70 protein-coding genes, 2 pseudogenes and 1 riboswitch (1 of these 73 running past the window's edge) are annotated in these 56,048 nt (G+C 36.8%); of the genes and pseudogenes, 60 read left to right on the forward strand and 12 right to left on the reverse strand.

Annotation, left to right across the window (positions count from 1 at the left end; all coding sequences use genetic code 11):
• Positions 1-55: 55 nt before the first annotated feature.
• The 5 genes from QNJ52_RS07755 (at position 56) to QNJ52_RS07775 (ending at position 4,591) form a co-directional block, all read left to right on the forward strand.
• Positions 56-754 (forward strand): FadR/GntR family transcriptional regulator, encoded by a 699-nt coding sequence (locus QNJ52_RS07755; protein WP_219521763.1) that lies wholly within the window; start codon positions 56-58, stop codon positions 752-754.
• A 119-nt stretch (positions 755-873) separates the two neighbouring features.
• Positions 874-1,611, forward strand: a complete 738-nt coding sequence (locus tag QNJ52_RS07760; protein ID WP_012656083.1) for a (Fe-S)-binding protein — start codon at positions 874-876, stop codon at positions 1,609-1,611.
• Complete coding sequence (locus QNJ52_RS07765; protein ID WP_219493627.1) at positions 1,608-3,041, forward strand: LutB/LldF family L-lactate oxidation iron-sulfur protein; 1,434 nt, start codon at positions 1,608-1,610, stop codon at positions 3,039-3,041. Before QNJ52_RS07760 ends, QNJ52_RS07765 begins: the two co-directional genes overlap by 4 nt.
• Positions 3,041-3,736: a LutC/YkgG family protein gene (locus tag QNJ52_RS07770; RefSeq protein ID WP_219493629.1), complete on the forward strand. Its 696-nt coding sequence runs from the start codon at positions 3,041-3,043 to the stop codon at positions 3,734-3,736. The genes QNJ52_RS07765 and QNJ52_RS07770 overlap by 1 nt, the downstream gene beginning before the upstream one ends.
• Positions 3,737-3,856: 120 nt before the next feature.
• Entirely contained in the window at positions 3,857-4,591 is a 735-nt protein-coding gene (locus QNJ52_RS07775) for a VOC family protein (RefSeq protein ID WP_219493630.1), read from the forward strand.
• Here the strand turns inward: QNJ52_RS07775 and QNJ52_RS07780 are convergent.
• A complete protein-coding gene (locus QNJ52_RS07780) occupies positions 4,584-4,838 on the reverse strand; it encodes a hypothetical protein (RefSeq protein ID WP_283722242.1) in 255 nt (84 codons plus the stop codon). The two genes, QNJ52_RS07775 and QNJ52_RS07780, sit on opposite strands and share 8 nt — an antisense overlap.
• Positions 4,839-4,923: 85 nt before the next feature.
• Here QNJ52_RS07780 and QNJ52_RS07785 point away from each other — a divergent pair, with 85 nt between their 5' ends.
• Positions 4,924-6,165: a lipid II:glycine glycyltransferase FemX gene (locus tag QNJ52_RS07785; RefSeq protein WP_283722318.1), complete on the forward strand. Its 1,242-nt coding sequence runs from the start codon at positions 4,924-4,926 to the stop codon at positions 6,163-6,165.
• A gap of 89 nt (positions 6,166-6,254) precedes the next feature.
• Here the strand turns inward: QNJ52_RS07785 and QNJ52_RS07790 are convergent, their stop codons facing one another.
• Complete coding sequence (locus QNJ52_RS07790) at positions 6,255-6,569, reverse strand: hypothetical protein (protein WP_099483363.1); 315 nt, start codon at positions 6,567-6,569, stop codon at positions 6,255-6,257.
• A 77-nt stretch (positions 6,570-6,646) separates the two neighbouring features.
• Here QNJ52_RS07790 and QNJ52_RS07795 point away from each other — a divergent pair, with 77 nt between their 5' ends.
• The 3 genes from QNJ52_RS07795 to QNJ52_RS07805 all read left to right on the forward strand — a co-directional run bounded on the left by QNJ52_RS07795 (position 6,647) and on the right by QNJ52_RS07805 (position 12,143).
• Positions 6,647-7,504, forward strand: coding sequence for an NAD(P)-dependent oxidoreductase (locus QNJ52_RS07795; protein ID WP_219493633.1), 858 nt, complete (start codon positions 6,647-6,649; stop codon positions 7,502-7,504).
• A gap of 70 nt (positions 7,505-7,574) precedes the next feature.
• On the forward strand, positions 7,575-10,757 hold the full coding sequence (locus QNJ52_RS07800; RefSeq protein ID WP_219493635.1) for an efflux RND transporter permease subunit: 3,183 nt from the start codon (positions 7,575-7,577) through the stop codon (positions 10,755-10,757).
• A 64-nt stretch (positions 10,758-10,821) separates the two neighbouring features.
• A riboswitch (SAM riboswitch) is annotated at positions 10,822-10,922 on the forward strand.
• Positions 10,923-10,979: 57 nt separating this feature from the next.
• Positions 10,980-12,143 carry an aminotransferase class I/II-fold pyridoxal phosphate-dependent enzyme gene (locus QNJ52_RS07805; RefSeq protein WP_283722243.1) on the forward strand — a complete coding sequence of 388 codons (1,164 nt, stop codon included), beginning with the start codon at positions 10,980-10,982 and terminating at the stop codon, positions 12,141-12,143.
• 34 nt (positions 12,144-12,177) lie between these two features.
• On the opposite strand, the gene QNJ52_RS07810 is transcribed toward QNJ52_RS07805, so the two are convergent.
• The 3 genes from QNJ52_RS07810 to QNJ52_RS07820 form a co-directional block, all read right to left on the reverse strand.
• Positions 12,178-12,495, reverse strand: a complete 318-nt coding sequence (locus QNJ52_RS07810; protein WP_219493638.1) for a hypothetical protein — start codon at positions 12,493-12,495, stop codon at positions 12,178-12,180.
• Positions 12,492-13,637 (reverse strand): MFS transporter, encoded by a 1,146-nt coding sequence (locus tag QNJ52_RS07815; protein WP_283722244.1) that lies wholly within the window; start codon positions 13,635-13,637, stop codon positions 12,492-12,494. The genes QNJ52_RS07810 and QNJ52_RS07815 overlap by 4 nt, the downstream gene beginning before the upstream one ends.
• Positions 13,638-13,718: 81 nt before the next feature.
• Positions 13,719-13,877, reverse strand: a complete 159-nt coding sequence (locus tag QNJ52_RS07820; RefSeq protein WP_099483369.1) for an SE1832 family protein — start codon at positions 13,875-13,877, stop codon at positions 13,719-13,721.
• Between the two features lie 87 nt (positions 13,878-13,964).
• Here QNJ52_RS07820 and ybaK point away from each other — a divergent pair, with 87 nt between their 5' ends.
• Genes ybaK through QNJ52_RS07835 form a run of 3 tightly spaced genes read left to right on the forward strand, consistent with a single transcriptional unit; the run spans position 13,965 to position 16,434 of the window.
• Complete coding sequence (gene ybaK, locus QNJ52_RS07825) at positions 13,965-14,444, forward strand: Cys-tRNA(Pro) deacylase (protein ID WP_283722245.1); 480 nt, start codon at positions 13,965-13,967, stop codon at positions 14,442-14,444.
• Positions 14,434-15,495: a metallophosphoesterase gene (locus QNJ52_RS07830; RefSeq protein ID WP_283722246.1), complete on the forward strand. Its 1,062-nt coding sequence runs from the start codon at positions 14,434-14,436 to the stop codon at positions 15,493-15,495. The genes ybaK and QNJ52_RS07830 overlap by 11 nt, the downstream gene beginning before the upstream one ends.
• A 33-nt stretch (positions 15,496-15,528) precedes the next feature.
• Positions 15,529-16,434, forward strand: coding sequence for an AEC family transporter (locus QNJ52_RS07835; protein ID WP_219493645.1), 906 nt, complete (start codon positions 15,529-15,531; stop codon positions 16,432-16,434).
• Positions 16,435-16,472: 38 nt separating this feature from the next.
• On the opposite strand, the gene QNJ52_RS07840 is transcribed toward QNJ52_RS07835, so the two are convergent.
• From QNJ52_RS07840 to QNJ52_RS07850, 3 genes are all read right to left on the reverse strand, one after another.
• Positions 16,473-17,258: a glucose 1-dehydrogenase gene (locus tag QNJ52_RS07840; RefSeq protein ID WP_283722247.1), complete on the reverse strand. Its 786-nt coding sequence runs from the start codon at positions 17,256-17,258 to the stop codon at positions 16,473-16,475.
• Between the two features lie 13 nt (positions 17,259-17,271).
• Positions 17,272-18,123 carry a GRP family sugar transporter gene (locus QNJ52_RS07845; RefSeq protein ID WP_283722248.1) on the reverse strand — a complete coding sequence of 284 codons (852 nt, stop codon included), beginning with the start codon at positions 18,121-18,123 and terminating at the stop codon, positions 17,272-17,274.
• A 133-nt stretch (positions 18,124-18,256) separates the two neighbouring features.
• Entirely contained in the window at positions 18,257-19,108 is an 852-nt protein-coding gene (locus QNJ52_RS07850) for a GNAT family N-acetyltransferase (RefSeq protein ID WP_283722249.1), read from the reverse strand.
• 236 nt (positions 19,109-19,344) lie between these two features.
• On the opposite strand from QNJ52_RS07850, the gene QNJ52_RS07855 reads away from it, so the two are divergent.
• Positions 19,345-21,471, forward strand: coding sequence for a DNA topoisomerase III (locus tag QNJ52_RS07855; protein ID WP_283722250.1), 2,127 nt, complete (start codon positions 19,345-19,347; stop codon positions 21,469-21,471).
• Between the two features lie 73 nt (positions 21,472-21,544).
• Entirely contained in the window at positions 21,545-23,062 is a 1,518-nt protein-coding gene (locus QNJ52_RS07860; protein ID WP_283722251.1) for an SLC13 family permease, read from the forward strand.
• A gap of 44 nt (positions 23,063-23,106) precedes the next feature.
• On the opposite strand, the gene QNJ52_RS07865 is transcribed toward QNJ52_RS07860, so the two are convergent.
• On the reverse strand, positions 23,107-23,823 hold the full coding sequence (locus QNJ52_RS07865; protein ID WP_219493650.1) for a PepSY domain-containing protein: 717 nt from the start codon (positions 23,821-23,823) through the stop codon (positions 23,107-23,109).
• A gap of 255 nt (positions 23,824-24,078) precedes the next feature.
• Here QNJ52_RS07865 and QNJ52_RS07870 point away from each other — a divergent pair, with 255 nt between their 5' ends.
• Positions 24,079-25,413 (forward strand): NCS2 family permease, encoded by a 1,335-nt coding sequence (locus QNJ52_RS07870; protein ID WP_283722252.1) that lies wholly within the window; start codon positions 24,079-24,081, stop codon positions 25,411-25,413.
• 38 nt (positions 25,414-25,451) lie between these two features.
• Here QNJ52_RS07870 and QNJ52_RS07875 read toward each other — a convergent pair whose 3' ends face one another.
• Positions 25,452-25,856 (reverse strand): hypothetical protein, encoded by a 405-nt coding sequence (locus tag QNJ52_RS07875; RefSeq protein WP_219493652.1) that lies wholly within the window; start codon positions 25,854-25,856, stop codon positions 25,452-25,454.
• A gap of 400 nt (positions 25,857-26,256) precedes the next feature.
• Here QNJ52_RS07875 and rpsJ point away from each other — a divergent pair, with 400 nt between their 5' ends.
• The 36 genes from rpsJ to rpsI all read left to right on the forward strand — a co-directional run bounded on the left by rpsJ (position 26,257) and on the right by rpsI (position 44,947).
• A complete protein-coding gene (rpsJ, locus tag QNJ52_RS07880; RefSeq protein WP_012656105.1) occupies positions 26,257-26,565 on the forward strand; it encodes a 30S ribosomal protein S10 in 309 nt (102 codons plus the stop codon).
• Between the two features lie 25 nt (positions 26,566-26,590).
• Positions 26,591-27,253 carry a 50S ribosomal protein L3 gene (rplC, locus tag QNJ52_RS07885; protein WP_219493653.1) on the forward strand — a complete coding sequence of 221 codons (663 nt, stop codon included), beginning with the start codon at positions 26,591-26,593 and terminating at the stop codon, positions 27,251-27,253.
• A gap of 26 nt (positions 27,254-27,279) precedes the next feature.
• Complete coding sequence (gene rplD, locus QNJ52_RS07890) at positions 27,280-27,903, forward strand: 50S ribosomal protein L4 (protein WP_012656107.1); 624 nt, start codon at positions 27,280-27,282, stop codon at positions 27,901-27,903.
• On the forward strand, positions 27,903-28,178 hold the full coding sequence (gene rplW / locus QNJ52_RS07895) for a 50S ribosomal protein L23 (RefSeq protein WP_012656108.1): 276 nt from the start codon (positions 27,903-27,905) through the stop codon (positions 28,176-28,178). Before rplD ends, rplW begins: the two co-directional genes overlap by 1 nt.
• Positions 28,179-28,212: 34 nt before the next feature.
• Complete coding sequence (rplB, locus tag QNJ52_RS07900; protein WP_219493655.1) at positions 28,213-29,043, forward strand: 50S ribosomal protein L2; 831 nt, start codon at positions 28,213-28,215, stop codon at positions 29,041-29,043.
• A 65-nt stretch (positions 29,044-29,108) separates the two neighbouring features.
• Positions 29,109-29,387: a 30S ribosomal protein S19 gene (gene rpsS / locus QNJ52_RS07905; RefSeq protein WP_012656110.1), complete on the forward strand. Its 279-nt coding sequence runs from the start codon at positions 29,109-29,111 to the stop codon at positions 29,385-29,387.
• Positions 29,388-29,409: 22 nt separating this feature from the next.
• Positions 29,410-29,784, forward strand: coding sequence for a 50S ribosomal protein L22 (rplV, locus tag QNJ52_RS07910; RefSeq protein WP_133419693.1), 375 nt, complete (start codon positions 29,410-29,412; stop codon positions 29,782-29,784).
• 25 nt (positions 29,785-29,809) lie between these two features.
• On the forward strand, positions 29,810-30,463 hold the full coding sequence (rpsC, locus tag QNJ52_RS07915; RefSeq protein ID WP_012656112.1) for a 30S ribosomal protein S3: 654 nt from the start codon (positions 29,810-29,812) through the stop codon (positions 30,461-30,463).
• A 2-nt stretch (positions 30,464-30,465) separates the two neighbouring features.
• Positions 30,466-30,900 (forward strand): 50S ribosomal protein L16, encoded by a 435-nt coding sequence (gene rplP, locus QNJ52_RS07920; protein ID WP_012656113.1) that lies wholly within the window; start codon positions 30,466-30,468, stop codon positions 30,898-30,900.
• Positions 30,890-31,102, forward strand: a complete 213-nt coding sequence (rpmC, locus tag QNJ52_RS07925; RefSeq protein ID WP_041635771.1) for a 50S ribosomal protein L29 — start codon at positions 30,890-30,892, stop codon at positions 31,100-31,102. Before rplP ends, rpmC begins: the two co-directional genes overlap by 11 nt.
• Before the next feature lie 22 nt (positions 31,103-31,124).
• Positions 31,125-31,388, forward strand: coding sequence for a 30S ribosomal protein S17 (gene rpsQ, locus QNJ52_RS07930; RefSeq protein ID WP_012656115.1), 264 nt, complete (start codon positions 31,125-31,127; stop codon positions 31,386-31,388).
• A gap of 29 nt (positions 31,389-31,417) precedes the next feature.
• Positions 31,418-31,786, forward strand: a complete 369-nt coding sequence (rplN, locus tag QNJ52_RS07935; RefSeq protein WP_086041702.1) for a 50S ribosomal protein L14 — start codon at positions 31,418-31,420, stop codon at positions 31,784-31,786.
• Between the two features lie 31 nt (positions 31,787-31,817).
• Positions 31,818-32,126 (forward strand): 50S ribosomal protein L24, encoded by a 309-nt coding sequence (gene rplX, locus QNJ52_RS07940; protein WP_012656117.1) that lies wholly within the window; start codon positions 31,818-31,820, stop codon positions 32,124-32,126.
• 23 nt (positions 32,127-32,149) lie between these two features.
• Positions 32,150-32,689 carry a 50S ribosomal protein L5 gene (gene rplE, locus QNJ52_RS07945; protein WP_012656118.1) on the forward strand — a complete coding sequence of 180 codons (540 nt, stop codon included), beginning with the start codon at positions 32,150-32,152 and terminating at the stop codon, positions 32,687-32,689.
• 28 nt (positions 32,690-32,717) lie between these two features.
• Positions 32,718-32,903: a 30S ribosomal protein S14 gene (gene rpsN / locus QNJ52_RS07950; protein ID WP_008356542.1), complete on the forward strand. Its 186-nt coding sequence runs from the start codon at positions 32,718-32,720 to the stop codon at positions 32,901-32,903.
• Between the two features lie 29 nt (positions 32,904-32,932).
• On the forward strand, positions 32,933-33,331 hold the full coding sequence (gene rpsH, locus QNJ52_RS07955; RefSeq protein WP_012656119.1) for a 30S ribosomal protein S8: 399 nt from the start codon (positions 32,933-32,935) through the stop codon (positions 33,329-33,331).
• 29 nt (positions 33,332-33,360) lie between these two features.
• On the forward strand, positions 33,361-33,897 hold the full coding sequence (rplF, locus tag QNJ52_RS07960) for a 50S ribosomal protein L6 (protein WP_219493657.1): 537 nt from the start codon (positions 33,361-33,363) through the stop codon (positions 33,895-33,897).
• Positions 33,898-33,924: 27 nt separating this feature from the next.
• Positions 33,925-34,287 carry a 50S ribosomal protein L18 gene (rplR, locus tag QNJ52_RS07965; RefSeq protein ID WP_086041704.1) on the forward strand — a complete coding sequence of 121 codons (363 nt, stop codon included), beginning with the start codon at positions 33,925-33,927 and terminating at the stop codon, positions 34,285-34,287.
• An 18-nt stretch (positions 34,288-34,305) separates the two neighbouring features.
• Positions 34,306-34,803: a 30S ribosomal protein S5 gene (gene rpsE / locus QNJ52_RS07970; RefSeq protein ID WP_012656122.1), complete on the forward strand. Its 498-nt coding sequence runs from the start codon at positions 34,306-34,308 to the stop codon at positions 34,801-34,803.
• A gap of 14 nt (positions 34,804-34,817) precedes the next feature.
• Positions 34,818-34,997 (forward strand): 50S ribosomal protein L30, encoded by a 180-nt coding sequence (rpmD, locus tag QNJ52_RS07975; protein ID WP_012656123.1) that lies wholly within the window; start codon positions 34,818-34,820, stop codon positions 34,995-34,997.
• 29 nt (positions 34,998-35,026) lie between these two features.
• Entirely contained in the window at positions 35,027-35,467 is a 441-nt protein-coding gene (rplO, locus tag QNJ52_RS07980) for a 50S ribosomal protein L15 (protein WP_086037937.1), read from the forward strand.
• Positions 35,467-36,756, forward strand: a complete 1,290-nt coding sequence (secY, locus tag QNJ52_RS07985) for a preprotein translocase subunit SecY (protein WP_219493660.1) — start codon at positions 35,467-35,469, stop codon at positions 36,754-36,756. Before rplO ends, secY begins: the two co-directional genes overlap by 1 nt.
• Before the next feature lie 17 nt (positions 36,757-36,773).
• The gene (locus QNJ52_RS07990) at positions 36,774-37,421 is read left to right on the forward strand and encodes an adenylate kinase (RefSeq protein WP_219493662.1); all 648 of its coding nucleotides are present in this window, start codon (positions 36,774-36,776) and stop codon (positions 37,419-37,421) included.
• A gap of 54 nt (positions 37,422-37,475) precedes the next feature.
• Complete coding sequence (locus QNJ52_RS07995) at positions 37,476-37,757, forward strand: KOW domain-containing RNA-binding protein (protein ID WP_241427469.1); 282 nt, start codon at positions 37,476-37,478, stop codon at positions 37,755-37,757.
• Between the two features lie 20 nt (positions 37,758-37,777).
• Positions 37,778-37,996: a translation initiation factor IF-1 gene (infA, locus tag QNJ52_RS08000; RefSeq protein ID WP_001118443.1), complete on the forward strand. Its 219-nt coding sequence runs from the start codon at positions 37,778-37,780 to the stop codon at positions 37,994-37,996.
• Positions 37,997-38,031: 35 nt separating this feature from the next.
• On the forward strand, positions 38,032-38,145 hold the full coding sequence (rpmJ, locus tag QNJ52_RS08005) for a 50S ribosomal protein L36 (RefSeq protein ID WP_003156543.1): 114 nt from the start codon (positions 38,032-38,034) through the stop codon (positions 38,143-38,145).
• 19 nt (positions 38,146-38,164) lie between these two features.
• Positions 38,165-38,530: a 30S ribosomal protein S13 gene (gene rpsM / locus QNJ52_RS08010; RefSeq protein ID WP_219493663.1), complete on the forward strand. Its 366-nt coding sequence runs from the start codon at positions 38,165-38,167 to the stop codon at positions 38,528-38,530.
• Between the two features lie 20 nt (positions 38,531-38,550).
• Positions 38,551-38,940 carry a 30S ribosomal protein S11 gene (gene rpsK / locus QNJ52_RS08015; RefSeq protein WP_012656128.1) on the forward strand — a complete coding sequence of 130 codons (390 nt, stop codon included), beginning with the start codon at positions 38,551-38,553 and terminating at the stop codon, positions 38,938-38,940.
• A gap of 80 nt (positions 38,941-39,020) precedes the next feature.
• The gene (locus QNJ52_RS08020) at positions 39,021-39,965 is read left to right on the forward strand and encodes a DNA-directed RNA polymerase subunit alpha (protein WP_219493664.1); all 945 of its coding nucleotides are present in this window, start codon (positions 39,021-39,023) and stop codon (positions 39,963-39,965) included.
• 18 nt (positions 39,966-39,983) lie between these two features.
• On the forward strand, positions 39,984-40,352 hold the full coding sequence (gene rplQ / locus QNJ52_RS08025; protein ID WP_012656130.1) for a 50S ribosomal protein L17: 369 nt from the start codon (positions 39,984-39,986) through the stop codon (positions 40,350-40,352).
• A gap of 267 nt (positions 40,353-40,619) precedes the next feature.
• Positions 40,620-41,441, forward strand: a complete 822-nt coding sequence (locus tag QNJ52_RS08030) for an energy-coupling factor transporter ATPase (protein WP_283722253.1) — start codon at positions 40,620-40,622, stop codon at positions 41,439-41,441.
• Complete coding sequence (locus QNJ52_RS08035; protein WP_283722254.1) at positions 41,438-42,292, forward strand: energy-coupling factor transporter ATPase; 855 nt, start codon at positions 41,438-41,440, stop codon at positions 42,290-42,292. The genes QNJ52_RS08030 and QNJ52_RS08035 overlap by 4 nt, the downstream gene beginning before the upstream one ends.
• On the forward strand, positions 42,285-43,082 hold the full coding sequence (locus QNJ52_RS08040) for an energy-coupling factor transporter transmembrane component T family protein (protein ID WP_283722255.1): 798 nt from the start codon (positions 42,285-42,287) through the stop codon (positions 43,080-43,082). Before QNJ52_RS08035 ends, QNJ52_RS08040 begins: the two co-directional genes overlap by 8 nt.
• Positions 43,083-43,091: 9 nt before the next feature.
• Positions 43,092-43,913, forward strand: coding sequence for a tRNA pseudouridine(38-40) synthase TruA (gene truA, locus QNJ52_RS08045; RefSeq protein ID WP_283722256.1), 822 nt, complete (start codon positions 43,092-43,094; stop codon positions 43,911-43,913).
• 184 nt (positions 43,914-44,097) lie between these two features.
• Positions 44,098-44,535, forward strand: a complete 438-nt coding sequence (rplM, locus tag QNJ52_RS08050; protein WP_219493668.1) for a 50S ribosomal protein L13 — start codon at positions 44,098-44,100, stop codon at positions 44,533-44,535.
• A gap of 19 nt (positions 44,536-44,554) precedes the next feature.
• A complete protein-coding gene (gene rpsI / locus QNJ52_RS08055) occupies positions 44,555-44,947 on the forward strand; it encodes a 30S ribosomal protein S9 (protein WP_012656136.1) in 393 nt (130 codons plus the stop codon).
• Positions 44,948-45,078: 131 nt separating this feature from the next.
• Here rpsI and QNJ52_RS08060 read toward each other — a convergent pair.
• A pseudogene (locus QNJ52_RS08060) lies at positions 45,079-45,480 on the reverse strand (IS30 family transposase); the annotation flags it as partial.
• A gap of 244 nt (positions 45,481-45,724) precedes the next feature.
• Between QNJ52_RS08060 and copB the strand changes: the two are divergent.
• The 3 genes and pseudogenes from copB to QNJ52_RS08075 all read left to right on the forward strand — a co-directional run bounded on the left by copB (position 45,725) and on the right by QNJ52_RS08075 (position 49,065).
• Positions 45,725-47,770: a copper-translocating P-type ATPase CopB gene (gene copB, locus QNJ52_RS08065; RefSeq protein WP_283722257.1), complete on the forward strand. Its 2,046-nt coding sequence runs from the start codon at positions 45,725-45,727 to the stop codon at positions 47,768-47,770.
• 25 nt (positions 47,771-47,795) lie between these two features.
• Positions 47,796-48,468, forward strand: a pseudogene (locus QNJ52_RS08070) (multicopper oxidase domain-containing protein); the annotation flags it as partial.
• Between the two features lie 54 nt (positions 48,469-48,522).
• Positions 48,523-49,065 carry a YdhK family protein gene (locus QNJ52_RS08075; RefSeq protein ID WP_133445374.1) on the forward strand — a complete coding sequence of 181 codons (543 nt, stop codon included), beginning with the start codon at positions 48,523-48,525 and terminating at the stop codon, positions 49,063-49,065.
• A 391-nt stretch (positions 49,066-49,456) separates the two neighbouring features.
• Here the strand turns inward: QNJ52_RS08075 and QNJ52_RS08080 are convergent, their stop codons facing one another.
• On the reverse strand, positions 49,457-49,798 hold the full coding sequence (locus tag QNJ52_RS08080; RefSeq protein ID WP_283722258.1) for a hypothetical protein: 342 nt from the start codon (positions 49,796-49,798) through the stop codon (positions 49,457-49,459).
• Positions 49,799-49,924: 126 nt separating this feature from the next.
• On the opposite strand from QNJ52_RS08080, the gene QNJ52_RS08085 reads away from it, so the two are divergent.
• From QNJ52_RS08085 to QNJ52_RS08110, 6 genes are all read left to right on the forward strand, one after another.
• The gene (locus QNJ52_RS08085) at positions 49,925-50,932 is read left to right on the forward strand and encodes a S66 family peptidase (RefSeq protein ID WP_283722259.1); all 1,008 of its coding nucleotides are present in this window, start codon (positions 49,925-49,927) and stop codon (positions 50,930-50,932) included.
• A 264-nt stretch (positions 50,933-51,196) separates the two neighbouring features.
• Positions 51,197-51,682 carry a GNAT family N-acetyltransferase gene (locus tag QNJ52_RS08090; protein WP_283722260.1) on the forward strand — a complete coding sequence of 162 codons (486 nt, stop codon included), beginning with the start codon at positions 51,197-51,199 and terminating at the stop codon, positions 51,680-51,682.
• 230 nt (positions 51,683-51,912) lie between these two features.
• Positions 51,913-52,263 carry a DoxX family protein gene (locus QNJ52_RS08095; RefSeq protein ID WP_099483801.1) on the forward strand — a complete coding sequence of 117 codons (351 nt, stop codon included), beginning with the start codon at positions 51,913-51,915 and terminating at the stop codon, positions 52,261-52,263.
• 117 nt (positions 52,264-52,380) lie between these two features.
• On the forward strand, positions 52,381-53,592 hold the full coding sequence (locus tag QNJ52_RS08100) for an NADH:flavin oxidoreductase/NADH oxidase family protein (RefSeq protein ID WP_283722262.1): 1,212 nt from the start codon (positions 52,381-52,383) through the stop codon (positions 53,590-53,592).
• Between the two features lie 83 nt (positions 53,593-53,675).
• Positions 53,676-55,109, forward strand: a complete 1,434-nt coding sequence (locus tag QNJ52_RS08105) for an NAD(P)H-binding protein (RefSeq protein WP_283722263.1) — start codon at positions 53,676-53,678, stop codon at positions 55,107-55,109.
• A 104-nt stretch (positions 55,110-55,213) separates the two neighbouring features.
• A protein-coding gene (locus QNJ52_RS08110; RefSeq protein ID WP_283722264.1) for an NAD(P)/FAD-dependent oxidoreductase crosses the window boundary here: on the forward strand, positions 55,214-56,048 show its 5' portion. The gene runs 344 nt beyond the window's last position; the window shows 835 of its 1,179 coding nt (coding positions 1-835); the start codon lies at positions 55,214-55,216; the stop codon falls past the right edge of the window.

Here is a 56,048-nt window from a genome sequence, read left to right on the forward strand (position 1 = left end):
TTTATATTCTATAGTTTGGTATAATTAAGATATTAAATTAGCGAGGGATATATACATGGTGAAATTAGAACGAAAGAAACTATATGAAGAGATTGCTGAAATAATTACTGAGAAGATAAAGAACGGAGAATACAGTAGGGGAGACAAACTGCCCTCAATTCAAGCTTTATCTAAAGAATACGGTGTGGGACAGGCCTCTATTCGTGAAGCGCTAAATGCATTACGTGTGATTGGTCTGCTGGAAATAAAGCATGGCGAGGGGACATTTGTTAAAGCGATTGAAAGCTCTGCATTTACACCTGAAATGGCACTATACGATAAGGAAGATATCAAGGATCTCCTTGAAGTGCGTAAAGTGCTTGAAGTCGGATCTGTCAGAGCAGCTGCGATGCATAGATCTGAACAGCAATTGGAAGCGATACACCATGCATTAAAACAAATGGAACAGGCAATGTATGACAAGGAAATAGGTGAAGAAAGTGATTTAAACTTTCATCTTTCTATTGCGGAAGCTTCTAATAACAAATTGTTAAAACATATGTTAATAGAAGTATCAGATAAAATTAAAACAGTGATGAAAGAAACAAGACAAATTTGGTTATTTAATGAAGAAAAATCTATTGAAAAACTTTTTAATGAGCATACCGAAATTTTTCTGGCTATAAAAAATGGAAATATGAAACTTTCTGAGAAAAAAATGCTTAAACACCTAGAAGAGGTGGAAGAAGTATTAATAGAGCATTATAAAATATAATTTTGTCACTTGCTTTTAGAAAAACGTTGCAATAGAATAGAACTATTGGTCACCGAGTCATATGATGACTGTTTAATTTTCAGCTGTGGGCACACTGAAAAAAATTGGGGGGTATAACTATGAAAGTAAGCTTATTCAGTACGTGTTTAGTAGATGTATTCGAAAAACGTGTGGGTATTGCAACAGTGGAATTGTTAGAGAAACTAGGATGTGAAGTAGATTTCCCGGCAGCACAAGTATGTTGCGGACAACCTGCTTATAACTCAGGGTATCACGAGGAAACGAAGAAAGCTGCGAAGAATATGATTAAAGCTTTCGAGCAATCAGAGGTTGTCGTTGCACCTTCAGGATCATGTGTAACGATGTTTAAACATTATCCGGATCTATTCAAAAACGATGCAAAGTGGCAAGCACGTGCACAAGAACTTGCAGATAAAACGTATGAAGTTACGCAGTTCATTGTAGAAGTGTTAGGTATTACAAATGTAGGAGCAAAGCTTGATGGTGTAGCTACAATTCATCCATCTTGTCATATGACACGTCTGTTAGGTAATGTGACTGCACCTGCTAAACTTCTGAACGAAGTAGAAGGACTAGAAGTTGTTGAATTACCTAAATACTACAATTGTTGTGGTTTCGGTGGGACATTTGCTGTTAAAATGAGCGATGTTTCAGGTGAAATGGTAGATGAAAAAGTAGATTGCATCGTTGAAAGTGGTGCAGACTATTTAGTTGGCGGAGACTGCAGTTGTTTAATGAATATTGATGGTAGATTAAGACGTCGTGGTGTTGATGTGAAAGCTGTACATATCATTGAAATCTTAAATAACCAAGTTGAGGCGGTGACTACACGATGAGTATGAGAATAGGTAACGAAACGTTTAAGCAAGCAGTTAAAACTGAACTTAAAGATGAATTTATGCGTGGTGCTGTCAGTAGTGCGCAAGATAGATTAAGAGAACGCAAGCTTAAAACACAAGAGGACCTTGGAAACTGGGAAGAGTGGAGAGACCATTCTGAAGAGATTCGTCAACATACGCTTGCAAACCTTGACTATTACTTAAACATGCTTTCTGAGAATGTCGCTGCTAAAGGTGGTCATGTATTCTTCGCTGAAACAGCAGAAGAAGCCAATCAATATGTTCAAAAAGTACTACGTGACAAAAATGCTAAAAAAGTAGCAAAATCAAAATCAATGGTAACTGAAGAAATTGGTCTGAATGAAGCGATGGAAGCGGTAGGATGTGAAGTCATCGAGACAGACTTAGGAGAATATATTCTTCAAGTCGATGATCATAATCCACCTTCACATATCGTTGTACCTGCACTTCATCTTAATAAAGAGCAAATCGAAAAGGTCTTCAAAGAAAAACTTGGATATGATAAATCAAGTCAGCCGGAAGAACTTGCGTTATTTGCGCGTCAAAAGTTACGTGAAGAGTTTCTTTCTGCTGATGTCGGGATTACAGGATGTAACTTCGGTGTTGCAGAAAGTGGTTCATTCAGCCTAGTTACAAATGAAGGTAACGCACGTATGGTAACAACATTACCTAAAACTCAGATTACAGTTATGGGTATGGAACGTTTAGTTCCTACACATGAAGAACTGGAAGTATTAGTATCAATGCTTACGCGTTCGGCTGTAGGACAAAAATTAACAAGTTATGTGACAACTTTAACAGGCCCACGTGCGGAAGATGAAATTGATGGTCCGGAAGAGTTCCATTTAATTATTGTTGATAATGGACGCTCTAAAATTTTAGGAACGCAATTCCAATCTATTCTACAATGTATTCGTTGTGCTGCTTGTGTAAATGTTTGTCCTGTTTATCGTCAAACAGGTGGTCATTCATATGGTTCGATTTATCCAGGACCAGTTGGAGCGGTATTATCGCCATTACTTGGTGGATATGACACGTACAAAGAATTACCATATGCTTCTACATTATGTGGTGCTTGTACTGAAGCATGTCCTGTTAAGATCCCGTTACATGACTTATTGCTTGAACACAGACGTGTTATTGTTGAGGAAGAACATATGTCACCAGTTGCAGAACGTCTTGTCATGAAAGGTTTTGCACAAGGAGCTAGTCATTCAACTTTATTTAAATACGGTACTAAAGCAGCACCAGCATTAATGTCTCCGTTTGAAAACAAAGATAAAGGTATGATTACTAAAGGTCCTAAGCCTTTACAAGCATGGACAAATTCTCGTGATTTCCCAATGCCGGATGATGAAAACTTCCGCGATTGGATGCAAAAAAGATTGAAAAGAGGTGCGAAATAATGGAAAGAGGCACAATTCATAATAAAGGTTCATTCTTAAGTAACATCTCTAAAAATCTACAGCGTGAAATGCCGCAGCATGTAGAACGTCCAGAATGGCAATATCGTCCTCAAGATAAGACGCTTACAGGTCTTACGCAAGACGAACTATTAGAAGTTTTAAGACAGCAATGTAACTTCATTCATACTGATCTCGTTGAAACGACGACAGATAATATTAATGAAACATTGAAACAAGTTATTGATAAATACGGCAACGGGGAAGTTATTGCATGGAACGACAAACGTTTCGCTGATTTTGGAATCGATTTAGAAGCGCATGATGCCTTTATCTGGGATGAAGCAAAAGGTGCTGAGAACTTACAAGTCGCAGAACGTGCGAATGTCGGGATTACTTTTAGTGATGCAACACTTGCAGAGAGTGGAACGGTTGTATTATATGCGGATAAAGGTAAAGGGCGTAGTGTAAGTTTACTTCCTGCGACTTATATAGCCATTGTCCCTAAATCTACAATTGTGCCAAGGTTTACACAAGCTGCGCAACAGATGAATGCTATGATGGAAGACCAAGAAAACTTCCCTACATGCATTAATTTGATCACGGGACCATCAAATTCAGCAGATATCGAAATGAAACTTGTTGTTGGTGTTCACGGACCTATTAAAGCAACGTATATCGTTGTAGATGATAAATAGTTTAACAAAAACCAGCTATTGTATAACACAATGGCTGGTTTTTATTTATTAAATTAATAAATGATGATTGCTTTAGTTTTTATAGTATTTAACTTAAAATAGTATCAAGAGGTGAGGACAGTGGAATTAAAGTTTGATCATATTATTCATCATGTGCAGAATTTAAATGATGCTAAAATTGATTTTTTAAAGGTGATTAATGGTGGAAAGCATGAGCAGTTAGGGACATACAATAAATTATCTTATACTGATTTATCATATATTGAATTTATCGATGCGTATGATCGTGCACTCGTTCATAAAGCAGCACAAAGTGCAGAAGAGCGTTTAAGTTTTGCAGCATCACTTGAACGTACAGATTATGTTGAAGGATTTAAGCGATTATGTTTTAGAACGGATGATATCGATGCACTTAAGCAGCACTTTAATCAATTAGGTGTAAAGACGGTTGGGCCGTCATGTATGCAGCGCGTGACACCAGAAGGGCAAGTTATTGAATGGCAGTTGCTCTATATTGATGAAGAGAGAAATTATGAATTACCATTCTTTATACAGTGGGGAGCGTCAGATGACGAACGCATGCAGTCACTCTCTCCATATTTCCAGGGAAATCTCAGGATTGAAGGAATCGATATAGAAACGACAGATTTTAATGAGATGGCAGAGGTATATGTAGAATGGTTAGGTTACGAAGTCACAAGTGGTGTGATCAATAGTTATTTTAAACTAGAGAAACTAGGGTGTCCTGCGATCTACTTAATTCCTGGCAATACAGATACAATTAGAAGTTTAAAAATAAAAAGTGATGCACCTGCAGTACATCACTTTAGAAATGCGATTTATCAATTTAACTAGCATAAACGTTATTATAAACTGTCATAATGATAAGATAAATATGGTATGCAGCAACAATCAGCGAAATCAATGCTATATACATTGTTGATTTTGATACTCTTGTAATCAAATAGAGTAGTGAAATGATTGTAGTAAAACTTGCTACAATAATATGTAAGCTTAACATATCGATAGAATCCTGCTGGAATAATGAAACGAGTATACTATTAATAATGATTAAGATAATAAGCAGTAAATTTTTAAACATATGCCACCTCTTTACTTTAATAATAAAAGTATAACAATAATAATTAAATATTTGTTGTAAAACGAAAGGAAAGAATAAAATGACAGTGATGAGAAAGAATGTATCCAATGAAGTACACGATAACTTTGTAAAAACACATGCAAATGGTGATATGCTGCAGCTATCAACGTGGGCAGATACAAAACGATTGACAGGATGGTATAGTAGACGTATCGCTGTAGGAAGAGATGACGAACTCGCTGGGGTGGGACAGCTGCTATTTAAGAAAGTACCGAAGACGCCATTCACCATGTGCTACGTATCGCGAGGCTTTGTGTGTGACTATCATGACAAAGAAGTCGTGACAGCACTTGTTGATGCGGCAATTGAAGTTGCACGTCGTGAGAAAAGTTATTCTATTAAAATTGATCCGGATGTTGAAGTAGATACGGTTCCAGGATTAATTGAATTTATGAATACATTAGGCTTTGTTCATAAAGGATTTAAAGATGGACTTCATCCAGACTACATACAACCACGTATGACGATGATTACGGACATTGATATGGATGAAGCTGCACTTATACAGTCATTTGAAAAACGCAATCGTTCAACGGTAAAGCAAAGCCTGAAAAAAGGCGTACAGTGTGAAATCGGAACACGTGAAGACCTTAAGATTTTTGCACAGCTTATGAAAGAAACTGGAGAACGGGATGGCTTTCTAGTCAGAGATATCTCCTACTTCGAAACGATATACGATGCGCTTAATCCAGCTGGAGACGCAGTACTTTTTCTTACTAAATTAGTTCCAGATACTGTGTTAGAGAATTTAAATACAACATTAAAGAGAAATCATGAGGAGAAAGAGAAAGTTTTATCAAAAAAACAGACGAAGAAAACTGAAAACCAATTAAAAGACATAGATATCATCATTGAAAAGGTACAAAAGCAGATTAATGAAATAGAAGAACTTAAAGAAACACATCCGGATGGTAAATATTTGTCAGGCGCAATTCTGACATTTTGTGGTAAGAAAGCTTATTATTTATACGGTGCATCTAGTAATGATTATCGTAGCTATCTACCAAATCATAAAATGCAAATCGAAATGATGAAATATGCGCGTAGTAAAGGCGCAGTATCTTATGATTTCGGAGGGACAGATAATAATCCCGACAAAGATTCTGAACACTACGGTTTATGGCAGTTTAAGAAGAGCTGGGGGACACATTTGAGTGAAAAAATCGGCGAATTTGACTACATACTTAATAAACCTGTTTATACATTAATTGAAGTTGCGAAGCCAAAAGTAAAAGCGTTGACGAAGAAGATTAATAAGAGAAGATAGCAGTATTTTGAGGTAATGTTGAAAATGCTGTAACGAAGCAATTGGATGCAGTACAGAAAAGAGTGATGACAAGTAAACACCACTCTTTTTTATTCACTAAAAAATTTAAAGACACTCACCTTCGTTTCCATATAAAGATATGGATCAATAAAGGTGATATATAGAATAAAAAAGAAGTTGAATAAACTAAATGCTGTTAAAAGTATAGAAAGAATTCTATAAGTGAAGTTGTTCATCAAGTTCTGATCGGTTGTAAAGTGATATTGTATACCTGAGAAAAACGTAATGATGCAAAAAGCCATCCAGAAATATGTTGTTAAAAATACGATACCGCTATGAACAAAATAGCTGCTTATAAACACAGTTTGCATAATGATAAGTAAAAACATAATTACTTTTTGCATTCTTTTCACTCCTTTACCTATAATTGTAATATATAACTGTAAATTATCAATACAATATGACAAGAGAGGTTTTCAAAATGAAAATTGGTTTTATTGGAACAGGTGTAATGGGAAAAAGTATGGCTGAGCATATAGGGGACAAACTATATATTTATAACCGTACGAAAGAAAAAGCAATGGCACTAATCGAACAAGGACATATATGGTGCGATACGCCTACTGAAGTTGTAGCACAATCCGATATTGTCTTTACGATGCTTGGCTATCCGGTTGATGTAGAAGCTATCTATCTTGCACCAGATGGATTGATTAATAATGGTAAACAAGGTCAAATATTTATTGACTGTACAACGAGTAGTCCTGCACTTGCCCAAAAGATTAATCAAGAAGCAAATAAGAAAGGAATATATGTGTTAGATGCACCTGTAAGTGGTGGAGATATTGGTGCCAGGAATGGAACCTTGAGTGTAATGGTTGGTGGAGATGAAGCGATATTTGATAGAGTAAAACCTTTAATCGATAAATTCAGTAGTTCGGTGACATACTTTGGTGATGCAGGAAAGGGTCAACATACAAAGATGGCGAATCAAATTGCTATCGCTACAAATATGATCGGTATGGCTGAAAGTCTGTATTATGCACATAAAGCAGGGTTAGATGTTGAAAAAGTGCTAGAAACAATCAGTAAAGGAGCGGCAGGAAGTTGGTCATTATCTCACTTGGCTCCAAGAATTTTAAAAGAAGACTATACTCCTGGATTTTATACGCATCACTTCCTGAAAGATATGAGCATCGCGCTTGAAGAAACAAAGAAGATGGGTATCGAACTTCCCGGTCTCGAATTGAGTTATAAGTTATATCGTAGTCTTTCCGATGAACTAAAAGAAACGACAGGGACACATGCGATATATCAATATTATACACAAACAAGATAAGGATATTGGTAAATTTTAAATAATAAAGCTACAATAAATACATAAAATTCGTATAAATGGAGGAAAGACTTTGATAAAGAAAATTATTGATTTTTCTTTGCATAATAAACTTGCAGTATGGTTAATGACACTCATTATCCTAAGTGCCGGCGTATATAGTGCAATGAAGATGAAGATGGAAATGCTGCCGAGTATGTCGACACCTGTAATTTCTATTACAACACCTTACCCAGGTGCTACACCTGAAGACGTGTTAAATGGTGTTACAGATCCAATAGAGAAGAAGGTTAAAAATTTATCGAGCGTAGATAAAGTAACGAGTCAATCGTTAGAGAATGCATCTGCAGTCACTGTTCAATATAAGTTTGGAACAGATATGGACAAAGCGCAATCAGAATTAGAGAAACAAATTGAGAAGGTTGATCTTCCAGAAGGTGCGCAAGAGAAACAGATTTCACAAATGTCGATGTACACTTTCCCAATCATTAGCTATTCACTTTCAAGCGATAAGGCAGATATTAAAGATCTGACAAAGCGTATTAAAGAAGATTTAGTTCCAGAAATTGAAGGTGTAGAAGGTGTTACAAATGTAACGTTTTCTGGACAAGAAGTTGAACAAGTTGAGCTACAATTTGATGATAAGAAGTTAAAGAAAAATAATTTGACAGAAGAGTCTGTACTTCAATTCATTAAAGGTGCTACAACCGATGCACCACTTGGATTATATACGTTTGGTAGCGATTTAAAGAGTATCATCGTAAATGGTCAATTTACTAGTGTGGATGCTCTTAAAGATTTAAAGATCCCATTATCAGGCGGAGATAATCAAGCTGATACTGCTAAAGCCTCACCTGAAGAACAGGCGGCGCTTGCGAAGATGATGCAGGCCGGTAAAGTACCAACAGTAATGCTTTCTGACATTGCTACGATTAAAAATGTAGAGAGTCGTGAATCTATTTCTAAGACAAATGGTAAAGATTCACTAAGCATACAAGTCATTAAGTCAGATGATGCGAATACTGTAGCGTTAGCAAACGATGTAAAAGATAAAGTAAAGGAATTTAAGAAGAATAATAAAGATATTAATGCTGTACTGATGATGGATCAGGCAAAACCGATTGAAGACTCTGTAAAAACGATGGCAGAAAAAGCAATTATTGGAGCATTGTTTGCAGTGATCATGATACTCGTGTTCCTAAGAAATATCCGTTCAACGATGATTGCGGTCGTATCCATTCCGATGTCTATATTAATGGCAATGTTAATCCTTAAACAGATGGATATTTCACTTAATATTATGACACTTGGAGCGATGACAGTTGCAATTGGCCGTGTTATTGATGACTCTATCGTCGTTATCGAGAATATATTCCGACGTATGTCTGACCCTAAAGAGAAATTGAGTGGTTCTGAGTTAATTAGCAGCGCGACTAAAGAGATGTTTATACCGATTATGAGTTCGACGATGGTCACAATTGCAGTATTCTTACCACTTGGACTGGTGTCGGGTTCTATCGGTGAAATCTTTAGACCTTTTGCTTATACAGTCGTATTTGCATTGTTGGCCTCATTATTAATTGCAATTACGATTGTACCGATGCTTGGACATACATTCTTTAAGAATGGTATTAAAGGGCATCATGATGATGAAGCAAAGGTAGGGCGTATTGCAAGTTTCTATCATAAAGTATTAGAATGGTCTTTAAAACATAAGCTTATCGTCTCACTATTAAGTATCGGTCTCCTCCTTGGTAGCTTGTTCTTAACGCCATTTCTAGGGACGTCATTCATTTCAACAGGGGAAGATAAGTTTCTTGCATTAACTTACAAGCCTAAACCTGGTGAAACTGAAGAAGAGGTTGTAAAAAAAGGTGAGCAAGTTCAGAAAACTTTAGCTGAGAATAACGATGTAGTAAATATTCAGTACTCAGTTGGAGGAGAAAATCCATTTAACCCGGTTGCTACTAACGATATGGCAATGATGGTTGAATATAAGAAGGATACACCAAAGTGGGAAAGTGAAGCGGAACGTGTATTGAACAAAATCGCTTCTTTCAAACATGAAGGAACTTGGAAGAACCAGGATTTTGCAACGGGTGGTTCGACCAATACAGTAACGGTTACTGTTAACGGTCCATCGATGAATGAAATAAGACCGGTTACAGAGCAGCTTGAGAAAGAAATGAAAGACGTTAATACTGTTACGAATGTAAGTTCATCATTAACGGATAGTTATGATGCATATACATTAAAGGTAGATCATAACAAGTTATCTGAACGCGGACTAACTGCAGGTCAGATTGCAATGGCATTAAATCAACGTAGTGATAATAAAGTTGTCACTAAAATAGGTGATAATGGCAAGTCGACAGATGTTGTTCTGACAAAAGAAAAAGAATCAAAATGGACAAAAGATAAATTAGAGAATACAAAGATTACTTCACCACTCGGTAAAGAGATTAAGTTGAGCGATGTCGTAACGATTGAAGAAGGAAAGACGTCAGATACAATTAAACGTGAAGACGGTAATATATCGGCTACAGTAGAAGGTAAGATTAAAGGAAAAGATGTTAGCCAGGCTACACAAGATGTTGCAAAGAAAGTAAACGCATTAAAACACCCTTCAAATGTTGATGTACATATTGGAGGAACGAGTGAAGATATCGGCGAGAGCTTCTCTCAACTCGGACTTGCGATGCTTGCCGCTATCGGAATCGTTTACCTGATACTTGTACTGACATTTAAAGGAGGACTTGCGCCACTTGCCATATTATTCTCGTTACCGTTTACGATTATCGGGGTAATATTAGGACTTCTCGCGTTTGGGGAGACGCTTTCTGTACCATCGATGATTGGTATGCTCATGCTCATTGGTATCGTTGTTACGAATGCGATTGTGCTGATTGATCGCGTTATCAATAAAGAAGCAGAAGGATTATCAACACGTGATGCATTGCTTGAAGCAGCGATGACTCGTGTGCGTCCAATCTTGATGACTGCACTTGCTACAGTAGGCGCATTGTTACCATTACTGTTTGGAGGAGACGGCTCTGTGCTTATTTCTAAGGCACTTGCTGTAACAGTAATCGGTGGATTGACTTCTTCAACATTATTAACATTAATCGTTGTCCCTGTAGTGTATGAAATATTAATGAACTTGAAGCAGAGATTTACGAAAGATGAAAAAAAGATTAATCCATTTATACCAACGCATGATGCGTCAACACGTGTGCATATTAAAGATAATAGATAAAATATTCTGAATACAGTTGACGTATTGTTTGAACTATACTATAGTGATATCACAAATTAAATATTTCTTATCCAGAGAAGTGGAGGGAACTGGCCCTATGATACTTCAGCAACAGGCTTTAAGTACTGTGCTAAATCCAGCAAGCATATGCTTGGTAGATAAGTGCCACATCGGCGTCATTGCTACTGAAGCAATGACGCTTTTCTATTTTAAAAGGAGCGAATGTCTGTGAGTTCTAAATTATTAAGTTCAATACCTGAAAGTTATTTTGGTAAGACGATGGGTAGGAAGCTTGAAGTCGGGGATAAACCATTGATTAATACAGCAGTTGGTATCCCTGACCAACAAGTGGATCGTACGGTGCTGAAAGCTTTACAAGATGCCATTGTCAATCCTGATAACCATAGATACGGCGTATTCCGTGGCAAGGAGGCATTGAAGAAAGAGATTCAGAAGTTTTATAAAGATGTCTATGATGTTTCATTGGAGGATGATGAAATTTGTATTCTTTATGGTACGAAAAATGGTCTTGTTCATATCCCTACATGTGTCATTGAACCTGGTGAAGGTGTATTACTCCCTAATCCTGGATATACGGATTATCTTGCTGGTGTAAAGCTTGCTCGAGGATTACATTATGAATTGCCATTACACCCTGAAAATCATTACCTACCTGACTTTGATAATATAGATAAAGCGCAACTTAATAATACAAAGCTGATTTATCTTAACTATCCATCTAATCCAACTGGGGCAGTAGCGACTCAAGCATTCTTTGATGATACAATTATGCGTTTTAAAGATACTGAAACAAAGATCGTCCATGACTTTGCCTATGCTGCTTTTGGATTTAATGGTAAGAATCCAAGCATTCTTGCTTCACCTCATGCGAAAGAAGTTGCTGTAGAAATATATTCGTTATCTAAAGGCTTTAATATGTCCGGTGTACGTGTCGGATTTGCTGTAGGGAATAAAGAGATTGTGAGTGCTCTGAACTATTTTCAGGATCATACTCAAGTTGGTATGTGGGGCGTTGTACAAGATGCAGCGATAGCAGCACTTGAGCTAGGAGAACCATATCTAGAAAGTCAAAATAATATATTTAAAGCACGACGCGATAAAGTGACAGCGTATTTAAAACAACTTCAAATTCCATTTGAGCCGATGGACGGCGGTATATTTTTATGGGTACGAGTGCCAGACGGTTTTGACGGGGAAGCGTATACAGATTATTTATTAAAGCAAGAATCAATATTAGTAACTCCAGGAATCCCGTTTGGATCACGCGGTAAGAATTACATTAGAATCTCACTTGCGATTGATGATCTGTTGATAGATGAACTGCTTGAGCGCTTAAAAAATACAAAAGAATTATATATAAAATAAGAACTTACAAAGCATTACTTTGTAAGTTCTTATTTTATAGGTATATCGCACAAAGTACGATAATCATTAGCGCCATAACGATAGAGAAGAGATTAAGAATAAGCTTTGCTTTCTGGTCATTAAACTTAAATTTATAGTTAGAAATCTCTATATTTAAAAATAAACAAAGTGCAAGTAATGTAATCCAGAACTTTATCGTTCCAAGATGCATCAGTGCAACGAAGATGAAGACAACGAACACAGCACCAAGTATGATTCTTAAAAAATCCAGCAGACGCATGTTAATCATATAGATGCTTGTATAACTTACGATCAGATACATCATCATAAGTAAAATAATTAATATAATCATACGACTCTTCCTTTCTTATAATAAATAAATAGTAGGATTAAACCAAGTACGGAAGTGAGTGCACCGAAATAAAATGGCATTTCTAAATTTCTAGAAAGCAGTGCAGTAAATAACAAAGGACCGAGAATACGACCTAAACTATCCATACTGTAACTGATAGAAGTAAGTTTTCCCATTTTATTATTCGAAGTTTCTTTCGTCAATTGACTCGTCAGTAATGTTCTTACAAGGGCATTACCAGACATAAGGAGCACAAGACAGAGTCCGGCATAAAATAAATTCATGGAAAAAGGCAGCATAATAAATGCAACAATTGTAATCAATTGTCCTGTTATGATCACTGGTTTTTCTTGACCGTGCTTCACTTTACGTAAGTACCCACCTTGTAATCCAGCATTAACAAGCCCGCCAATCATAAAGAGCATTCCCATTTGTGTTGCAGTAATATTAATCTTCTCTATTTCAAAGAGCTGAAATGAGCTCTCCATCCCACTCATCGTAAACGTCACAATAAATGTTGATAATAAGAGCATATAGATTGCCGGAGTTAACAGTTTAGTGTTCACAGTAGTCTGTTCTGTATCACTAGAATGCTGTAATGTTTCCTTAATAGTGAATAGACAGAACAAAGCAATAACGGTTAATATTGCAGCAGTTGCGAAATACGGAATCTGATAGCTGATTCCAGATAGTAGTCCTCCAACTGCTGGACCGAATATAAATCCAAGTCCAATCATCATCCCCATGAGTCCCATATATTTGTTGCGCTCTTCATGTGTGGTCATATCACTGACCATGCTCGTCGTAGTAGAGAAGCATGCCCCTGAGAATAGCCCTCCAAGAATTCGAGAGGTATAAAGCATAGGTAAGTTATCGATAAATAATCCGAATAATACGAAGCTTAAAGTAAAACCGATAAGTCCGATGATCAATATTTTCTTACGACCATATTTATCGGATAGATACCCCCAGACTGGTGCTACAATAAATGAAACGATGGAATAAGAGGCAAGCAGTAACCCCATATGAAATGCATTTAAATTTAAACTATGTACTAGAGCAGGTATTACAGGTATTACAATACTGAATCCAAAGTATATAAAGAACTGAATCATCATCAGCAGTTTAAATTGTTGTTTCATTGAATGCCCTCCTTAAAGCTATAGTACTATTGTAGCGAAAGTTAAGCTTAAATCCTATATTTTTATAATAAAAAAGAGCACTTACAGTTGTGCCCTTACTTGTGCAATCTGATTTTCGATTTCAACAAGTTTCTCTTCCAGTCGTGGAGAAGCCTGACCAGTAGACTCTACTTTTTCTAAATCGTTTTGAATACGCATATATTCTTCTTTTAGCTCTAAAAGTTGCTGGTTAAGATCCATAATATCCTTCCTTTCGCTCACTTTATATATGAAATATACCTTAAAATGATAATATAATAAAGAAACAAAGATTTGGAGGTATACATCATGACAAAGAAAATTAAGACAAATGCGTTGAGAAAGCTTGACCAAAAGAAGATAACATATGAAACATATACATATGAAGTGACGGATGAGTTAGACGGTGTTACAGTCGCAAATAAAATTGGAAAACCTTATGCTCAAGTATTTAAAACATTAGTATTGCACGGGAAATTAAATTATTATGTTGCAGTTATTCCTGTTGCAGCAACGTTAGACCTTAAATCAATGAGTAAAGTTGTCGGGGAGAAGAAACTTGAGCTCTTGCCTGTGAATAATCTTGAGAAATTAACGGGTTACATTCGTGGGGGGTGTTCACCTGTGGGGATGAAGAAGCTGTTTCCGACAGTTATCGATAGTAGTGCAGAGCAGTTTGAAGAGATTATTGTGAGTGCAGGACAACGAGGAATACAGATGCAAGTACCGCTTCAATCATTAGTCAATCTTATTCATGCGAAAGTGAGCCCGATTACACATGAGGATTAAAGACAATTATCTAAAATTAAATATAAGAAATAAACGTACGATTGTCACGAGTGATGTACATGGAAGGCCAGATTTATTAGAACAATTATTGAAGAAGGTGGATTTTTCACACGAAGATATTCTTATAATTAATGGTGATATTATAGATAAGGGACCCGACAGTATACAAATGATTACATATGTAGAACGTCTAATGGCGCAGGGCAATGTATATATGACATTAGGTAATTGCGATAAAATATTCGATGAACTGGAAGAAGCATTTCTATATGACTATATGGAGTATCGCTATACGATTGTTCATGAGATGCTGAAGCAGTTAGGAAAGACACGAGACGACTATTCATCACAAGGTGAACTGGCGAAAGAGCTTAGAACGAAATTTGAACATCTTCATAATGTAGTGAAAGATTTGCCGTTGATGATAGAAACTGAAGATTATATATTTGTGCACGCAGGAGTCGATGAAGATTATATGGAGACGACAGAGCGCGATGCGCTGAATATGCCATTTTTCTATAACCAACCACATCAACTTGAGAAGACAGTAGTAGTGGGTCATTTCCCTGCTTGTAACTTTGTCGAACAAGGGGTATACCACCATAATATTAAAATCCATCCGAATCACAATACAATTGCCATTGATGGGGGTAATCAGGTCAAGACAAGTGGTCATCTGAATGGACTCATCATCGAATCAGATGGGACATTGCACACAACGTTTGTTGATGATTATGAACAATGTATGGTTATCCAGTCATTTGATCCAGGACTTCAAATGCCGCATAGCTTTACCTATCCTGATTACAATATTACAGCTTTTGAAGGGGATGAATATTTTACTTATTGTGAGTGTGGTGAACACGATGGTTGTATGGTGAAAACCGAATTCATCGATTTCGAAGCACAACGATTAAAAGATGATTATACAGATTATTTCCACACGGTAGAAGCTGGAGCGTTCGTCAGCGTGATTCAGCGTTATACAGGTTATGTTCTGATTAAGAAAAATGGTATTGTTGGGTTTGTTCCGGAAGAAGTACTGGAATAGATACGTACATCAATACAGAAAGAAGGCTGATTTGTGACACAGACATTTATAATGATTATCGCTTTAATATTAACAGGATATTTAATGAAGCGCCTAAACTATATAAAAGAAGAAGAAGGCGGTGTTATTGCTAAACTTATCTTCAATTTAACATTGCCCTCATTGGTCATCGTAACATTAAGCAGCGTTAAGATTGAACCTTCTTTAATGCTCTTGCCTGTAATTATGGTAATCTATGTTGTTATCGCTAAACTGATTGTTATCATTCTATTTCTCAAGTACAATAATCAGATTAGAGGTTCTGTAGGAATGATGGCTGCGGCATTTAATATCGGCTTGTTCGCCTATCCTCTAGTTGGTGAGATGTTCGGTGCAGAGGGATTATTATATTTTGGGATGTTTGATATCGGTGGTTCCATCGGTATGTTTGGTATTACGTATTTTGTAGGAAATTATTTCAGTGAAGGTGGAGACACGTTTGACATCCGATATTTACTTATGAGCTTAATGAAGACAGTACCACTTATGACATATATCATCATGCTCACGATAAACTTACTAGATATACATATACCAGGTGAAATCATTGAATTCTTTAAAATAATTTCACAGGCGAACATGCCTTTATCCATGATATTGCTCGGCGTATATTTAAACTTTAAGGTGGATACATATTATTTACCATTAGCAATTAAATATTTATGTTTCCATTATGGATTTGGACTTATTGCGGGGTTGATATGTTATTATACGTTACCATTTAATGAAATGTTCAGAACAACATTGCTTATTGGATGGCTACTTCCTATAGGAGTGGCAATCATTCCTTATGCAATACAATTTAAGTATAAAACATTACCGCTCATAGCGATGATCTCTAATATTACAATCGTTATTTCTATTATTATTTTATATATCTTTCAAAAGGTAATCTTATAAAAAAATATATAAAAGGATAAAGTGGCATTTGCGCCGCTTTATCCTTTTCCTCCCATAAACGAAGGATATTTTGTCATTCCGCCGTCGACATAGAGCGTTGTACCCGTAATATAGGCTGCCTGTGCGCTTGCTAAAAAGAGTGCCGCGTTGGCAACGTGTTCAGGTTCCCCAATAAAGCTCATAGGTATCATTCTTTCGGTTTCTTCACGTGTAGCAGGATCTGCAAATTTTTCTTTCGTATGTTCTGTAACGATAGCGCCTGGTGAGATATTATTTACTCTTATCCCTTGCGGGGCAAATTCCATGCTTAACGTTTCCATCATTAGCTTTAATCCGCCTTTACTTGCAGCATAGTTAACATAATTTGGCCATGGGATAACATCGTGCACACTTGACATATTAATGATGACACCTTTTTTATTTGATTCAGTGAAATGTTTAGCAGCTTCTCGGCTGCCGATAAACGCACCGGTTAAGTTAATATTCATGACATGATTAAAATCTTCTGCTGACATTTCAAGAGAAGGTGTTGCCTTTTCAAATCCAGCATTATTAATCATAATATCTATCGTACCAAAGTGTTTTACTGCTTCTGATACCAGTGCAGTGACTTCGTCTTCTTTAGAAACATCGGCTTGAATTGTAATCGCATCACCACCAGACTTTTTAATCGTTTTAGCAATTTCTAATGCTTCACTTTCACTTGAATTATAATTCACCACAACTTTACAGCCTTCCGTGCCGAACTTTTCTGCCATTGCTTTACCAATACCGCTTGAAGCGCCAGTAATAACGACAACTTTATCTTTTAAATCTTTATACATAAATCTCACTCCTTTATTGTTTTGCATATCCTAGTAGGAATGCTGCGATGATAATTAACATAATTCCTGCGGCAATACCGATATATTGTTTCTTTGTTTTCTTTTCTCTTAACAGGAAGATCCCGCCGAGTGTCGAAACTACGACAAGCATCTGTGAGAATGAAAAGCTTGTTGCTACACCCACTTTAGGCTGAGAATAAAACATTGCCATATTACCTAAAGCCCATAACACACCAGGGAACATGTTTTTTACAATTGCTTTTTTCTTCGGATGATGCTTTAAAGTAAGCAGTAATCCACCGAGAACCATACCGATTGACTGAGGGAATAGTGCGCTCCAGCCTTCGACGCCAAAGAACTGACCGATAACGACATAAGTTACATACCCTAAAGTAGAGATTAACAATATGGGGAGGGCTTTTTTAAGATTTCCTTTCGTCTGGTCATCTTCTTTACCTTTTAGTGAGGTTAACATGACCCCGATAATTAAAAGTGTTAATGCTATAACTCCGAGAATAATTGAAGTCATGGTCTTCCATTCGTTGAAGAATATGACTGAAATCAACGTTGTACCTACGAGTTGTAAGCCTGTTGAAATTGGCATTGTCTTAGAAACACCGATAAGCTCAACACTTTTAAGCTGATTTCCTTGACCAAACGCCCAGAATGCACCAGAAACCATACCGACTAATAGAATTTTTGTATTTAGTTCTGGCTGAACCATGATATAAGTAATCGAGCCGATGATAAAGGCACCGATGACAGTCCCCATAATTTGTTCATAAGGGGTTCCGCCTACTTTAACATTAATTAAGACGACACTTCCCCATAGTAATGCTGGTAACAAAGCAATTAATATATCCATAAATTCTCCTTTATCCTTTTATTATTAATTACCCTACTGATGTTTCAGAAAACATATGCTTTTGAAACTTGATTTGTAGATATACACAAAGAGACCCTTAAATAATGGCGGAACATTATTTAAGGGTCTTTAATTATTCTATAGTATATTTAAAATGATTCATTTCATTTATTTTTTTGAATCCAAGTTTCTCGTAGAATGCTATATCTTTTTCTCGCTTACTTTTCACGGAAAGCTGTACACTCGTCGCGTGATGTTTTTTAAATGCATGGTCTACAGCGAAAGATACAAGGTCGTGGCCAATGCCTTTATGACGGTATTGTAAATGCGTATAGACGAATCGAATGTCGCAGCTATCGTCATCATTGATCTGCATCCAGATGAAGCCTTTAGCAATACCTTCATTCAAATAGAGGTAAAGTTCATGACTATTCCCGATAGAATTCAATATTTTATCACGCATTGGTTTATAGTCTATATACATATCTTTCATAATTTCTGTAAAGCTCTTTTTATATACAGGTTTATATTTAATAACTTGAGGTACGAGAGATGTCGTTTTATTTTGATGGGTTGTCATGGTATATGTCGTTCCAAGATATTGCGTTCGTAAATTTTTCATAACAGTCTGACCAAAACGATGATCTTCATGCAGGCTGAAGTAATAGGTCTTCAAGCTAGGGTGTGTTATAAGGAAATCTTGCCACATCACTTTGATCATATTCAATGTTATTTTGTCTGTATGTTTCGTAATTGGACCAAGAATGTGCGCCTCTTTATCGTTAATAGGCTCTATACCAAATGCAGCGATGATTTCCTCTTCATCTTTAATGAGCAGCATATCTTCTTTTTTGATGTGATGAAGTTGTTCTTCTATACCTTGTAATGTCAAAAGTATATATCCGACGTGATGTTCGTTATGCTGATTGAGGTCATATAAGAACTTTGCTGTCTTGTGTATATCTTCCATTTGTGTGATTTTCAAGTGATCACTCCTTAAAGTGTGCTGACAATACTTCATGTGTTATATTGATTTGATGTTACATGTGGATGTAAACTTTTTGCGTCTTCAAGTGCATGAATATTATCTGGGAAATGTAACGATTTAATACGCCATCCTCCTTAAGTAAAGCATACAAGATAGTACCTAAAATCTCAATTTAATCATATGAAATATATTCTGTTATAATAAAGATTATTAAAGAATAGAGGACGGATATTATGAAATCAGTAGTGTTAGCAGAGAAACCTTCAGTCGCACGTGATATTGCACGTGTACTTAAATGTAATCAAAAGAAAAATGGATATATGGAAAATGACAAATATATCGTCACTTGGGCATTAGGACATTTAGTTACAAATGCTGATCCCGAGCAGTATGATGCAAAGTTTAAACAGTGGGATTTAAATATGCTGCCCATTATACCAGAGCGTATGAAGACGGTTGTTATTGGTAAGACCCGTAAACAATTTAATACAGTGAAAGCACAGATTGAACGTCAAGATGTGAATGAGATTATTATTGCGACTGACGCAGGACGTGAAGGAGAACTTGTTGCGCGCCTTATTATCGAGAAATGTAAAGGAAACAAACCGATGAAACGTCTCTGGATATCCTCAGTTACAGACAAAGCAATACTGGACGGCTTTAAACATTTGAAACCAGCGCAGGCGTATCAAGGATTATATGAAGCAGCTATGGCACGAAGCGAGGCGGATTGGATTGTTGGGATTAATGCAACAAGAGCACTAACAACGAAATATGATGCACAACTTTCTACAGGTCGTGTACAGACGCCGACGCTTCAGATGGTCAAAATACGCCAAGATGCAGTGCAGAAATTTCAGCCGAAAACATATTATAGTATTGAGCTTATAAGTAGAAGTGATAAGTTCAAGTGGCAAAGCGGGAATCAAATCTTTGATGAATCAAAAGTAGATGGACTATTGAAAGACATACAAGGAAAGCAAGCCATTGTTCAAGATGTAGTCTCTAAAGAAAAGAAACGCTATCCTGGAAAACTCTATGATTTAACGAGTTTGCAGCAGGACGCTTATAAGCGCTTCAAATATTCAGCGAAAGAAACATTGAACGCGATGCAAAGTCTATACGAGACCCATAAATATGTAACATATCCAAGAACAGATTCAAATTACTTAACGACAGATATGGAAAGCTCACTTAAAGAACGTGTCGCATCCCTTGGTGCTACGCCGTATAAAGAGCAAGTCGTGAAATTACTAAAGACACAAATTAAAGGTGCCAGTCACTTTGTTAATAATGCGAAAGTATCAGATCACCATGCCATTGTTCCGACTGAGATTAGAGCGAATTTAGAGACACTTGGAGCAAGAGAAAAGAATATATATTTACTTATTGCGGAACGTTTCTTAAGCAATTTAATGGAACCCCATATATATAAAGAAGAAACCATTACTGTACAGATTGGAAAAGAAATATTTACGCTTAAAACCGAGACGACTGTGAAAGCTGGATTTAAAGCATTGTATGAACAGTCATCCCTTGAGCGTTATAACGCGTACCGTAAAGGAGAAACATTAAGTTCTGTCAGCCTGAAGAAGACAACCGGTGAAACACAGCCCCCAGCTTATTTAAATGAGGGGACATTACTTAAAGCGATGGAGAACCCGGCATCTATCTTTAATATCGATAAGGAGAGTACGTCGACATTAAAGTCTGCAGGTGGTATTGGAACAGTAGCGACACGAGCAGATATTATTGAGAAGCTTTATAACTTAAATGCGATAGAAAACAATAACGGCAATATTAAAGTGACGAACAAAGGACGTCAGTTATTAGAACTTGCACCTGATGCACTCAAGTCGCCCGAACTTACAGCAGACTGGGAATATAAATTAACACGCATTGAAAAAAATAAGTATGGAAGAAAACAATTTATGCATGAGATGATAGATTTCACAAAAGAAATCATTGCTGAAATTAAATCGAGTGATGAGAAATTTAAACACGATAACTTAACGAGTACAGAATGCCCGACTTGCGGTAAGTTTATGTTAGAGAAAAAAACGCGTAACGGTAAGATGCTTGTCTGCCAAGATCCAACGTGCGGCACGAAGAAGAATGTTCAGCGTAAAACGAATGCGCGTTGCCCAGAATGTAAGAAGAAGCTGACGCTACATGGTAAAGGGCCAAAAGCAATGTACAGTTGTGTATGTGGATTTAGAGAAACGCAAGAACAGATGGATAAACGCTTCAATTCAAAGAAGACAGGAAAAGTATCGAAAAAAGAAATCAATAAATATATGAAGAAAGAAGAGCCAATCAATAATCCTTTTGCCGATGCACTCAAAAACTTAAATTTATAAGTAAACTAAATACTTATTGTTCAACACTTCACAAATTGTTAAAATAGAAGTGAATAAAATAGGGGGTGTATCTATGGAAAACGTAAAACAAAAGAAGAATCTTAAACCAATTTGGATTGTCTTGAGCTTTCTTGTATTGATTACGATCGTATTACTACCGACACCTGCTTCTTTACCAGTGATGGGTAAGATGGCACTTGCAATCCTTGCTTTCGCTGTTATTATGTGGGTGACTGAAGCGGTGAGTTATCCTGTTTCAAGTACGATGATCGTTGCTTTAATCATCTTGCTAATTGGATTCAGTCCGATTGAGAAACTTGGGCCATCGATGGGTAATCCGATGGCTGCAGGTAAACCGTTAACTGAGGATGCCTTGTTCGGTACACAGAATGCATTAAAGATTGCATTTAGTGGATTTTCAAGTTCAGCAGTAGCGCTCGTTGCAGCTGCACTGTTCTTAGCGACAGCCATGCAAGTGACAAACTTGCATAAACGTCTTGCGCTTTTAGTACTCTCAGTAGTAGGGAATAAAACGAATGCAGTAGTCGCAGGTTCTATCATTGTTTCCATCATTCTTGCATTTTTCGTTCCTTCAGCAACTGCACGTGCAGGCGCTGTCGTACCGATTCTGCTTGGTATGGTTACAGCGTTTGGTGCTAAGAAAGAATCCCGCCTGGCAGCATTGCTTGTGATTACCGCTGTTCAAGCTGTGTCTATATGGAATATCGGTATTAAGACGGGAGCCGCTCAAAATATGGTTGCTATGGGCTTTATCAATAAAACCTTTAACGAAGATATCTCTTGGGGTCAGTGGTTTATGTATGCGGCACCGTGGTCCATTATTATGTCGATTGTCTTATACTTTGTTATGATCAATTTGATTAAACCTGAAACGAAAGAAATTGAAGGTGGAAAGGAACTTGTAAAGGCACAGCTAGCGGAACTTGGACCGGTAACACCGAAAGAATGGCGATTAATTGCAATCTCAGTAGCATTGCTCTTGTTCTGGGCTACTGAAGGTAAGTTTCATCCAATTGATTCTTCATCGATTACTTTAATTGCGTTAGCTATTATGCTCACTCCGAAGATTGGCATCTTCTCGTGGAGCGATGTAGAAAAATTGATTCCATGGGGAACAATTATAGTATTTGCGATTGGGATATCCTTAGGGAACTTATTACTGCAAACGACTGGGGCGCAGTGGCTCAGTGATAAGACTTTTGGATTGATGGGGTTAGAGCATTTGCCATTACTTGCTACAATTGCTTTAATTACGATATTTAATATTCTGATTCATTTAGGATTCGCAAGTGCAACAAGCTTATCAAGTGCACTTATACCAGTGTTTATTGCACTTACAAGTACATTAGGATTAAAGGATAATGCAGTTGGATTCGTATTAATACAACAATTTGTTATTAGTTTTGGGTTCCTGTTACCGGTATCAGCGCCACAGAATATGCTTGCATACGGTACAGGTACATTCACGGTTAAAGATTTCTTGAAGTCAGGGATACCTTTAACCATTATTGGCTATTTACTTATCCTGCTCTTTAGCGCAACTTATTGGAAATGGATTGGATTAATATAATCAATGAAAAGAAAGATGCTGAGACGAATGTCTCAGCATCTTTTTTATGCATCTTGAGATAAGATTTTCATATCTTTAGCATCAAGTTCAAACTCTTTCGTTTTGCCATCTTGTCCTTTTAACTCAACATTATATTTAAATTTTCCATCATCATGATCAAGTGACCATTCTTTAATCTCACCATTGTAAACTTTTTGTGCTGCTTTAATAATTTTATCAGCAGGCACAAACTCACCGTAATCAAATGTTTTCTCGTTATCTTTATCATCTTCTACTTCAGAAGAGATAATTTTGTTTTGTTCAGCGTTTACTTTGATTTCATGAGTCTTTTTGTTTGTATCGATTAAGGAAATTTTGTAAACCCATTGGCCCATATCATGGTCGAATGAAATGCTTTCTAAATCACCATCAACTTTCTTCTGTGCTGTTTTAATTGCTTCTTCTGGTGAAAGTTTAATGTCATCTAGTTTAATAGAAGCTTCATCTTTGTCATTATCATCATCTGCTTCAGTCGCTTCATCTTTATTATCCACGTCATCTGAATCTTCTGTACTGCTTTCGCCTTCTTGTTTTGCATCATTATCTTCATCGTTGTTATCATCTTTATCATTTGTATCTGTCGCTTTAGTATCAGTAGTTTCTGATTGCTGTTCCTGTTTAGTTTCATCCTTTGGAGATTTTTCAACATCATTTGTGTCATTATTACATGCAGCAAGTGCTAAAGCTGAAGATAGGATTAAACTTAATATTTTAAATTTCATAATTATAATTCCTCCTTTAATTATTTATATAATTTATTCCCTGAATATATACCGAAAAAACATTCTAATGATCTATATGCAATTTTTATATGATTAAGACATAATAACTATAAAAAGTTTAAAGGATAGGACTTTACGATAAGAAAAATGATTAAAATACGAATATTAAAATTAATATTCTTAAAAATGTATTGATTTTTCCGAACATTGAGATTAGACTATACAAGTATAAAAATTAAAAAAGGGAAGTGCACAATGAGAAATTATTTTAAGTTTGATGAATTAGGCACAAACTATAAGAGAGAGATACTTGGTGGATTAACGACATTTCTATCAATGGCATATATATTAGCGGTCAATCCTGCAATGCTATCGCTTGCTGGTATTGAAGGTATTCCGGATAGTATGCGTATGGATGCTGGTGCGGTCTTTGTTGCGACAATCCTTGCATCAATAGTAGGTTGTTTATTTATGGGACTGATTGCAAAGTATCCGATTGCGTTAGCCCCTGGTATGGGATTGAATGCGTTCTTTGCATTCACAGTCGTATTACAGTACAACATTCCGTGGCAGACAGGTTTAACGGGTGTACTATTCTCAGGATTATTCTTTGCATTACTGACGATGACAGGTTTACGTGAAACGATTATCAACGCAATTCCTTTCGAACTGAAGATGGCGGTATCAGCGGGGATAGGTCTTTTTATTACCTTTGTAGGTTTAAAAGGTGCAGGCATTGTAAAAGGGAATGAAGCGACTTTAGTATCATTAGGTAATGTCCATGACCCGCATGTATTATTAGCGGTTGGTGGCATTGCATTGACAATTATTCTTATGGCAAAGCGCGTTCCGGGAAGCATCTTTATCGGGATGGTATTAACAGCGATATGTGGTATGCTCTTCGGACTTATTGATGCACCAAAGCAAATTGTCGGTTCAGTACCAAGTATCGAACCAACGTTCGGAAAAGCATTCGATGCATTTGCACATCCAGAACAAATCTTTAACCTGCAATTTCTAGTGATCGTATTAACATTCTTATTTATTGACTTCTTTGATACAGCGGGTACACTCGTTGCTGTTGCAACGCAGGCAAATCTAGTGAAGGATAACAAATTGCCGCGCGCAGGACGTTCTTTATTTGCTGATTCATTAGCGACAATCGTAGGTGCCATTTTCGGTACGTCTACGACAACTTCATATATCGAATCTTCAGCAGGGGTTGCAGTAGGTGCCAGAACCGGATTTGCAAGTGTGATTACGGCATTGTGTTTCGCGTTAGCACTTTTCTTCGCGCCTCTTATGTCGGTTGTAACGAGTGCTGTGACTGCACCTGCTCTAGTAATCGTAGGTGTATTAATGGTAGCGAACTTAAATAAAATAGAGTGGCACAAGTTTGAAATTGCAGTTCCTGCATTTCTAACGATTATTATGATGCCACTTACGTATTCGATTGCTACGGGTATTGCATGTGGATTTATTTTCTATCCGATAACGATGCTGATGGCAAATCGCAGAAAAGAGATTCACCCAATAATGTATTTCATGGCAGCAGTATTTATTTTATACTTTATGTTTATACAGCATTAAAAATAAGGCGCTCAGACATATGTCTGAGCGCCTTATTTTTAATTTTCTTTATTATAATCTCTCACAGTCTCACCACTGCGGTATGGATCATAGTGAGTCGTATTTCCGCGATATTCTCTCGTATTAATGACGATAAAGATATACGCAATCATTAAGAACGCCATTAACCAATGCATGAACATTCCGAGTATCGGGAAGAATGCGAAAGCGTTCGCTAACAACCCTGTAAGTGCAATAACGGATAATGAAAATCTAGCTTCATTAGAGCGGTCGAGTGCAGATAACAAAAACATAATAAAGTACAGCGTAATATTCGTACCAAGTGGTGCCCATGCCAAGCTTAAAATATATGCACCCCCAATACCAGGGATTCCTAGAAATATTTCTTTCAATAACATAATGATGCCGAGCGTTAACAAAGTCATTTTCATCATTCGCTTCATATATATGAACCTCCATTAGTAATATACTTGTAACAAAAATACTTTTGTTACATTAATTATATCATGTTATAATAAACTATTGAATTGTACTGCTTAGTGTATTAGAAGTTACCTAAAGATATAATATCTTCTATATAATATGTAGAATTCTTTTTTTAATAGTTGATAGAATTCCCCCAGACGAACTTATTTTAACACTCTCCAAAAAACTTTTTATAAATATCTAGTTATCTATTGCTAAATGACTAATATTCGTGTATTATATCTACTGTTGGACTTTAAAAAGCGATGAAGCGAGAGGTTACTGACACACCCGGCCGCTTTGCCATGGCGATGTGTGAGACAATTTTCGTGGAGAAGTCTATCAAACTAAAATAGACGTACAAGAGGAGGTAAAATTATGGCAAAACAAAAAATTCGTATTCGTTTGAAAGCGTATGATCACCGCATTATCGATCAATCAGCTGAAAAAATCGTAGAAACTGCAAAACGTTCAGGTGCAGAAGTATCAGGACCGATTCCGTTACCAACGGAAAAAACAGTTTACACAATTATCCGTGCCGTTCATAAGTACAAAGATTCTCGTGAACAGTTCGAGCAACGCACGCACAAACGTTTAATCGACATCGTTAACCCAACACCTAAAACAGTTGATGCTCTTATGGGCTTAAACTTACCATCAGGTGTAGACATCGAAATCAAATTATAATAAAAAGTAGGAGGTGCGACTTTCGATGACCAAAGGAATCTTAGGAAGAAAAGTAGGAATGACTCAAGTTTTCGGTGAAAACGGAGAATTAATTCCAGTAACAGTAGTAGAAGCAGCACAAAACGTAGTATTACAAAAGAAAACTGAAGAAGTTGATGGTTATTCATCAATCCAAATCGGTTTTGAAGACAAACAAGCTTATAAAGCAGACCGCAAATCAAACAAATTTGCAACGAAACCAGCTGAAGGCCATGCTAAAAAAGCAGGCACAGCACCTAAGCGCTTCATTCGTGAATTCAGAAACGTAGATACTGAAGCTTACGAAGTAGGTCAAGAAGTCACTGTGGATACATTCCAAATTGGTGACATTGTTGACGTGACAGGAGTTTCTAAAGGTAAAGGTTTCCAAGGTGCAATTAAGCGCCACGGACAGTCACGTGGACCAATGAGTCACGGTTCTCGTTACCACAGACGCCCAGGTTCAATGGGTATGGCATCTGACGCTTCTAAAGTATTTAAAGGTAAAGCATTACCAGGCCGTATGGGTGGTAATACTGTTACTATGCAAAACTTAGAAATCGTTAAAGTAGACGCTGAAAACAACGTTGTCTTAGTAAAAGGTAATGTTCCTGGACCTAAAAAAGGTTTAGTTAAAATTCAAACTTCAATTAAAAAAGGTAATAAATAGTATCTGCGAAAGGAGGAAATAACATAATGGCTAATTATGATGTATTAAAAGTAGATGGAACAAAAGCGGGTTCAATCGAATTAAACGATAACGTATTCGGAATCGAACCTAATCAACATGTATTATTCGAAGCGATCAACTTACAAAGAGCTTCAATGCGTCAAGGTACTCACGCAGTCAAAAATCGTTCAGCAGTGAGCGGTGGTGGACGTAAACCTTGGAAACAAAAAGGTACAGGTCGTGCACGTCAAGGTACAATCCGTGCGCCACAATGGCGTGGTGGTGGTATCGTATTCGGACCAACACCAAGAAGTTATTCATACAAAATGCCTAAGAAAATGCGTCGTTTAGCTTTACGTTCTGCTTTATCAGCGAAAGTACAAGAAAACGCATTTACAGTTTTAGAATCATTAACATTTGATGCTCCTAAAACAAAAGAATTCAAAAACATGACAACAACTTTAGAATTACCTAAAAAGGTATTGTTTGTCGTTGAAGCTGAAGATGTAAACGTAGCTTTATCAGCACGTAACATTCCTGGCGTAACTGTTATTACTACTACTGGCTTAAACGTATTAGATATCGTTCATGCGAACCAAGTAGTAATGACTAAAGGTGCAGTTGAAAAAGTAGAGGAGGTGCTTGGTTAATGGAAAATCGCGATATTATTAAGCGCCCCGTTATCACTGAACGTTCATCTGAACAAATGGCACAAGATAAATACACTTTTGATGTAGATACACGTGCTAACAAAACACAAATCAAAATTGCAATTGAAGATATCTTCAATGTAAAAGTTGATAAAGTAAACGTTATGAACTACAAAGCTAAGAAAAAACGTGTTGGCCGTTACAACGGTTACACAAACAAAAGAAGAAAAGCGATCGTAACTTTAAAAGAAGGTTCAATCGACTTCTTCAACTAAAATAAACATTTACCATTAAGGAGGTAAAACGACAATGGCAATTAAACATTATAAGCCAATAACAAACGGTCGTCGTAATATGACAGGTTCAGATTTCGCTGAAATTACGTCAACGTCACCTGAAAAGTCATTACTTGCTCCCCTTCCGAGAAAAGCGGGACGTAATAACCAAGGTAAGTTAACTGTACGTCACAGAGGTGGCGGTCATAAGCGTCAATACCGTATTATTGATTTCAAACGTAATAAAGATGGTATCCCTGCGAAAGTGGCAACGATCGAGTACGATCCAAACCGTTCAGCAAATATCGCATTATTACATTACTTAGATGGTGAGAAACGTTACATCATCGCACCTAAAGGTTTAACTGTAGGAACTCAAGTAGTTAACGGACCAGAAGCAGATATTAAAGTAGGTAACTGTTTACCACTTCAAAATATCCCAGTTGGTACAGTTATCCACAATATCGAGTTAAAACCTGGTAAAGGTGGACAATTAGTACGTTCTGCTGGAGCAAGTGCTCAAGTACTTGGTAAAGAAGGTAAATACGTATTAGTTCGCTTAAAATCTGGTGAAGTTCGTATGATTCTATCAAGTTGCCGTGCTACAATCGGTCAAGTTGGTAATGAACAACATGAATTAATCAACATCGGTAAAGCCGGACGTTCAAGATGGAAAGGTATCCGTCCTACAGTTCGTGGTTCTGTAATGAACCCTAACGATCACCCACACGGTGGTGGTGAAGGTCGTACTTCAATCGGTCGTCCATCTCCAATGTCACCATGGGGTAAACCAACTCTTGGTAAGAAAACTCGTAAGAAGAAAAACCGTTCTAACAAACTTATCGTTCGTGGACGTAAAAAATAATAATAACTTACTCAAGTTAGCGGCCTAGCCGCTAACGTAGCAGTAAGAATGAGGGAGGCGCCATAATGGCTCGTAGTCTTAAAAAAGGACCTTTCATCGATGATCACTTAATGAAAAAAGTTGAAGCATTAGAGGAAGGCGGCAAAAAAACAGTAATCAAAACTTGGTCACGTCGCTCTACAATTTTCCCAAACTTTATTGGACACACTATCGCAGTATACGATGGTCGTAAACACGTACCTGTATACGTAACTGAAGATATGGTTGGACATAAATTAGGAGAATTCGCACCTACACGTACTTACAAAGGTCACGGTGCAGACGACAAGAAAACTAAACGCTAATTTCAGATAAGGAGGAATAACCATGGAAGCAAAAGCGGTTGCAAGAACAATCAGAATCGCACCTCGTAAAGTGAGATTAGTTTTAGATCTTATCAGAGGTAAAGAAGTAGCGGAAGCTATTGCTATTTTAAAATTAACAAATAAAGCATCATCACCAGTAGTTGAAAAGTTATTAATGTCAGCATTAGCAAATGCAGAACATAACTATGATATGAATATCGATACTTTAGTTGTTAAAGAAGCTTATGCAAACGAAGGACCAACTTTAAAACGTTTCCGTCCACGTGCACAAGGTCGTGCAAGTGCCATCAATAAACGTACAAGCCACATCACTATCGTTGTAGCTGATAAAGAAGTTAAAACTTCAAACACTGAAGCTCAAGAAGAAGCAAAATAATATATCTCATTAAGGAGGGAATACAGTGGGTCAAAAAATTAATCCAATCGGACTTCGTGTCGGAATTATTCGTGACTGGGATGCGAAATGGTTTGCAGAAAAAGATTTCGCAACTTTATTACATGAAGACTTAAAAGTTCGTAAATATATCGAAGAAAACTTAAAAGACGCTTCTGTTTCTCGTGTAGAAATCGAACGCGCAGCAAATCGCGTAAACATCGCTATCCACACTGGTAAACCTGGTATGGTTATCGGTAAAGGCGGTTCAGAAATTGAAAAATTACGTAACAACTTAAACAGCTTAACTGGTAAACGTGTTCACATTAACGTTGTAGAAGTTAAGAAAGTTGATATGGATGCAAGATTAGTAGCGGAAAACATTGCACGTCAATTAGAAAACCGTGTATCATTCCGTCGTGCTCAAAAACAAGCGATCCAACGTGCTATGAAGTTAGGTGCTAAAGGTATCAAGACTCAAGTATCAGGACGTTTAGGCGGCGCAGACATCGCGCGTGCTGAACAATATTCAGAAGGAACTGTTCCACTTCATACATTACGTGCTGACATCGATTATGCACATGCTGAAGCAGACACTACTTACGGTAAACTTGGTGTTAAAGTATGGATCTATCGTGGAGAAGTTCTTCCTACAAAGAAGTCTAGTGAAGGAGGAAAATAATAATGTTATTACCAAAACGTGTAAAATACCGTCGTCAACATAGACCTAAAACAACTGGTCGTTCAAAAGGCGGAAACGAAGTAACATTTGGTGAATATGGTTTACAAGCAACAACAGCTGCTTGGATCACTTCTCGTCAAATTGAATCAGCTCGTATTGCAATGACTCGTTACATGAAACGTGGCGGAAAAGTCTGGATTAAAATTTTCCCTCATACACCTTACACTAAAAAACCTTTAGAAGTACGTATGGGTTCTGGTAAAGGTGCAGTTGAAGGATGGGTAGCAGTAGTAAAACCTGGACGTATTATGTTTGAAATCGCGGGTGTACCTGAAGAAGTAGCACGCGAAGCATTGCGTTTAGCATCTCACAAACTACCAGTGAAAACTAAGTTTGTAAAACGTGAAGAATTGGGTGGTGACACAAATGAAAGCTAAGGAAATTAGAGATTTAACCACTTCAGAAATTGAAACTAAAGTAAAGTCGCTTAAAGAGGAACTTTTCAACCTACGCTTTCAGTTAGCTACAGGTCAACTTGAAAATACAGCACGTATTCGCGAAGTTAAAAAATCAATCGCGCGTATGAAAACTGTTGTACGTGAAAGAGAAATCGAGCAACAAAAAACTGAACAAAAATAATTTTTGATAGGAGGGTACTCTTGTGAGCGAAAGAAACAATCGTAAAGTCTACACAGGTAAAGTTGTATCTGACAAAATGGATAAAACAATCACAGTTGTAGTAGAAACTTACAAAACACATTCTTTATACGGCAAACGTGTAAAGTATTCTAAAAAATACAAAGCACATGATGAAAACAATACAGCTAAAATGGGCGATATCGTTAAGATTATGGAAACACGTCCTTTATCAGCTACAAAACGCTTCCGTTTAGTAGAAGTTGTTGAAGAATCAGTAATCATTTAATAAGAAATTAGATAAAGGAGGTAACTCGAATGATCCAACAAGAATCACGCTTAAAAGTAGCAGATAACTCTGGTGCTCGTGAAGTATTAACTATTAAAGTATTAGGCGGATCTGGCCGTAAAACAGCTAACATTGGTGACGTAATCGTATGTACAGTTAAAAATGCTACACCAGGTGGCGTTGTTAAAAAGGGTGACGTTGTTAAAGCTGTTATCGTTCGTACTAAATCTGGTGTTCGTCGTAATGACGGTTCATACATCAAATTTGATGAGAACGCTTGTGTTATCATCCGTGATGACAAAGGACCTCGTGGAACACGTATCTTCGGACCTGTTGCACGTGAATTACGTGAAGGTAACTTCATGAAAATCGTATCATTAGCACCTGAAGTATTATAATAAACACTAATTAAGAGGAGGTGTCTACGACATGCATATTAAAAAAGGCGACAAAGTTATCGTTATCACAGGTAAAGATAAAGGTAAAACAGGAACTGTAATTGAAGCACTTCCTAAAAGAGATCGCGTAGTTGTTGAAGGTGTTAATATCGTAAAAAAACACCAAAAACCTACTCAAATGAATCCTGAAGGCGGCATCACAGAATTCGAAGCTGCAATTCATGTTTCAAATGTTATGTTATTAGATCCAAAGACAAACAAACCAACACGTGTTGGTACAAAGATAGAAGACGGTAAAAAAGTACGTGTAGCAAAGAAATCTGGAGAAATCATTAAATAATTATCTGGAAGGAGGTTCTCACATTGACACGTTTAAAAGAAAAATTCTTAAATGAAATCACTCCTGAAATGATGAAAAAGTTTGAATACTCATCAATCATGGAAGTGCCAAAAATTGAAAAAATCGTAGTAAACATGGGTATCGGTGATGCAGTTCAAAACTCTAAAGTTTTAGACTCAGCAGTTGAAGAACTACAAGCAATCACAGGTCAAAAACCAATGGTTACTAAAGCAAAAAAATCAATCGCAACATTCCGTTTACGTGAAGGTATGCCTATCGGGGCTAAAGTTACTTTACGTGGCGAAAGAATGTATGAATTCTTTGATAAATTAGTTAACGTTTCATTACCTCGTGTACGTGACTTCCGTGGTATTTCAAACAAAGCGTTTGATGGTCGCGGTAACTACACATTAGGTGTAAAAGAACAATTAATTTTCCCTGAAATCGATTATGATAAAGTAAGTAAAACACGTGGAATGGATATTGTTATCGTAACGACTGCTAACACTGACGAGGAAGCTCGTGAATTGTTAACACAATTCGGTATGCCATTTCAAAAGTAATCTCTAATATAAAAGGAGGCTAAATTTAGTGGCTAAAAAATCAATGATCGCTAAACAACAGCGTAAACAAAAGTTTAAAGTACAAGAATATACTCGTTGTGAACGTTGCGGACGTCCGCACTCAGTAATACGCAAATTCAAACTTTGCCGTATTTGTTTCCGTGAATTAGCTTATAAAGGTCAGATACCTGGCGTTAAAAAAGCAAGCTGGTAAAATTCAAACCTGAAAGGAGGATATTTTAAATGACTATGTCAGATCCAATCGCAGATATGCTAACTCGCGTACGTAACGCAAACATGGTACGTCACGAGAAATTAGAATTACCTGCATCAAACATCAAAAAAGAAATTGCTGAAATCCTTAAACGTGAAGGATTCGTAAAAAGTGTTGAATATATCGAAGATGACAAACAAGGTGTTATCCGTATGTTCTTAAAATACGGTGCTAACAACGAACGTGTTATCACTGGTTTAAAACGTATTTCAAAACCTGGTTTACGTGTTTACGCTAAAGCTGATGAATTACCAAAAGTCTTAAATGGTTTAGGTATTGCCTTAGTTTCAACTTCTGAAGGTGTATTAACTGATAAAGAAGCGCGTCAACGTAATATTGGTGGAGAAGTATTAGCTTACATCTGGTAAGAATTAATTAAAGAAGGAGGTGCCGACAAATGAGTCGTGTTGGTAAAAAGATTATTGACATCCCAAGTGGTGTTGAAATTAAAATCGACGGTAATACTGTTACAGTTAAAGGACCTAAAGGTGAATTAACGCGTACATTTAACGAAGAAATGACATATAAATTAGAAGACAATACTTTAGAAGTAGTTCGTCCATCTGATTCTAAAGCTCATAAAACAATCCACGGAACTACTCGTGCTTTAATCGCAAACATGGTTGAAGGTGTTTCTAAAGGATTCGAAAAGAACTTAGAATTAATCGGGGTTGGTTACCGTGCACAAATGCAAGGTAAAAACTTAATCCTTAACGTTGGATACTCTCATCCTATCGAAATCGTGGCTGAAGAAGGCATTACTTTATCAGTAGATAAAAACACGAAAGTAAAAGTTGAAGGTATTTCTAAAGAGCGTGTTGGAGCAATTGCTTCAAACATCCGTGCTACTCGTCCACCAGAGCCTTACAAAGGTAAAGGGGTTCGTTACGAAGGCGAATATGTTCGTCGTAAAGAAGGTAAAACTGGTAAGTAATCTCTAAAATAGGAAAGGAGAATATTCATGATCACTAAAATCGATAAGAATAAAGTGCGTATGAAAAGACACGCTCGTGTACGTAGCAGATTAGCTGGAACTACTGAGCGTCCACGTTTAAACGTATATCGTTCAAACAAACACATTTATGCACAAGTGATTGATGACGTTAAAGGTGTAACTTTAGCTCAAGCATCAACACAAGATAAAAACTTAGGACTTGAAACAACTTCTAACGTAGAAGCTGCAGCTAAAGTTGGCGAAGCAGTAGCAAAGTTAGCAGTTGAAAAAGGCGTTAAAGCAGTTGTATTTGACCGTGGAGGATACTTATTCCATGGACGTGTGAAAGCATTAGCTGATGCAGCTCGTGAAAACGGTCTAGAATTTTAATAAAAGGAGGAACTCTTAATGCGTCGTGAAAAAGAAGTTAAAGAATTTGAAGAACGCGTAGTAACGATCAACCGTGTATCTAAAGTTGTTAAGGGTGGACGTCGTATGCGTTTCACTGCTTTAGTTGTTGTCGGTGACAAAAATGGTCGCGTTGGTTTCGGTACTGGTAAAGCTCAAGAAGTACCAGAAGCAATTAAGAAAGCAATTGAAGATGCTAAGAAAAACTTAATCACTGTTCCTCGTGTGAAAGGTACTACACCTCACGAAGTTACAGGAAGATTTGGTGCAGGAAGCGTATTAATTAAGCCGGCAGCACCTGGTACAGGAGTTATCGCTGGTGGACCAGTCCGTGCCGTGTTAGAATTAGCAGGTATTACTGACATTCTTTCTAAATCTTTAGGATCTAACACACCAATCAACATGGTTCGCGCTACTGTTGAAGGTTTAAAAGAACTTAAAGTTGCTGAAGATGTTGCAAAATTACGTGGTAAATCAGTCGAAGAATTATACAATTAAGGAGGGCATTCAAAATGGCTAAAATTCAAATCACCCTCACTCGTAGTATCATCGGTCGTCCTGAGACACAACGTAAAACTGTTAAAGCTCTTGGTTTAACTAAGATGCATTCATCAGTAGAAGTTGAAGACAACCCTGCGATTCGTGGGCAAATTAACAAAGTAAGTCACTTAGTGACAGTTAAAGAATTATAATATAATTATCAATAAAAGGAGGTGCCGAAATGAAATTACATGAAATGAAACCAGTTGAAGGTGCTCGTAAAGAACGCAACCGCGTTGGTCGTGGTATGGCTTCAGGTAATGGTAAAACAAGTGGTCGTGGACACAAAGGGCAAAAGGCTCGTTCAGGTGGAGGCGTACGCTTAGGTTTCGAAGGTGGACAATTACCTTTATTCCGTCGTTTACCAAAACGTGGATTTACTAACATCAACCGTAAAGACTATGCGATTGTTAACTTAGATCAATTAAATCGTTTCGAAGATGGTACAGAGATTACTCCAGCATTATTAATTGAAACAGGTGTTGTTTCTAACGAAAAATCTGGAATCAAAGTATTAGGAAACGGTGAATTATCTAAGAAATTAACAGTAAAAGCTCACAAATTCTCAGCTTCTGCTAAAGAAGCAATCGAAGGTAAGGGCGGAACAACTGAGGTGATCTAATGTTCAGAACATTTATCAATTTCTTTAGAACTAAAGAAATTCGTAGCAAGATCATGTTTACACTCGCAATGTTAATTATCTTTAAAATCGGAACTTATATTCCGGTGCCTGGTGTTAATCCATCAGCATTTGAAAGTCAAACCAACAAAGGTATCACTGACTTGTTCAATACCTTTGGTGGTGGTGCACTTAAAAACTTCTCAATACTCGCGATGGGGATTATGCCTTATATCACTGCATCAATCGTAGTTCAGTTATTACAGATGGATGTCGTCCCGAAATTTACTGAATGGTCAAAGCAAGGTGAAGTGGGTCGTAAAAAGCTAACACAGTTTACACGTTACTTCACGATTATACTGGCTTTCATTCAAGGGTTTGGTATGAGCTATAGTTTCAACAATATGCTTGGAGGTCAATTGATCACCAACTCAAACGTATGGAACTTCCTACTTATCGCTATTGTATTAACAGCTGGTACCGCATTCTTAATGTGGTTAGGAGAACAAATTACAGTCCGTGGTGTAGGTAATGGTATTTCAATTATTATCTTCGGTGGTATACTATCATCTATTCCATCATCATTAACTCAGTATTATCAACAACGTTTTGTAGGTGCTGATGACACGACGATGGCGATTATAGAAGCAATCGGAATATTGGTTGGTATGATTATCTTAACTGCAATCGCTGTATTCTTCTTACAAGCTATACGTAAGATTCCTATTCAATATGCAAAAAGAACAACGACAAATCGTTTAGCACCACAAGCTACTTTTTTACCTTTAAAAGTAAATTCAGCAGGTGTTATTCCAGTTATCTTCGCGATGGCATTCTTTATGCTACCTAAGACGTTACAGTTATTGTTCCCTAAAGCTGAGTGGGCGAAGACGTTAGCGACACATTCTGATCCGGCACAACCAATTGGTATGGTTGTTTATGTGATACTAATTATTTTATTTGCTTATTTTTATGCATTTGTGCAGGTTAATCCTGAACAAATGGCAGATAATTTAAGAAAGCAAGGTAGTTACGTACCAGGTATTCGTCCTGGTAAGAACACACAAAACTATATTACGAGAGTTCTTTATCGCTTAACTTTCGTTGGGTCAATTTTCTTAGCTGCAATTGCAGTATTACCTTTACTCGTTTCTGATTTCTTAAATCTACCACAGGCACTACGCATTGGTGGTACAAGTTTATTAATCGTAATCGGGGTAGCGTTAGAAACAATTGCACAATTAAAAGCTCAACTTGGTCAGCGTGAATATAGAGGATTCAAAAGACGTTAATGTCTGGAGGGCATTTTATGAATATCATTTTAATGGGCTTACCTGGAGCAGGTAAAGGAACTCAAGCGAGTGAAATTATTAAGAAATACCCGATTCCCCATATTTCTACTGGAGATATGTTTAGAGCTGCTATCAAGAACAACACCGAACTTGGACAAAAGGCAAAAAGCTTTATGGACAACGGTGAACTTGTTCCTGATGAAGTGACAATTGGTATCGTTCGTGAAAGATTATTAGAAGAAGATGCTAAGCGCGGATTTTTACTTGATGGTTTTCCAAGAACAGTTGAACAAGCTGTTGCATTGAATGACATGTTAGCAGAAGCTGATCGCAAGATTGAAGCAGTTGTTAATATTGACGTTCAAGAAGAAGAGCTGATGAATCGTCTGACAGGACGACGCATTTGTGAAACTTGTGGAACAACTTATCATTTAGTATTTAATCCACCTAAAGTAGAAGGTATCTGTGATATCGACGGTGGTAAATTATATCAACGTGCAGATGACAATCCTGAAACAGTTCGAAATCGTTTAGATGTTAATATCAAACAAACGAAACCACTTGTTGATTTTTACACTGAACAAGGTGTATTATTTAATATTGACGGTTCGAAAGATATTAAGGATGTTACTGCTGAAGTTGAAGCTGTTTTACAAAAGCTTTAATCGTTTACCTAGAATTCACCTCTTTGGTGAGATACAAGCGTGGATGTGATCAGTTTGAATCAAGCGAACATTGGTCAAATTGTCACGATAACTCGTGGCAAAGATAAAGGACTATATGGAGTAATTATTTCTATTATTGATCAACGATTTGTACTTGTTGCAGATGGAGATAAACGGAAGATGAAACATCCTAAGAAAAAGAACCTGTCGCATTTAATACTAAGTGATGTTATCTCACCTGAAATTAAATCGAGTATTTCTGAAACAGGTTTTGTAACAGACGCTAAATTACGTTACGTTTTGCAAAAATATACCGCTCGAATTTCGGAATCTTGATAAAAAGGGGGAATTTGATAATGGCTAAACAAGATGTAATTGAATTAGAAGGTACTGTACTTGATACTTTACCAAATGCAATGTTTAAAGTAGAATTAGAAAATGGTCATGAGATCTTAGCGCATGTTAGCGGTAAAATTCGTATGAACTATATCCGTATTCTACCTGGCGACAAAGTAACAGTAGAAATGAGTCCCTACGATTTAACTCGTGGACGCATTACGTATCGTTATAAATAATAAGAACTCCAATATTAAATTAGGAGGTAAGAAACATGAAAGTAAGACCATCAGTTAAACCCATTTGTGAAAAATGTAAAGTTATTCGCAGAAAAGGTAAAGTAATGGTAATTTGTGAAAATCCGAAACACAAACAAAAACAAGGATAAGAAAATGGAGGTGTAATAAATGGCACGTATCGCAGGTGTAGACGTACCACGTGAGAAACGCGTAGTTATCGCATTAACTTACATTTATGGTATTGGTAGAACTTCGGCACAAAAAATTCTAGCAGAAGCTAACGTTTCTGAAGATACTCGTGTGCGCGATTTAACAGAAGACGAGTTAGGTAGAATCCGTGAAAGCGTTGATGGATACAAAGTAGAAGGGGATCTTCGTCGTGAAGTGAACTTAAACATCAAACGTTTAATGGAGATTGCATCATATAGAGGTATTCGTCACCGTCGTGGTTTACCAACACGTGGACAAAATACTAAAAACAATGCACGTACTCGTAAAGGTCCAGTTAAGACTGTGGCTAACAAGAAGAAATAAAAAGTAAAGGAGTGAGCTAAATGGCACGTAAACAAGTATCACGTAAGCGTAGAGTGAAAAAGAATATTGAAAACGGTGTTGCACACATCCGTTCAACATTCAACAATACAATCGTAACAATTACTGATGAATTCGGTAATGCTTTATCATGGTCATCTGCTGGTGCATTAGGTTTCAGAGGTTCTCGTAAATCTACACCATTCGCAGCTCAAATGGCTTCAGAAACTGCTTCTAAAGCAGCAATGGAACATGGCTTAAAAACTGTAGAAGTAACTGTTAAAGGACCTGGTCAAGGTCGTGAAGCAGCAATTCGTGCGTTACAATCAGCTGGTTTAGAAATTACAGCAATTAAAGACGTTACTCCAGTTCCACATAACGGTTGTCGTCCACCGAAACGTCGTCGCGTATAATTTTCAATTAGTATCAAGGACACTTATAATAGTATATAGGACTAAAAAAATTATTCGACGTTGTTGAAGGAGGATATATAATGATTGAAATCGAAAAGCCTAGAATTGAGACAGTAGAAATTAGTGAAGATTCTAAATTCGGTAAATTCGTAGTTGAACCGTTAGAACGTGGTTATGGTACAACATTAGGAAACTCCTTACGTCGTATCTTATTATCTTCATTACCAGGTGCGGCTGTTAAGAACATTGAAATCGAAGGCGTATTACATGAATTTTCAGCGGTTGAAAACGTTGTTGAAGATGTTACATCAATTATCATGAACATTAAGAAGCTAGCGCTTAAAATCTATTCTGATGAAGATAAAACGTTAGAAATCGATGTTAAAGATGAAGGTGTCGTTACTGCTAAAGATATCATGCACGACAGCGATGTTGAAATTTTAAATCCAGATTTAAAAATCGCAACAGTATCTAAAGGTGGACACTTAAAAATGCGTTTAATTGCAAATGCAGGACGCGGTTACACTTTAGCTGAAGAAAATAACACAAGTGATTTACCAATTGGGGTTATTCCAGTTGATTCAATCTACACACCAGTTGAACGTGTAAACTACCAGGTAGAGAATACACGTGTGGGTCAAAGTACGAACTTTGACAAATTAACATTAGATGTATGGACTGACGGATCAATCACACCACAAGAAGCAATTTCTTTAGGTGCCAAGATTATGACAGAACATTTAAATATCTTCGTTGATTTAACTGATGAAGCACAAAATGCTGAAATCATGATTGAAAAAGAAGAAGATCACAAAGAAAAAGTTCTAGAGATGTCTATAGAAGAACTTGATTTATCAGTTCGTTCTTATAACTGTCTGAAACGTGCAGGTATTAATTCTGTTCAGGAATTAGCTGACAAATCAGAAGCTGATATGATGAAAGTTCGTAACTTAGGACGCAAGTCTTTAGAAGAAGTTAAGTTCAAATTAGAAGACTTAGGTCTTGGATTAAGAAAAGAAGACTGATAAAGGAGGTTACGATTCATGGGTTACAGAAAATTAGGACGTACGTCTGATCAACGTAAAGCAATGTTACGCGACTTAGCAACTTCTTTAATCGTTAACGAGCGTATCGAAACGACTGAAGCGCGTGCAAAAGAATTACGTAAAATCGTAGAAAAATTAATTACTTTAGGTAAACGTGGAGATTTACATGCGCGTCGTCAAGCAGCTACTGTATTACGTCGTGTTGAAATTTTAAACGAAGATGAAACTACGCAATTCGCAATTCAAAAATTATTCACTGATATCGCGCCACGTTACACTGAGCGTCAAGGTGGATACACTAGAACTATGAAAGTTGGACCACGTCGTGGAGACGGTTCAGAGATGGTAATCATCGAATTAGTTTAATCAGTAAATTATCAAGAATATGGATTCACTTATCTTACACATACACACACTTTAAGCAAATGAGTGCAACGATAATGTTTGCCACACACAGATATTGTCTAGCTCAGAGTAGCCTGCCAAATTGAATAACCACTTGCGTGAACTCAACTGGCAGGGTGCGCGCTTTTTTTCATTAAACCTGGCATCCCGGGTTTTTTGTTTTATATAGCTATTTTTTGTGTTAAATGTCTGATGGATGTTTAACAGAGAATATAGCATGTTATACTAATGAAAAAGATTCGAGGTGATAATATGCAGTCTGCTGTCGTAGTAAATCATTTATCTTATCGTTATGAAGATGGCCCATATGTACTGAACGATGTGTCCTTTACAATTGAACATGGAGAATGGATATCCATCGTAGGACATAATGGATCTGGAAAGTCGACGTTACTTAAACTTATGGGTGCAATCATGCCAATCACTGAAGGTGAAGTCTATATAAATGGTATCAATGTGACTGAAGATACATTTAGCGATGTTCATGAAAAGGTTGGAATCGTGTTTCAAAATCCAGATAATCAATTCGTTGGTGCAACTGTTGAAGATGACGTTGCGTTTGGACTGGAGAACTATGGTATTCCTTACGATGAAATGCATAAAAGCGTTTTGAATGCACTGAATGATGTCGATATGGGTGCATATTTAACACACGAACCCCATCACTTATCTGGCGGGCAGAAACAACGTGTTGCAATTGCAGGTGTCATTGCATTGAGTCCAAATATTATTATATTAGATGAAGCGACAAGTATGCTAGATCCTGAAGGCAGAATAGAAATATTAGAAGTGATTCGTAAATTACAACGTGAGAAGAACTTAACAGTTATACATATTACGCATCACCTAGAAGAAACGCTTCAGAGTGATCGTATATTGGTGATGAATAAAGGTTCACTTGTTTTATGTGGGACACCTGAAGAAATATATACCCATAGTGAGGCTTTAATCGATATAGGGCTTGACCTGCCATTTGAGATGAAACTGAATCGGTTGATTTTTAACGAAGATGTGTTTGTTACAGAAATGGAGCTGCTGAACAAATTATGACGATTACATTAAATAACTTAGGCTATTATTATTCAAAAGGGACTCCATTTGAAGTGCGTGCCCTCTATAATATCGATATGCATATTGAAGCACATATGTTTTATGGCATAATCGGCCACACAGGCTCTGGAAAGTCGACTGTTATTCAGCATTTCAATGCGCTCGTTAAGCCAACTGAAGGTAGTATTACGATAGATGGACTAACCATTACAGGTAAGACAAAGAATAAATACTTAAAACCAATCCGTAAGAAAGTTGGCATGGTCTTTCAATTTGCTGAACAGCAATTATTTGAAGAAACTGTGCTAAAGGATATTATGTTCGGACCGCTCAATTACGGAGTAGCACCAGAAGACGCTAAAGCACGTGCATACGAGCTTGTAAAACAATTTGGTATGGAAGAGTCCATATTAAATAAGAGTCCGTTTGAGCTCTCAGGAGGGCAAATGAGACGTATTGCGATAATGGGCGTACTTGCAATGAATCCGGACGTGCTGATTCTTGATGAACCTACTGCGGGGCTCGACCCGAAAGGACAGCAGGAAATTATGGAGATGTTTCATCAATTACAGCGTGAATTAAACATTACTGTTATCCTTGTGACCCACCAGATGGAGCAGGCAGCCCGCTGTGATTATCTTTATGTTATGCATCAAGGCACTGTTGTTGAGGAAGGGACACCTGAAGTAATATTCAGCAAAGATCTATCATATTATGATATCCATCCACCACATATTGTTACTTTGCAACGACAAGTTGAAGCGAAACACAATATAAAGTTTCCGAAGCTTGCACTCAATATAGAAACGTTTGCAGATATGTATAAGGACTGGAGGGAATCCAATGCTTGATAAGATGATTCTCGGACGCTTTGTGCCTTTGCAGAGCTTTGTGCATCGTTTGGACCCGCGCATGAAGATGATCTTCGTCTTTATAATGATGATCTTAATTTTCTTGATGAATAACTGGCAGTCCTATGCAGTAGGCATTATCCTGATATTCATCATACTGAAGGCATCTAACTTATCGTTTATGTTTTTGTTCAACGGATTAAAACCAATACTATTCTTACTCATCTTTACATTGCTCATGCACGTCTTCTTAACAAAAGGAGGTGCGACACTCGTTGATTACGGCATCATTAACATTCAGTCACAAGGGGTAATAATGGGGATTATGATCAGTTTACGCTTTATACTCATTGTCTTCTTAACGACGATTATGACACTGACAACGAGCCCGATTGCACTCACAGATGCAATAGAATCTATACTTAAACCGTTTAAGAAGCTGAAACTCCCGGTTCATGAACTGGCACTGATGATGAGTATTGCGCTGCGTTTTATACCGACACTTATGGATGAAACACAAAAAGTGATGAAAGCACAAATGTCACGTGGTAGTGATATGACAGCAGGAACGCTTAAAGAGCGTATCAAAGCGATAATACCATTACTTGTACCACTCTTCGTGTCCGCATTCAAACGCGCAGAAGATTTAGCCATCGCAATGGAAGTGAGAGGGTATAAAGGGGATGTCGGTCGTACGAAATATCGTAAACTCGACTGGCATACATATGACACCTTGTCACTCTTAACACTCATACCGATAACATTACTCATCCTTTATTTAAAAAATTAGGAGCATATTATGGAACGCATATTATTACAACTACAATATAATGGTGCGAACTTTCAAGGATTTCAGATACAAAACGAAGGACGCACCGTACAATATGAGTTAGAACGCATATTAAAACGCATGCACAAACAATTTGTACGAATACACCCGTCATCACGTACGGACAAAGGTGTGCATGCGCGCATGCAATACGTCCACTTTGATACACCACTCTCAATCCCAGAATCAAAGTGGCAGCATGCCTTTAATTCCGCATTACCTGACGACATATACATTACACAAGTAACGAAGATCAGTGAACATTTCCATTCACGATACGACTGTATCGGCAAAGCATACCGCTATAAAGTATACGTATCAGAACACCGTAACGTGATGTATACAGGACAGATGACATACATTAAAACAAAGCTGGACGTTAACAAAATGAACGACGCAGCACAACATTTTCTTGGGACACATAACTTTACCTCATTCTGTTCAGCAAAGACAGAAATAGAGAATAAAGAACGCACACTTTACCGCTTTGAAGTAACTGAAACACATGAAGGCTATGATTTCTTAGTTATCGGAAGCGGCTTCCTCTACAATATGGTACGCATCATGGTGCAGTATTTAATCGACGTCGGCACAGGACAAAAAGATGGCGACAGTATCCCTGCAATCATTCAGGCACAAGACCGAACAAAAGCAGGCAAGACCGCACCAGCAGAAGGACTCTACCTGGAGAAAATCTATCTCGACACTGAAACATTAAAGCAAGATATACCACAAGGTACAGCCACTATCTTTAAAAACCAGAAACATACGATGAACGACGAACAACTTTAACGAAAAATGAAAAATAAACACATAAATTATAGGAATACCATTGACAAACACCACCAAAATGTTATAAGATAAACAACGGTATTGTTTAATATCAACCACGACAATAAGCCCCGGAAACTTATTGTGTTACAGATATATAGACAGGATTTAGAGGGAACTTTTTTTATTTTAGGAGGAAAATATTATGCGTCAAACATTCATGGCAAACGAATCAAACATTGACCGCAAATGGTACGTAATTGATGCTGAAGGTAAGACTATGGGTCGCCTTTCATCTGAAGTTGCATCAATCTTACGCGGTAAACATAAACCAACATTCACACCACACGTTGACTGTGGAGATCACGTGATTTTAATCAACGCTGAGAAAATTTACTTATCAGGTAACAAACCAGAAGACAAAATTTACTACCGTCACTCAAATCACCCAGGCGGAATTAAATCAATCTCTGCTGGTGAATTACGCGAGAAAAACCCAGTGCGTTTAATGGAAACTTCAATCAAAGGTATGTTACCTAAAGGTTCTTTAGGAGACAAAATGTTCAAGAAGTTACACGTATATGCTGGAGCTGAGCATCCACATACAGCACAACAACCTGAAAACTACGAGTTACGTGGTTAATTAAGAGGAGGACAATACATTGGCACAAGTTGAATATAAAGGCACAGGCCGTCGTAAACATTCAGTAGCACGTGTTCGTTTAATTCCTGGTGAAGGAAACATCACTATCAATGGACGTGACGTACGTGACTACCTACCATTTGAATCATTAATTTTAGACTTAAACCAACCATTCGATATCACTGAAACTAAAGGTAACTACGATGTTTTAGTAAACGTTAATGGTGGAGGATTAACTGGTCAAGCACAAGCTATCCGTCATGGTATCTCACGTGCTTTATTAGAAGCAGATCCAGAATACCGTGGTTCATTAAAACGCGCGGGTATGTTAACACGTGACCCACGTATGAAAGAACGTAAAAAACCAGGTCTTAAAGGCGCTCGTCGTTCACCACAGTTCTCAAAACGTTAATATCATTGTTATATCAACGTTTACAGCACTTCTCGAAAATACTCGAGAGGTGCTTTTTTATATGGTTTGTGCATGAATAATACCCCGCTAATACCCCTAGACTTAATAAGTTCATGTTATATTTTCGTTTGTCAAAATAAGCTAGACCATTTCTCATCTTCGATGAAAGTTATAAATACTTCCAATGGTGTTTTATAGCCCAGTGATTTTTTCGGACGATGATTAATATTTTGAGCAACATTAATGATATGATCATCAGTGACTGAACTAAAGTCTAATTCTTTTTCTAATCCACTGCGTCTAAGTATCCCGTTAGAATGTTCATTCAATCCACGTTGCGACGGAGTGCCGGGGGCAGCAAAGAATATCGAAATATCGTGTCGGTTACAGATTGTTTTCCAGTTGGAGAACTCCTTACCACAATCGAAAGTAATCGATTTAAATATATGAGGAGGTAAAGCTGAAAACATAGAGTGAAGAGCATCTTCAATATCATCTGCCTTGCGACCTTGAGGTCGTATAGTGATAATCAGGATATCAAGTATAAAACCAGCGCCTGTGCCTAGTTTGCTCTCAACTTCAATATTCCTCCATGCAATGCCACAATTTCTTTGGCGATGGACAAACCAAGACTAAAGTTTCTATTTAAATGGCTATCAAATTTTCTGAACGCTGAAAAATAAAAAATACTAAATAGTATATACGCCCAGGGGGTATATGTTATACTCACATTATCTTATTACTATCTCTAAAAATATAAAATTAGGAGGTTTTATTTTGCCGAATAATGAAAAACATCAAAATCATGAGAATCATAGCCATCAAGAACATGAGAATCACGCTAGTCATGACGATCATGCACATCATCATCATGGAAATTTTAAAATTAAATTCTTTATTTCTTTGATTTTTGCGATACCGATTATTATCTTATCGCCCATGATGGGGATTAAATTACCGTTTCAATTTTCATTTACAGGGTCAGATTGGATTGTATTAATTCTTGCTACTATTTTATTCTTTTATGGAGGAAAGCCATTTTTATCAGGGGCTAAAGATGAAATTTCAACTAAGAAACCTGGAATGATGACGCTTGTTGCTCTAGGTATTTCAGTTGCTTATATTTATAGTTTATACGCCTTTTATATGAATAACTTCAGTGGTTCATCCACACATACAATGGACTTTTTCTGGGAATTAGCGACTTTAATTTTAATCATGTTATTAGGTCATTGGATTGAAATGAACGCAGTAGGTAATGCAGGCAATGCACTGAAGAAAATGGCAGAACTTTTACCTAATACTGCAGTGAAACTGATTGATAATAATCAACGAGAAGAAGTTAAAATATCAGATATTCATATTGGCGATATTGTGGAAGTCAGAGCAGGCGAAAGTATACCTACAGACGGAATCATTGTTCAAGGAGAAACATCAATTGATGAATCATTAGTTACTGGCGAATCAAAAAAAGTTTATAAAACTCATAATGATGATGTTATTGGGGGTTCAATTAATGGTTCAGGCACAATACAAGTTAAAGTGACAGCTACGGGTGAAAACGGCTACCTATCTCAAGTTATGGGTCTTGTTAACCAAGCACAAAACGATAAGTCAAAAGCTGAACTCCTCTCGGATAAAGTCGCAGGTTATTTGTTTTACTTTGCCGTAGGAATTGGGCTGATTTCATTTATTGTATGGATGCTTATTCAAAATAACGTTGATTTCGCACTCGAACGACTTGTAACCGTATTAGTTATTGCTTGTCCTCATGCATTGGGATTGGCAATACCTTTAGTTACAGCACGTTCTACTTCTATAGGTGCACATAATGGTTTAATCATAAAAAACAGAGAATCTATAGAAATCGCACAACACATTGATTACATCATGATGGATAAAACTGGGACACTTACTGAAGGTAACTTTTCAGTGAATCACTATGAAAGTTTTACGAACGAGCTAAATAATGAAGAAATATTGAGTCTATTTACTTCATTAGAAAGTAACTCTAATCATCCACTTGCCACTGGTATTGTTGATTTTGCTAAAGGCAAAAATATTTCATATGCTACTCCTCAAGAAGTTAATAATATTCCAGGTGTAGGCTTAGAAGGCACAGTTGATAATAAAAAACTCAAAATAGTGAATGTTTCTTATCTCGATAAAAGCAATTTTGATTATAATAAAGAACAATTTACGAATCTCGCTCAACAAGGGAATTCTATTAGTTACCTAATTCATGACCGACAAGTTATTGGTATTATCGCACAAGGGGATAAAATTAAAGAAAGTTCAAAACAAATGGTTTCGGATTTATTATCGAGAAACATTACGCCAGTCATGCTTACAGGCGATAATAAAGAAGTGGCACAAGCAGTGGCTGAAGAATTAGGCATTAGTGATGTCCACGCACAATTGATGCCCGAAGATAAAGAAAGAATTATCCAAGATTATCAAAGCAATGGTAGCAAAATCATGATGGTTGGTGATGGTATCAATGATGCGCCAAGCCTTATTAGAGCAGATATTGGTATGGCAATTGGCGCAGGGACAGATGTAGCTGTTGAATCGGGGGATGTCATACTCGTTAAAAGTAATCCTTCTGATATTATCAATTTTTTGTCCCTTTCAAAAAATACGATGAAAAAAATGGTTCAAAATTTATGGTGGGGCGCAGGATATAACGTGATTGCAGTTCCTCTTGCAGCTGGTATATTAGCTCCTATTGGTTTAATATTATCACCTGCTATGGGTGCAATACTTATGTCTTTAAGTACGATCATCGTAGCAATTAATGCATTTACATTAAAATTAAAATAAAAGAGGTAAATATAATGTATAAAAAATGTTTACAAATTTAATTACGTTATTTTCTATAATGTTTATGGTTCCTACTGATACTTTTGCAGAAGGTAAGCATAACATGATGGACATGAAAGAAAATGATCAAAAGCGAATTGATATGATGGATATGAAAAGTCATGACGAAAGAAAAAATTTGAATTCTTCACAAGGAAAAATGAAATAACATTTCCCAAAGTTTTAGAGCCTAAAAAAGATAACAATGGTTATAAAAGTTATACATTAAAAGCGCAAAAAGGAAAGACAGAATTTTACAAAGGTAATTTCTCTAACACTTTAGGATAAAATGGAAATTTACTTGGCCCAACCTTAAAATAAAAAAAGGAGATAAGGTTAAAATTAAGTTAGTCAACAACTTAGATGAAAATACAACATTTCATTGGCATGGGTTAGAAATAGATGGAAAAGTGGATGGAGGCCCTTCTCAAGTTATAAAACCAGGAAAAGAAAAAACAATAAAATTTGAGGTTAAACAAGAGGCTGCTACATTATGGTATCATCCCCACCCCTCCCCAAATACAGCTAAATAGGTTTATAATGGTTTATCAGGGTTATTATATATAGAGGATGACAAAAAGAATAATTATCCTAGCAATTATGGGAAAAATGATTTGCCTATGATAATCCAAGATAAAACATTCTTGAGCATGAAGATAATGGAATGATGGGACAAATAAAAGTAACAAAATAATTTATAAGGAGAATTCAATATGATGAAAAAATTGAGCTTAATTATAGTAGCTTCAGGATTAGTATTATCAGCTTGTTCAACTGGTGAGGAAGAAGAAAATTCTAAAGATCAAAAACAAGAAAACCATATGAATCATAAGAGTGAAAGTAAAGCCCCAGATAATATGAAAAGTACAGATGACAGTAAATATAAAAAGGACGATAAAATAACAATTACAGCTGATCATATGCCTGGTATGAAAAATGCCAAAGGTACTGTGAAAGGTGCTTATAAAACGTATGCTTATGTCGTGAGTTACACACCTACAAATGGTGATGAAAAAGTTAATAATCACAAATGGGTCGTTAATGAGGAAGTTGCAGATGCCCCTGAAAATGGATTCAAGAAAGGTGATACAGTTAAATTAGAAGCTGACCATATGCCTGGTATGAAAGGTGCAGAAGCTCAAATTGATGATGTAGAAAAAACAACCGTTTATATGGTGGATTATAAATCAACAGAAAACGATGAGATGGTTAAAAATCATAAATGGATGACAACTGACGAACTAAAATCTCGTTAATGTCTATCATTTTAAAGCTTTAAAGTATTTAGTTAGTTATTCACAAATGCAATATGAATTCCCTTTGTTAAGTAGACAAGCAAATAAATAAAATTTATGGCTACTCTCATTATCGTGGATATGAGAGTAGCCATTTGTATAGAAAAATCAGGAGTTATTTATGTTTTTTGCAATTTAACAAGTAAAATTACTGCAATATAAAACGGAAAGTGACAAAGTGAATTAGGAATTAAATTCAAAGCATATTAGTAACTTAAACGACCGTTAAACATATAAAAATTCTATATGTAGAAATATTAATTGAATTAGATATAATATAAACATTAAATGAGAACTAGAAAATTCTAGCTTAATTTTACAATCGACGTATTTAAAACTTTTTTGATGATGATTAATGAGGGTATTTATTTTTAATTAACTTATAGACAGCTTTATCGAATGATTCATCACGATCAACTTCACTTGAATCGATTGTAATAAATTCAAAAAGTTGCGTAGATCCTTTCTCTACAACAAGATGGTGTGCAAGTCCTTCAATATCTGAAATTAAGTCTTCATTTTTAAAAAATACCATTTCAGGTATATCAGTAATCGTTAATATATATATCATATCTTCTTCCCAAATAAAGACTTCAAGCGATGTATTGTTATATGTAGGTTCTGGATATACTGATCCTGGGAACATATACCAATGTTCAAGGTTTGGCAATCTTAAGTTTCTAGTTAATGTCATTATAATACTCCTTTGATAGTAATTAGTGGCAATTATATATAAAATAATAGAAAATACAAATAATTGTATTAATTAATAAAAATGATTGTTTAAAGAATAGTATTGAATATTTTGGAGGGATTATAAATGATCAAATATCCAACGCTTAAAGATAATTTTACAATAGGTATTACTGCACCTTCTTCTGGTATCCCTGAGAATTGTCATCATTTTATGGACGAGATTAAAGAACGTTTTAAAGATGTAAACTTGATTATCGGTGATACGGTAATGACGCAATATAAAGCAAAATCAAGTCATATGAATAAGCGAGCTAAAGAACTTAATGAGTTTTTACAAAGAGAAGATATTGATATTATGATTCCTCCATGGGGCGGAGAACTTGCCATTGAAATAATAGATAAGATTGATTATGCTAATATTCAACCGAAATGGATAATGGGTTATTCAGATACGAGCCTTATCCTTCTTGCAATTACTTTGAATACTGGTATAGCGACAGCGCATGGCACGAATATTGTGGACTTACGTGGAAAATATTCAGACAAAACAACGAGTGCATGGGAACGTGTATTAAAACTTCAGAGGAATGAGGAAATAGTTCAATATTCATCTGATATGTTTCAGAACAGCTGGACGCATCATATTCCAACAGATTACATATTTAATTTTACTGAGCAGACAAAGTGGAAGTCATTAAGTGGAAACAATGTAAAGATTGAAGGACGTTTACTTGGAGGATGTATTGATGTCATCTCTCATATTGTAGGAACACCATATGGAGATGTGGAGCGATTTAGAAATGAATACATAGGTGAAGAACCGGTATTATGGTATCTAGAAAACTGTGAGTCATCTTCAGTTACGTGTCGAAGAATGTTACTCCAGATGAAGTATGCAGGTTGGTTTGATAATGTAAGTGGTATTATCTTTGGGAGGACTCAAGTGGATGAAGCGGTGGATGGATATACAATGATTGATGTATATGAAGATATTGCCGATGAACTAGATATACCAATACTATATGACGTTGATTGTGGGCATCAACCTCCGCAAATTACTTTTATTAATGGTGCATACGGTATAGTTGAGTTTGATAATGGAAAAGGAAAGGTTACGCAGAAATTTATCTAATTCAAGTCGAGATGACGTTATGACTTTAGGTGTTACTTCTCTTAGTCCTGACAGTATTTAGCATATTGGCGGTTTATGAATTTAAGGATTGATAATAAAGCCTATTATTGATGTCGAGATTAGTGCGAGTGGCTTGAATATAGAACTAATTATACAGTTGCGAAAGAAGCATTCGTGAGATCGATTATTAATATTAGATAATGTTTTGCCAGTAATGCGTTAAGATATCATTGCTTGTAATTAAATAAGAGAGGTGCGGTGTATATGAAGGTGGATATTGATGGTTTCAAGAATGAGGATGCCAAGGAGATAGTAGCACTTATTCATCGTGCCATGTTTGAGACGAATATCACAGATTACTCAAAAGAGGATTTAATTGAAGATGCAAAAGCGATTACTGAGGTTTCCATCACGGAGCGTGCATCATGGACACACTTTTATGTATTTAGAGCCGATGATAAGATTGTCGGTACTGGTGCAATTGGTCCATATTGGGGTAGCGAAATAGAAAGCAGTTTTTTTACGATTTTTGTGTTGCCTGAATATCAGGGACAGGGTATAGGACATCTTATTATACACACACTAGAGAGCGATGAATACTACAAGCGTGCTCATCGTATAGAAATTCCAGCTTCCATAACAGCTGTTCCTTTTTATGAGCGTTACGGTTATGTATGCAAATGTGATAATAAGCAACCCGACGATGAGGGGATTGTTAGAATGGAGAAATATAGAAATGATAATGTATAAATCTTGGGGTGGGTACTACTTTGTATAGTATTATAATGTCCTCTATATTTATTGCTCTAAAGAGTAGGGACTCAGATTGTTTTCTAATGATTTTAGTTATATAGGGGTTTTATAGATGGTTAGCTATCGGGTGTTAATAGAGCCGTGATAGTTATTATGAGACATATAAATGTTTTTAAACGTGAATAATTGGATATAGTAATAATAATAACTTAAAGGAGAGGTTCAGTATGTTTAACTATATGAACAACTTGTATATTGCCAAGGAAATGTACAATGCAGGTAAAGGGAAACTTCAAGGGAACGAAGATTTAGCTAAATTATTTGATGAGTTCGGTTATTCGGAAGAAATGATGAAAGTTGTCGGTGGTGTTGAGACAGCCGGTGCAGCGTTACTTGCGCTATCTATCTTCAGCAAGAAGTTTAATCAGGCGGGGGCATTACTTGTAGAAGGTGTAATGCTTGGTGCAATCTATTCCCATCTAAAGGCGGGACATGGTTATGATGCAACAAAGAATGCACGTAATATTCTAGCTTTAAATACAACTTCATTGCTTACAAGCTTCAAAAAAGATAAATAAGCTTCAACTGACACCTCCTGAATCATTCAGGAGGTGTTTCTTTATGATTAATATGGTGCATTGAGGGAAGATACAAAGTATGAAATGCTTTAAATTTGAAGTGAAGGAGTAAATGATATGACAGTAGAAAAATTATTTGAACCGCTTGAATTAAGCAATGGTGTAACAATAAAGAATAGATTATATAAAGGAGCGATGAGTGAAGGTATGGCAGACGGTAACCATCGCCCGACAGAAGCACTTGTTAATGCCTATCAGCATTGGGCTGATGGAGGTATCGGTATGGCGCTTACCGGCAATGTTATGGTCGATCGTCGTTATCTTGGTGAGCCGGGGAATGTCGTTGTAGAAGATGAGCGAGATCTAGATATACTTAAGCGCTGGGCTGAAGCGGGTAAACGTAATAACAGCCATATCTGGATGCAGATTAATCATCCCGGTAAACAAAGTCCAAAGTCGGTATCTCAACAGCCTGTAGCTCCTAGTGCCATTCCCATTAATGGGGATGCCGGCAGTGGATTTAACCCACCACGTGAGATGACATTGAATGAGATTAAAGAGACGATAGAGCGCTTTGTAACTACTGCAGTAATCGCTAAGAAAGCAGGGTTTACAGGTGTTCAGATACATGGGGCTCACGGTTATTTAGTGAGTCAGTTCTTATCAGCAAGGGATAACCGTCGCTTTGATGAATACGGGGGGACACTAGATAAACGAATGAAGTTCTTAGTGGAAATCTATACGGGTATGCGCGAGGCGTTAGGTGAAGAGTTTCCAATCAGCTTAAAGATCAATTCAACGGACTTTAGTGACAAAGGATTCTCCCTAGAGGATTCTATCACTGTAATCAAGAAGATGGATGAACTCGGAATCGATCATATCGAAATTTCAGGTGGAGATTATGAGAAGCCGGAAATGATGGGTGACGGAGAAGTATACTTCCTGGACTATGCAAAGAAAGTAAGTGATATGGTAGAGGTGCCGATTTCTGTGATTGGAGGGTTCCGTAAGCAGCAAAGCATGATCGATGCCATCACAGAGACGAACGTATCAATGATCGGTATTGGACGTCCGCTTGTACTGAATCCTGAGCTTCCAAATCAGCTGCATGAAGGAACGTATGAGGATGTTACTTTACCAAGACTGACGACCAAGGTTAAAACCCTGGATAAAATGATTGGAGGCTTCGTTGGCTTAGCGTACTACGAACAGCAAATCAGAAGATTAGGCAATAACCAGGCGCCTGTAGTGCATACGAATGCATGGAGTCCGCTATTTGAGCTCGCTAAGACACATGGTGCGAAGGCGTTTTCGAAAAGAAGAAGATAGATAAAGAAGATTAAATTCACTATACCGGTTATAGATGGGTCAGATGGGGTATGGACTAATACTATAGAATAGGAGGACGTTTAATGAAGGTACTATTAACAGGCGCTTCAGGTTATATCGGCGGAAATTTATTGGAACAATTGAAAGAAGACTATGACATTATAGCTGCTTCAAGAAGTACAGATAATAAAGAAGATGAAAAGAACGTAACATGGAAGAAAGTGGATCTCTATGCACTTGAGGATATTGAAGAAGCTATGGAAGGCGTGCATACGGCAATTTATCTCGTGCACTCTATGATACCCTCTGCGAAATTAACTCAAGGTTCATTTATGGATATGGATGCAATATTAGCAGATAACTTTGGCCGTGCGGCGAAGAACAAAGGCGTGAAACATATCATCTTTATGAGTGGAATTATGCCGGACGAAGAGGATGAGAACTTATCAAATCACTTACATAGTCGTAAAGAATGTGAGAAGATTCTGGGCTCTTACGGTGTTCCTGTATCGACATTACGTGCGGGGCTGATTATTGGACCAAAGGGCTCTTCGTTCCCGATCCTGAAGAAATTGACAAAACGATTGCCTGCGCTCGTGCTTCCGAAGTGGGCATATAGTAAAACAGCACCTGTTGCCTTAAAAGATGTAGTTAAAGGATTAGCAACATTAGTTAAGCGCGAACCGAAACAAAATGAACAGATTGATATCTATCATGAAGTAACGGATTACAAAGGAATGTTTGAAGCCACTGCATCAGCTATGAAGAAGAAATTACCTATGCTTGATGTACCGTTCATTCCAGTATGGATTACAAAGTTACCTGTCGCATTAATCGCTGGTGAATCTAAGGAACTTGTTTATCCATTAATTGATAGTCTCGTGCATGATATGACACCTTCTAAGAAGAATTATGTAGAAGGCATATCCAATGCACCGACACCGTTAAAAGAAAGTATTGAGACTGCTTTAAAAGATAGTGATGATGAGAAGAAAGGTAAGAAAAAAGCACCTTCTATTGCGAAACAGCTTCAAAAGAATGACGTTAAGTCTGTTCAACGTATTACGATCCCTTCAAGCTGGACGATTGAGCAAACGGCAAACTATTATGTTAACTGGTTATCACGTATCGGTTACTCATTTATCAATACTTCGATTGAAAATGAAGTATTGAATATTTCATTACCAATTTTCAAAGACCCTATCCTTATCCTGGAAAAATCACAAAAGAAATCATCAGAAGATAGGGTGTTGTTCTATATAAAAGGCGGTAAGTTTGCTAAGGTAAACGAAAGCAGCAGAGCACGACTTGAATTCAGACGTATACTTGATACGAATGAGTGTATAATTGCAATCCACGAATATGAACCATCGCTACCTTGGTTTGTATACACAATTACTCAAGCACGTGTGCATTTGTTAGTGATGAAACTCTTTGGTCTTGAGACTAAGATTTTAGCGAAAACCTTGGATTCTAAGTATCTCGAAGATAAAACAATGACATTACAAGATAACTAAGATTTACACTCACCTTAAAGGTGAGTGTTTTTTTATTCTTTTTTATTCATATCGTTAATTTAATAGGGTATATAATAACTAATAAACTTACTAGGAGGGAAACAATGAAGAAATATCAAGTAGTGATTCTCGGAGCAGGTGCAGGTGGGTTATCAAGTGCAAGCAGATTATTGAAGTCTGGTATAAAGGATATCGCTATCATCGATCATGCAGATCAACATGCTTATCAGCCAGCTTGGCCTCTCGTTGGTTCAGGTGAAGAGAAGAAGACACGTACAGTAAAAAGCATGTCACGTGTAATCCCTAAAACAATTGACCACATCCAGCAACGTGTTACTCGTATTCAGCCTGTAGAGCGTAAAGTGTATTTAGATAATGATGATTTTATTATGTACGAATATCTCGTCGTCGCACTTGGCATACAATTAGACTTTCAGGAGGTAGAGGGACTTGAAGCGACGCTAGGCAGAAATGGTGTTACGACAAACTACCTCTATGATTATACAGATTATACCTATGAATTATTAAAGCAGACCAAGACGGGTAATGTGATAATAACGAAACCGAAATCAGTAATTAAAGGCGGAGTTGCTCCTGAAAATACATTGTTTACCTTTGATGAATTTATTCGTGATCAGAAAGATAATAAGGCACATCTTATTTTTAAATCAGGGAAAGACACATTATTTCCTGTGGAAAAATATAGACGATATATGGAGGAACATTTAAATAATAAGCATATTGAATATCAACTCAATCAAGAATTGATTAAGGTAGACGGTGACAAGAAAGAAGCGACATTTAAAGAATGGGCTACAGGAGAAACATATACATTACCTTTCTCTATGATTGTTGTAACACCACCTATGAGTGCGCCAGATGTTGTGAAAAATTCGACCTTAAGCGATGAACAAGGGTGGCTGGATGTTAATCCATTTA

The organism is Macrococcus sp. S115 (genome assembly GCF_030067655.1).
Taxonomy (GTDB): Bacteria; Bacillota; Bacilli; order Staphylococcales; family Staphylococcaceae; genus Macrococcoides; species Macrococcoides psychrotolerans.

Excerpts from the sequence above, each read along its gene's own strand:
- QNJ52_RS08100 (WP_283722262.1), top strand. The coding sequence starts at position 52,381 with ATGACAGTAGAAAAATTATTTGAACCGCTTGAATTAAGCAATGGTGTA.
- rplW (WP_012656108.1), top strand. The coding sequence starts at position 27,903 with ATGGAAAATCGCGATATTATTAAGCGCCCCGTTATCACTGAACGTTCA.
- rplR (WP_086041704.1), top strand. The coding sequence starts at position 33,925 with ATGATCACTAAAATCGATAAGAATAAAGTGCGTATGAAAAGACACGCT.
- rplN (WP_086041702.1), top strand. The coding sequence starts at position 31,418 with ATGATCCAACAAGAATCACGCTTAAAAGTAGCAGATAACTCTGGTGCT.
- QNJ52_RS08085 (WP_283722259.1), top strand. The coding sequence starts at position 49,925 with ATGATCAAATATCCAACGCTTAAAGATAATTTTACAATAGGTATTACT.
- QNJ52_RS07875 (WP_219493652.1), bottom strand. The coding sequence starts at position 25,856 with ATGAAGCGAATGATGAAAATGACTTTGTTAACGCTCGGCATCATTATG.
- QNJ52_RS07815 (WP_283722244.1), bottom strand. The coding sequence starts at position 13,637 with ATGAAACAACAATTTAAACTGCTGATGATGATTCAGTTCTTTATATAC.
- QNJ52_RS07840 (WP_283722247.1), bottom strand. The coding sequence starts at position 17,258 with ATGTATAAAGATTTAAAAGATAAAGTTGTCGTTATTACTGGCGCTTCA.
- QNJ52_RS07760 (WP_012656083.1), top strand. The coding sequence starts at position 874 with ATGAAAGTAAGCTTATTCAGTACGTGTTTAGTAGATGTATTCGAAAAA.
- secY (WP_219493660.1), top strand. The coding sequence starts at position 35,467 with ATGTTCAGAACATTTATCAATTTCTTTAGAACTAAAGAAATTCGTAGC.
- rplD (WP_012656107.1), top strand. The coding sequence starts at position 27,280 with ATGGCTAATTATGATGTATTAAAAGTAGATGGAACAAAAGCGGGTTCA.
- rpsK (WP_012656128.1), top strand. The coding sequence starts at position 38,551 with ATGGCACGTAAACAAGTATCACGTAAGCGTAGAGTGAAAAAGAATATT.
- rpmJ (WP_003156543.1), top strand. The coding sequence starts at position 38,032 with ATGAAAGTAAGACCATCAGTTAAACCCATTTGTGAAAAATGTAAAGTT.
- rpsJ (WP_012656105.1), top strand. The coding sequence starts at position 26,257 with ATGGCAAAACAAAAAATTCGTATTCGTTTGAAAGCGTATGATCACCGC.
- rplM (WP_219493668.1), top strand. The coding sequence starts at position 44,098 with ATGCGTCAAACATTCATGGCAAACGAATCAAACATTGACCGCAAATGG.
- QNJ52_RS08105 (WP_283722263.1), top strand. The coding sequence starts at position 53,676 with ATGAAGGTACTATTAACAGGCGCTTCAGGTTATATCGGCGGAAATTTA.
- rpsM (WP_219493663.1), top strand. The coding sequence starts at position 38,165 with ATGGCACGTATCGCAGGTGTAGACGTACCACGTGAGAAACGCGTAGTT.
- QNJ52_RS07820 (WP_099483369.1), bottom strand. The coding sequence starts at position 13,877 with ATGGATCTTAACCAGCAACTTTTAGAGCTAAAAGAAGAATATATGCGT.
- rplQ (WP_012656130.1), top strand. The coding sequence starts at position 39,984 with ATGGGTTACAGAAAATTAGGACGTACGTCTGATCAACGTAAAGCAATG.
- rpsS (WP_012656110.1), top strand. The coding sequence starts at position 29,109 with ATGGCTCGTAGTCTTAAAAAAGGACCTTTCATCGATGATCACTTAATG.
- rplP (WP_012656113.1), top strand. The coding sequence starts at position 30,466 with ATGTTATTACCAAAACGTGTAAAATACCGTCGTCAACATAGACCTAAA.
- QNJ52_RS07845 (WP_283722248.1), bottom strand. The coding sequence starts at position 18,123 with ATGGATATATTAATTGCTTTGTTACCAGCATTACTATGGGGAAGTGTC.
- QNJ52_RS07755 (WP_219521763.1), top strand. The coding sequence starts at position 56 with ATGGTGAAATTAGAACGAAAGAAACTATATGAAGAGATTGCTGAAATA.
- QNJ52_RS08020 (WP_219493664.1), top strand. The coding sequence starts at position 39,021 with ATGATTGAAATCGAAAAGCCTAGAATTGAGACAGTAGAAATTAGTGAA.
- ybaK (WP_283722245.1), top strand. The coding sequence starts at position 13,965 with ATGACAAAGAAAATTAAGACAAATGCGTTGAGAAAGCTTGACCAAAAG.
- rplV (WP_133419693.1), top strand. The coding sequence starts at position 29,410 with ATGGAAGCAAAAGCGGTTGCAAGAACAATCAGAATCGCACCTCGTAAA.
- QNJ52_RS07790 (WP_099483363.1), bottom strand. The coding sequence starts at position 6,569 with ATGCAAAAAGTAATTATGTTTTTACTTATCATTATGCAAACTGTGTTT.
- QNJ52_RS07830 (WP_283722246.1), top strand. The coding sequence starts at position 14,434 with ATGAGGATTAAAGACAATTATCTAAAATTAAATATAAGAAATAAACGT.
- rplX (WP_012656117.1), top strand. The coding sequence starts at position 31,818 with ATGCATATTAAAAAAGGCGACAAAGTTATCGTTATCACAGGTAAAGAT.
- QNJ52_RS08095 (WP_099483801.1), top strand. The coding sequence starts at position 51,913 with ATGTTTAACTATATGAACAACTTGTATATTGCCAAGGAAATGTACAAT.
- rplO (WP_086037937.1), top strand. The coding sequence starts at position 35,027 with ATGAAATTACATGAAATGAAACCAGTTGAAGGTGCTCGTAAAGAACGC.
- QNJ52_RS07855 (WP_283722250.1), top strand. The coding sequence starts at position 19,345 with ATGAAATCAGTAGTGTTAGCAGAGAAACCTTCAGTCGCACGTGATATT.
- rplF (WP_219493657.1), top strand. The coding sequence starts at position 33,361 with ATGAGTCGTGTTGGTAAAAAGATTATTGACATCCCAAGTGGTGTTGAA.
- rpsH (WP_012656119.1), top strand. The coding sequence starts at position 32,933 with ATGACTATGTCAGATCCAATCGCAGATATGCTAACTCGCGTACGTAAC.
- QNJ52_RS08075 (WP_133445374.1), top strand. The coding sequence starts at position 48,523 with ATGATGAAAAAATTGAGCTTAATTATAGTAGCTTCAGGATTAGTATTA.
- infA (WP_001118443.1), top strand. The coding sequence starts at position 37,778 with ATGGCTAAACAAGATGTAATTGAATTAGAAGGTACTGTACTTGATACT.
- rplC (WP_219493653.1), top strand. The coding sequence starts at position 26,591 with ATGACCAAAGGAATCTTAGGAAGAAAAGTAGGAATGACTCAAGTTTTC.
- rpsE (WP_012656122.1), top strand. The coding sequence starts at position 34,306 with ATGCGTCGTGAAAAAGAAGTTAAAGAATTTGAAGAACGCGTAGTAACG.
- rpmC (WP_041635771.1), top strand. The coding sequence starts at position 30,890 with ATGAAAGCTAAGGAAATTAGAGATTTAACCACTTCAGAAATTGAAACT.
- QNJ52_RS07990 (WP_219493662.1), top strand. The coding sequence starts at position 36,774 with ATGAATATCATTTTAATGGGCTTACCTGGAGCAGGTAAAGGAACTCAA.
- truA (WP_283722256.1), top strand. The coding sequence starts at position 43,092 with ATGGAACGCATATTATTACAACTACAATATAATGGTGCGAACTTTCAA.
- QNJ52_RS07860 (WP_283722251.1), top strand. The coding sequence starts at position 21,545 with ATGGAAAACGTAAAACAAAAGAAGAATCTTAAACCAATTTGGATTGTC.
- QNJ52_RS08040 (WP_283722255.1), top strand. The coding sequence starts at position 42,285 with ATGCTTGATAAGATGATTCTCGGACGCTTTGTGCCTTTGCAGAGCTTT.
- QNJ52_RS07770 (WP_219493629.1), top strand. The coding sequence starts at position 3,041 with ATGGAAAGAGGCACAATTCATAATAAAGGTTCATTCTTAAGTAACATC.
- QNJ52_RS08030 (WP_283722253.1), top strand. The coding sequence starts at position 40,620 with ATGAAAAAGATTCGAGGTGATAATATGCAGTCTGCTGTCGTAGTAAAT.
- rplB (WP_219493655.1), top strand. The coding sequence starts at position 28,213 with ATGGCAATTAAACATTATAAGCCAATAACAAACGGTCGTCGTAATATG.
- QNJ52_RS08090 (WP_283722260.1), top strand. The coding sequence starts at position 51,197 with ATGAAGGTGGATATTGATGGTTTCAAGAATGAGGATGCCAAGGAGATA.
- QNJ52_RS07865 (WP_219493650.1), bottom strand. The coding sequence starts at position 23,823 with ATGAAATTTAAAATATTAAGTTTAATCCTATCTTCAGCTTTAGCACTT.
- QNJ52_RS08035 (WP_283722254.1), top strand. The coding sequence starts at position 41,438 with ATGACGATTACATTAAATAACTTAGGCTATTATTATTCAAAAGGGACT.
- QNJ52_RS07810 (WP_219493638.1), bottom strand. The coding sequence starts at position 12,495 with ATGATTATATTAATTATTTTACTTATGATGATGTATCTGATCGTAAGT.
- QNJ52_RS07765 (WP_219493627.1), top strand. The coding sequence starts at position 1,608 with ATGAGTATGAGAATAGGTAACGAAACGTTTAAGCAAGCAGTTAAAACT.
- QNJ52_RS07870 (WP_283722252.1), top strand. The coding sequence starts at position 24,079 with ATGAGAAATTATTTTAAGTTTGATGAATTAGGCACAAACTATAAGAGA.
- QNJ52_RS08080 (WP_283722258.1), bottom strand. The coding sequence starts at position 49,798 with ATGACATTAACTAGAAACTTAAGATTGCCAAACCTTGAACATTGGTAT.
- QNJ52_RS07780 (WP_283722242.1), bottom strand. The coding sequence starts at position 4,838 with ATGTTTAAAAATTTACTGCTTATTATCTTAATCATTATTAATAGTATA.
- rpmD (WP_012656123.1), top strand. The coding sequence starts at position 34,818 with ATGGCTAAAATTCAAATCACCCTCACTCGTAGTATCATCGGTCGTCCT.
- QNJ52_RS07805 (WP_283722243.1), top strand. The coding sequence starts at position 10,980 with ATGTCTGTGAGTTCTAAATTATTAAGTTCAATACCTGAAAGTTATTTT.
- QNJ52_RS07795 (WP_219493633.1), top strand. The coding sequence starts at position 6,647 with ATGAAAATTGGTTTTATTGGAACAGGTGTAATGGGAAAAAGTATGGCT.